Source organism: Streptomyces sp. P17 (assembly GCF_032436805.1).
Classification (GTDB): domain Bacteria; phylum Actinomycetota; class Actinomycetes; order Streptomycetales; family Streptomycetaceae; genus Streptomyces.
Window position 1 is genome coordinate 1 of sequence record NZ_JAVRBF010000011.1, and the last position, 57,107, is coordinate 57,107.

Annotated in this window: 51 protein-coding genes, 1 rRNA gene and 4 pseudogenes (1 of these 56 running past the window's edge); 40 read left to right on the forward strand and 16 right to left on the reverse strand. The window is 71.5% G+C overall.

The annotated features are described in order from the left end of the window. Both rrf and RMT89_RS09265 read left to right on the forward strand, forming a co-directional pair. Positions 1–75, forward strand: a 5S ribosomal RNA gene (gene rrf / locus RMT89_RS09260); the annotation flags it as partial. 1,295 nt (positions 76–1,370) lie between these two features. Beyond that, positions 1,371–2,087 (forward strand): tetratricopeptide repeat protein, encoded by a 717-nt coding sequence (locus RMT89_RS09265; protein ID WP_315883444.1) that lies wholly within the window; start codon positions 1,371–1,373, stop codon positions 2,085–2,087. 53 nt (positions 2,088–2,140) lie between these two features. Here RMT89_RS09265 and RMT89_RS09270 read toward each other — a convergent pair whose 3' ends face one another. Then, positions 2,141–3,433 carry a DUF1015 domain-containing protein gene (locus RMT89_RS09270; protein ID WP_315883317.1) on the reverse strand — a complete coding sequence of 431 codons (1,293 nt, stop codon included), beginning with the start codon at positions 3,431–3,433 and terminating at the stop codon, positions 2,141–2,143. Between the two features lie 72 nt (positions 3,434–3,505). Between RMT89_RS09270 and RMT89_RS09275 the strand changes: the two genes are divergently transcribed. From RMT89_RS09275 to RMT89_RS09290, 4 genes are all read left to right on the forward strand, one after another. After that, a complete protein-coding gene (locus tag RMT89_RS09275; RefSeq protein WP_315883318.1) occupies positions 3,506–4,534 on the forward strand; it encodes an HAD hydrolase-like protein in 1,029 nt (342 codons plus the stop codon). A 61-nt stretch (positions 4,535–4,595) separates the two neighbouring features. Further along, positions 4,596–5,639: an iron chelate uptake ABC transporter family permease subunit gene (locus RMT89_RS09280; RefSeq protein ID WP_315883319.1), complete on the forward strand. Its 1,044-nt coding sequence runs from the start codon at positions 4,596–4,598 to the stop codon at positions 5,637–5,639. Next, positions 5,636–6,673 (forward strand): iron chelate uptake ABC transporter family permease subunit, encoded by a 1,038-nt coding sequence (locus tag RMT89_RS09285; RefSeq protein WP_315883320.1) that lies wholly within the window; start codon positions 5,636–5,638, stop codon positions 6,671–6,673. The genes RMT89_RS09280 and RMT89_RS09285 overlap by 4 nt, the downstream gene beginning before the upstream one ends. Then, the gene (locus RMT89_RS09290) at positions 6,670–7,515 is read left to right on the forward strand and encodes an ABC transporter ATP-binding protein (RefSeq protein ID WP_315883321.1); all 846 of its coding nucleotides are present in this window, start codon (positions 6,670–6,672) and stop codon (positions 7,513–7,515) included. Before RMT89_RS09285 ends, RMT89_RS09290 begins: the two co-directional genes overlap by 4 nt. 5 nt (positions 7,516–7,520) lie before the next feature. Here RMT89_RS09290 and RMT89_RS09295 read toward each other — a convergent pair whose 3' ends face one another. Then, positions 7,521–7,868: an SCP2 sterol-binding domain-containing protein gene (locus RMT89_RS09295; protein WP_315883322.1), complete on the reverse strand. Its 348-nt coding sequence runs from the start codon at positions 7,866–7,868 to the stop codon at positions 7,521–7,523. A gap of 42 nt (positions 7,869–7,910) precedes the next feature. On the opposite strand from RMT89_RS09295, the gene RMT89_RS09300 reads away from it, so the two are divergent. The 6 genes from RMT89_RS09300 (at position 7,911) to RMT89_RS09325 (ending at position 13,914) form a co-directional block, all read left to right on the forward strand. Further along, positions 7,911–8,189, forward strand: coding sequence for a hypothetical protein (locus RMT89_RS09300; RefSeq protein ID WP_315883323.1), 279 nt, complete (start codon positions 7,911–7,913; stop codon positions 8,187–8,189). Between the two features lie 7 nt (positions 8,190–8,196). Continuing rightward, complete coding sequence (locus tag RMT89_RS09305; protein WP_315883324.1) at positions 8,197–9,012, forward strand: TlyA family RNA methyltransferase; 816 nt, start codon at positions 8,197–8,199, stop codon at positions 9,010–9,012. Next, on the forward strand, positions 9,009–9,914 hold the full coding sequence (locus RMT89_RS09310; RefSeq protein WP_315883325.1) for an NAD kinase: 906 nt from the start codon (positions 9,009–9,011) through the stop codon (positions 9,912–9,914). The genes RMT89_RS09305 and RMT89_RS09310 overlap by 4 nt, the downstream gene beginning before the upstream one ends. A gap of 138 nt (positions 9,915–10,052) precedes the next feature. After that, the gene (gene recN / locus RMT89_RS09315) at positions 10,053–11,795 is read left to right on the forward strand and encodes a DNA repair protein RecN (RefSeq protein ID WP_315883326.1); all 1,743 of its coding nucleotides are present in this window, start codon (positions 10,053–10,055) and stop codon (positions 11,793–11,795) included. 19 nt (positions 11,796–11,814) lie between these two features. Beyond that, positions 11,815–12,582, forward strand: coding sequence for a hypothetical protein (locus RMT89_RS09320; RefSeq protein ID WP_315883327.1), 768 nt, complete (start codon positions 11,815–11,817; stop codon positions 12,580–12,582). Between the two features lie 189 nt (positions 12,583–12,771). Further along, positions 12,772–13,914 (forward strand): glycosyltransferase family 4 protein, encoded by a 1,143-nt coding sequence (locus tag RMT89_RS09325; RefSeq protein WP_315883328.1) that lies wholly within the window; start codon positions 12,772–12,774, stop codon positions 13,912–13,914. A gap of 164 nt (positions 13,915–14,078) precedes the next feature. Here the strand turns inward: RMT89_RS09325 and RMT89_RS09330 are convergent, their stop codons facing one another. Then, on the reverse strand, positions 14,079–15,710 hold the full coding sequence (locus RMT89_RS09330; RefSeq protein ID WP_315883329.1) for a PucR family transcriptional regulator: 1,632 nt from the start codon (positions 15,708–15,710) through the stop codon (positions 14,079–14,081). 223 nt (positions 15,711–15,933) lie between these two features. On the opposite strand from RMT89_RS09330, the pseudogene RMT89_RS09335 reads away from it, so the two are divergent. Together RMT89_RS09335 and RMT89_RS09340 are read left to right on the forward strand one after the other, a co-directional pair. Then, positions 15,934–16,959, forward strand: a pseudogene (locus tag RMT89_RS09335) (APC family permease); the annotation flags it as partial. Between the two features lie 239 nt (positions 16,960–17,198). Continuing rightward, the gene (locus RMT89_RS09340) at positions 17,199–17,498 is read left to right on the forward strand and encodes a hypothetical protein (protein WP_315883330.1); all 300 of its coding nucleotides are present in this window, start codon (positions 17,199–17,201) and stop codon (positions 17,496–17,498) included. On the opposite strand, the gene RMT89_RS09345 is transcribed toward RMT89_RS09340, so the two are convergent. Together RMT89_RS09345 and RMT89_RS09350 are read right to left on the reverse strand one after the other, a co-directional pair. Continuing rightward, positions 17,473–18,855: an FAD-binding oxidoreductase gene (locus RMT89_RS09345; protein WP_315883331.1), complete on the reverse strand. Its 1,383-nt coding sequence runs from the start codon at positions 18,853–18,855 to the stop codon at positions 17,473–17,475. The two genes, RMT89_RS09340 and RMT89_RS09345, sit on opposite strands and share 26 nt — an antisense overlap. 68 nt (positions 18,856–18,923) lie before the next feature. Then, positions 18,924–20,726, reverse strand: a complete 1,803-nt coding sequence (locus RMT89_RS09350; RefSeq protein WP_315883445.1) for a glycoside hydrolase family 15 protein — start codon at positions 20,724–20,726, stop codon at positions 18,924–18,926. Between the two features lie 509 nt (positions 20,727–21,235). Between RMT89_RS09350 and RMT89_RS09355 the strand changes: the two genes are divergently transcribed. The 11 genes and pseudogenes from RMT89_RS09355 to RMT89_RS45905 all read left to right on the forward strand — a co-directional run. Further along, on the forward strand, positions 21,236–22,903 hold the full coding sequence (locus RMT89_RS09355) for a CTP synthase (RefSeq protein WP_315883446.1): 1,668 nt from the start codon (positions 21,236–21,238) through the stop codon (positions 22,901–22,903). A gap of 111 nt (positions 22,904–23,014) precedes the next feature. Continuing rightward, on the forward strand, positions 23,015–23,641 hold the full coding sequence (locus RMT89_RS09360; RefSeq protein WP_315883332.1) for an NUDIX hydrolase: 627 nt from the start codon (positions 23,015–23,017) through the stop codon (positions 23,639–23,641). 237 nt (positions 23,642–23,878) lie between these two features. Then, positions 23,879–25,943, forward strand: a pseudogene (locus tag RMT89_RS09365) (tetratricopeptide repeat protein). Between the two features lie 135 nt (positions 25,944–26,078). Next, positions 26,079–27,203, forward strand: coding sequence for an alanine dehydrogenase (gene ald, locus RMT89_RS09370; RefSeq protein WP_315883333.1), 1,125 nt, complete (start codon positions 26,079–26,081; stop codon positions 27,201–27,203). Positions 27,204–27,575: 372 nt separating this feature from the next. Then, positions 27,576–28,754 carry a ParA family protein gene (locus RMT89_RS09375; RefSeq protein WP_315883334.1) on the forward strand — a complete coding sequence of 393 codons (1,179 nt, stop codon included), beginning with the start codon at positions 27,576–27,578 and terminating at the stop codon, positions 28,752–28,754. After that, a complete protein-coding gene (locus RMT89_RS09380; protein ID WP_315883335.1) occupies positions 28,739–29,308 on the forward strand; it encodes a hypothetical protein in 570 nt (189 codons plus the stop codon). Before RMT89_RS09375 ends, RMT89_RS09380 begins: the two co-directional genes overlap by 16 nt. 18 nt (positions 29,309–29,326) lie before the next feature. Further along, positions 29,327–30,325 (forward strand): segregation/condensation protein A, encoded by a 999-nt coding sequence (locus RMT89_RS09385; RefSeq protein ID WP_315883336.1) that lies wholly within the window; start codon positions 29,327–29,329, stop codon positions 30,323–30,325. Beyond that, positions 30,322–30,972, forward strand: a complete 651-nt coding sequence (gene scpB / locus RMT89_RS09390) for an SMC-Scp complex subunit ScpB (protein WP_315883337.1) — start codon at positions 30,322–30,324, stop codon at positions 30,970–30,972. The genes RMT89_RS09385 and scpB overlap by 4 nt, the downstream gene beginning before the upstream one ends. An 11-nt stretch (positions 30,973–30,983) precedes the next feature. Continuing rightward, positions 30,984–32,105, forward strand: a complete 1,122-nt coding sequence (locus RMT89_RS09395; RefSeq protein ID WP_315883338.1) for a pseudouridine synthase — start codon at positions 30,984–30,986, stop codon at positions 32,103–32,105. A gap of 96 nt (positions 32,106–32,201) precedes the next feature. After that, positions 32,202–32,697, forward strand: a pseudogene (locus tag RMT89_RS09400) (RNA polymerase subunit sigma-70); the annotation flags it as partial. A 125-nt stretch (positions 32,698–32,822) separates the two neighbouring features. Beyond that, a pseudogene (locus RMT89_RS45905) lies at positions 32,823–33,227 on the forward strand (MFS transporter); the annotation flags it as partial. An 82-nt stretch (positions 33,228–33,309) separates the two neighbouring features. On the opposite strand, the gene RMT89_RS09410 reads toward RMT89_RS45905, so the two are convergent. Further along, positions 33,310–33,441, reverse strand: coding sequence for a hypothetical protein (locus RMT89_RS09410; protein ID WP_315883340.1), 132 nt, complete (start codon positions 33,439–33,441; stop codon positions 33,310–33,312). Between the two features lie 46 nt (positions 33,442–33,487). Here RMT89_RS09410 and RMT89_RS09415 point away from each other — a divergent pair, with 46 nt between their 5' ends. Genes RMT89_RS09415 through RMT89_RS09425 form a run of 3 tightly spaced genes read left to right on the forward strand, consistent with a single transcriptional unit; the run spans position 33,488 to position 35,964 of the window. Continuing rightward, a complete protein-coding gene (locus tag RMT89_RS09415; RefSeq protein ID WP_315883341.1) occupies positions 33,488–34,204 on the forward strand; it encodes an NUDIX domain-containing protein in 717 nt (238 codons plus the stop codon). Then, entirely contained in the window at positions 34,201–35,208 is a 1,008-nt protein-coding gene (locus tag RMT89_RS09420; protein ID WP_315883342.1) for an ADP-ribosylglycohydrolase family protein, read from the forward strand. The genes RMT89_RS09415 and RMT89_RS09420 overlap by 4 nt, the downstream gene beginning before the upstream one ends. A 3-nt stretch (positions 35,209–35,211) precedes the next feature. Further along, positions 35,212–35,964 carry a DNA polymerase beta superfamily protein gene (locus tag RMT89_RS09425; RefSeq protein WP_315883343.1) on the forward strand — a complete coding sequence of 251 codons (753 nt, stop codon included), beginning with the start codon at positions 35,212–35,214 and terminating at the stop codon, positions 35,962–35,964. On the opposite strand, the gene RMT89_RS09430 is transcribed toward RMT89_RS09425, so the two are convergent. Together RMT89_RS09430 and RMT89_RS09435 are read right to left on the reverse strand one after the other, a co-directional pair. Then, on the reverse strand, positions 35,890–36,633 hold the full coding sequence (locus tag RMT89_RS09430; protein ID WP_315883344.1) for a DNA polymerase beta superfamily protein: 744 nt from the start codon (positions 36,631–36,633) through the stop codon (positions 35,890–35,892). The genes RMT89_RS09425 and RMT89_RS09430 overlap by 75 nt on opposite strands. A gap of 22 nt (positions 36,634–36,655) precedes the next feature. Beyond that, positions 36,656–37,081, reverse strand: coding sequence for a Rieske (2Fe-2S) protein (locus RMT89_RS09435; protein WP_315883345.1), 426 nt, complete (start codon positions 37,079–37,081; stop codon positions 36,656–36,658). A gap of 196 nt (positions 37,082–37,277) precedes the next feature. On the opposite strand from RMT89_RS09435, the gene aroH reads away from it, so the two are divergent. The 5 genes from aroH to der all read left to right on the forward strand — a co-directional run bounded on the left by aroH (position 37,278) and on the right by der (position 41,706). Further along, a complete protein-coding gene (gene aroH / locus RMT89_RS09440; RefSeq protein ID WP_315883346.1) occupies positions 37,278–37,640 on the forward strand; it encodes a chorismate mutase in 363 nt (120 codons plus the stop codon). Continuing rightward, positions 37,637–38,722: a prephenate dehydrogenase gene (locus RMT89_RS09445; protein WP_315883347.1), complete on the forward strand. Its 1,086-nt coding sequence runs from the start codon at positions 37,637–37,639 to the stop codon at positions 38,720–38,722. Before aroH ends, RMT89_RS09445 begins: the two co-directional genes overlap by 4 nt. Before the next feature lie 107 nt (positions 38,723–38,829). After that, the gene (gene cmk / locus RMT89_RS09450; RefSeq protein WP_315883348.1) at positions 38,830–39,516 is read left to right on the forward strand and encodes a (d)CMP kinase; all 687 of its coding nucleotides are present in this window, start codon (positions 38,830–38,832) and stop codon (positions 39,514–39,516) included. Continuing rightward, positions 39,474–40,157: a lysophospholipid acyltransferase family protein gene (locus tag RMT89_RS09455; protein WP_399497831.1), complete on the forward strand. Its 684-nt coding sequence runs from the start codon at positions 39,474–39,476 to the stop codon at positions 40,155–40,157. Before cmk ends, RMT89_RS09455 begins: the two co-directional genes overlap by 43 nt. A 73-nt stretch (positions 40,158–40,230) precedes the next feature. Next, complete coding sequence (gene der / locus RMT89_RS09460) at positions 40,231–41,706, forward strand: ribosome biogenesis GTPase Der (RefSeq protein WP_315883349.1); 1,476 nt, start codon at positions 40,231–40,233, stop codon at positions 41,704–41,706. A 65-nt stretch (positions 41,707–41,771) separates the two neighbouring features. Here the strand turns inward: der and RMT89_RS09465 are convergent, their stop codons facing one another. Both RMT89_RS09465 and RMT89_RS09470 read right to left on the reverse strand, forming a co-directional pair. Further along, entirely contained in the window at positions 41,772–42,095 is a 324-nt protein-coding gene (locus tag RMT89_RS09465; protein WP_315883350.1) for a hypothetical protein, read from the reverse strand. A 72-nt stretch (positions 42,096–42,167) separates the two neighbouring features. Beyond that, complete coding sequence (locus RMT89_RS09470; protein WP_315883351.1) at positions 42,168–42,950, reverse strand: hypothetical protein; 783 nt, start codon at positions 42,948–42,950, stop codon at positions 42,168–42,170. A gap of 537 nt (positions 42,951–43,487) precedes the next feature. Here RMT89_RS09470 and RMT89_RS09475 point away from each other — a divergent pair. Together RMT89_RS09475 and RMT89_RS09480 are read left to right on the forward strand one after the other, a co-directional pair. Then, positions 43,488–44,102, forward strand: coding sequence for a transglycosylase family protein (locus RMT89_RS09475; protein ID WP_315883352.1), 615 nt, complete (start codon positions 43,488–43,490; stop codon positions 44,100–44,102). 119 nt (positions 44,103–44,221) lie between these two features. Beyond that, the gene (locus tag RMT89_RS09480) at positions 44,222–44,830 is read left to right on the forward strand and encodes a transglycosylase family protein (protein WP_315883353.1); all 609 of its coding nucleotides are present in this window, start codon (positions 44,222–44,224) and stop codon (positions 44,828–44,830) included. Here the strand turns inward: RMT89_RS09480 and RMT89_RS09485 are convergent. From RMT89_RS09485 to RMT89_RS09495, 3 genes are read right to left on the reverse strand one after another with little or no spacing between them, the layout of a single operon-like run. Further along, positions 44,748–45,437 carry an ATP-binding cassette domain-containing protein gene (locus RMT89_RS09485; protein ID WP_315883354.1) on the reverse strand — a complete coding sequence of 230 codons (690 nt, stop codon included), beginning with the start codon at positions 45,435–45,437 and terminating at the stop codon, positions 44,748–44,750. The two genes, RMT89_RS09480 and RMT89_RS09485, sit on opposite strands and share 83 nt — an antisense overlap. Further along, a complete protein-coding gene (locus RMT89_RS09490; protein WP_315883355.1) occupies positions 45,434–48,256 on the reverse strand; it encodes an ABC transporter permease subunit in 2,823 nt (940 codons plus the stop codon). The genes RMT89_RS09485 and RMT89_RS09490 overlap by 4 nt, the downstream gene beginning before the upstream one ends. After that, positions 48,256–48,732, reverse strand: a complete 477-nt coding sequence (locus RMT89_RS09495) for a hypothetical protein (protein WP_315883356.1) — start codon at positions 48,730–48,732, stop codon at positions 48,256–48,258. The genes RMT89_RS09490 and RMT89_RS09495 overlap by 1 nt, the downstream gene beginning before the upstream one ends. A 132-nt stretch (positions 48,733–48,864) precedes the next feature. Between RMT89_RS09495 and RMT89_RS09500 the strand changes: the two genes are divergently transcribed. From RMT89_RS09500 to RMT89_RS09510, 3 genes are all read left to right on the forward strand, one after another. After that, the gene (locus tag RMT89_RS09500; protein WP_315883357.1) at positions 48,865–49,416 is read left to right on the forward strand and encodes a hypothetical protein; all 552 of its coding nucleotides are present in this window, start codon (positions 48,865–48,867) and stop codon (positions 49,414–49,416) included. Then, complete coding sequence (locus RMT89_RS09505) at positions 49,385–50,677, forward strand: ABC transporter substrate-binding protein (RefSeq protein ID WP_315883358.1); 1,293 nt, start codon at positions 49,385–49,387, stop codon at positions 50,675–50,677. The genes RMT89_RS09500 and RMT89_RS09505 overlap by 32 nt, the downstream gene beginning before the upstream one ends. A 103-nt stretch (positions 50,678–50,780) precedes the next feature. Beyond that, a complete protein-coding gene (locus tag RMT89_RS09510) occupies positions 50,781–51,806 on the forward strand; it encodes a YafY family protein (RefSeq protein WP_315883359.1) in 1,026 nt (341 codons plus the stop codon). On the opposite strand, the gene ctaD is transcribed toward RMT89_RS09510, so the two are convergent. Beyond that, positions 51,697–53,376 (reverse strand): cytochrome c oxidase subunit I, encoded by a 1,680-nt coding sequence (gene ctaD, locus RMT89_RS09515; protein ID WP_315883360.1) that lies wholly within the window; start codon positions 53,374–53,376, stop codon positions 51,697–51,699. The two genes, RMT89_RS09510 and ctaD, sit on opposite strands and share 110 nt — an antisense overlap. A gap of 426 nt (positions 53,377–53,802) precedes the next feature. Between ctaD and RMT89_RS09520 the strand changes: the two genes are divergently transcribed. Continuing rightward, a complete protein-coding gene (locus RMT89_RS09520; RefSeq protein WP_315883361.1) occupies positions 53,803–54,018 on the forward strand; it encodes an I78 family peptidase inhibitor in 216 nt (71 codons plus the stop codon). 116 nt (positions 54,019–54,134) lie between these two features. Here RMT89_RS09520 and RMT89_RS09525 read toward each other — a convergent pair whose 3' ends face one another. Next, positions 54,135–55,127: a phosphatase PAP2 family protein gene (locus RMT89_RS09525; RefSeq protein ID WP_315883362.1), complete on the reverse strand. Its 993-nt coding sequence runs from the start codon at positions 55,125–55,127 to the stop codon at positions 54,135–54,137. A 219-nt stretch (positions 55,128–55,346) separates the two neighbouring features. Next, positions 55,347–56,543 carry a glycosyltransferase family 39 protein gene (locus RMT89_RS09530; protein WP_315883363.1) on the reverse strand — a complete coding sequence of 399 codons (1,197 nt, stop codon included), beginning with the start codon at positions 56,541–56,543 and terminating at the stop codon, positions 55,347–55,349. 261 nt (positions 56,544–56,804) lie between these two features. On the opposite strand from RMT89_RS09530, the gene RMT89_RS09535 reads away from it, so the two are divergent. Beyond that, positions 56,805–57,107 carry the 5' portion of an MFS transporter gene (locus tag RMT89_RS09535; protein WP_315883364.1) on the forward strand. Its footprint extends 1,299 nt past the window's final position, so 303 of the gene's 1,602 nt are visible here — the first part of the coding sequence; it begins with the start codon at positions 56,805–56,807; its stop codon lies off the right edge, out of view.

A 57,107-nucleotide genomic window follows, 5' to 3' on the forward strand; every position in this document is an offset into this window, starting at 1 on the left:
AACCCGGAAGCTAAGCCTTACAGCGCCGATGGTACTGCAGGGGGGACCCTGTGGGAGAGTAGGACGCCGCCGAACAATCTTTGGGAAGGACCCCTGGTCCCCAGCGTTCAGCTGGGACCAGGGGTCCTTTTGTTTTTACAATGCTTGTGTACCGAAGACAGGAGTCACCGATGTCCACCAACTCTCCCGACGACCGACCGGAGCGCGACCAGCGGCGACGGGACAGTGGGGACCGCGGAGAGCGTGGAGGCTACCGCGGCCGCGACGACCGTGGCGGCTTCCGCCGCGATGACCGCCGTGACGACCGTCGCGACAGTGGTCGGGGCGGTGACCGTGGTGGTTACGTCCGCCGAGACGACAGGCGTGATGACCGTCGAGGCGATGACCGCGGCGACCGCGGTGGCTTCCGTCGGGATGACAACCGTGGCGGTGGCTACGACCGCCGTGACGACCGTCGCGAGGGCGACCGCGGCCCCCGTCCGCCGTTCCGCCGGGACGACCGCCAAGGCGGCCCGCGCCGTGACGACCGTGGGCGCGACGACCGTGGCGGTTTCCGCCGTGACGACCGTGGTGACCGCCCCGCCCCCCGTCGTGACGACCGTGGTGACCGCCCGGGCTTCCGCCGCGATGACCGTGGTGACCGCCCCGCCCCCCGCCGTGACGACCGTGGTGACCGCCCGGGCTTCCGCCGCGATGACCGTGGTGACCGCCCCGCCCCCCGCCGTGACGACCGTGGTGACCGCCCGGGCTTCCGCCGCGATGACCGTGGTGACCGCCCCGCCCCCCGCCGTGACGACAACCGCGGTGGCGGTTACGGCCAGCGCGACGACCGCCGCGGAGATGACCGCGACCGCGGCGGCTATGGCCGTCGTGACGACAGGCGTGACGACCGTCGCGATGACCGCCGTGACGACCGTCCTGCCGTCCGTCGCGATGACGACCGTGGCGGTTTCCGTCGTGACGATCGCGGGCGGGACGACCGTGGGGGCTTCCGTGGAGGCGACCGGGACCGCGGCTTCCGCCGCGATGACCGCGGCGACCGTGGTGACCGGCCCGCCCCCCGCCGCGATGACCGTGGTGACCGCCCGGGCTTCCGCCGGGATGACCGCCGTGACGACCGCCGCAGCGACGACCGTCGTGATGACCGTGGCGGCTTCCGCGGCCGCGATGACCGTGGTGGTCGTGACGACCGTGGCAGCCGTGGCCCCCGCCGTGACGACCGTGGTGGCCGGCCGGGCGGGTTCCGTGGGCGCGATGACCGTGGCGGCCGCGACGACCGGCGTGGTGGCGGGTATGACCGCCGGGACAGCGACCGTGGCGGTTACCGCGGCCGCGACGACCGCGATCGGGACCGTGAGCCGATCAAGCGGCTGCCGATCCCCGAGGACGTCACGGGCGACGAGATCGACAAGGACGTACGGCAGGAGCTGCAGAGTCTGCCCAAGACGCTCGCCGAGGACGTCGCCAAGAACCTGGTGATGGTCGCGCGGCTCATCGACGAGGACCCCGAGGGCGCGTACGGCTACTCCAAGGTGGCCCTGCGTCTCGCGTCGCGTGTCGCCGCCGTACGAGAGGCCGCCGGGTTCGCGGCGTACGCGAACCAGAAGTACTCCGAGGCGCTTGCCGAGTTCCGGGCCGCGCGGCGGATGACCGGGACCGTGGATCTGTGGCCGCTGATGGCCGACTGTGAGCGTGGGCTCGGGCGGCCGGAGAAGGCGCTGGACATGGCCGGGGCGCCCGAGGTGCACAAGCTCGACAAGGCCGGGCAGGTCGAGATGCGGCTCGTCGCGGCCGGCGCCCGGCGCGACCTGGGGCAGGTGGACGCGGCCATCGTGACGCTGCAGAGCCCGGAGCTGGCCTCCAACTCCGTACAGCCGTGGACCGCGCGGCTGCGGTACGCCTATGCCGATGCCCTGCTGGCGGCCGGGCGGGAGAGCGAGGCGCGGGAGTGGTTCTCGAAGGCCGTGGAGTCCGACAAGGACGGCAGCACGGATGCCTCGGACCGGCTCGCGGAGCTGGACGGTGTCGAGTTCGTGGACGCCCTCGGTGATGAGGACGAGACGCCGGACGCCTCCGACGAGGAGTAGGCCGGGCTAGGAATTGAAGGGGCGGATCCCAGCCGGGTCCGCCCCTTTCGCGTTCACAGGTCCAGTGCGCGCAGGACCAGGCCCGAGGCCGGTTTCGGGCCGAACGACGTCGACTTGCGGGGCATCGTGACGCCCTGGCGGGCCAGATCGCGGACGACCTCCTCGCGGACCGGGTGCATCAGAACGGCCGTACCGCCGTCGCGTTCGGCCTTGCGGACGGTGGCCGCCGTGTCGTGGATGTAGGCGATGCGGGTGGGGTCGTCCTCGGGGATGTGCCAGACGTGGTCGAGGAGCGTGGCATGCAGGACCGTGGCATCCAGGGTGCGCCAGGCCGGCGGGCGGTCGGCGGGGATCGTGCGGGCCAGGAGGGCGGGGTCCGGCTGGTCGACGAGGTGGAAGGCGCCGTCTCCGGCGAGCAGGAAGGCGTTGCCCTCGCGGGCCGCGTCGGCCAAGGCGTCCATGGCCTCGGCGAGGGGGAGCTCCAGGCGCTGGACGTGGAACAGGCCCTCCAGGGCCGCGACGGCGTCCGTCACCGGCAGGCCGTGCAGGAGGCGGTGGATGGCGCGGACGCGCAGGGGATAGCGGGCCGTGTCCACCAGGAGGACCAGGCCGTAGTCCCAGGGGCTGGGAGAGGGGTGCTCGGCGCGCAGCCGGCGGTAGGTCGCCCAGCGGTGGTGGCCGTCGGCGATCAGGGCCTGGTGGTGGGCCAGGTCGGACTGGATGCGGGCCAGGTCCTCGGGGGCGGTGATGGCCCACAGGCGGTGCTGGAAGCCGTCCTCGGTGGTGGTGGCGAGCAGCGGGGGCTGCTGGATGATGCGTTCGAGTACGGCGGAGGTGTCGGCGGCCGAGCCGTTGCCCCGGTAGGTGAGCAGGAGGGGTTCCAGGTTCGCCGAGGTGGCGCGCATCAGGGCAGCGCGGTCGGCGACCACATGCGGCATGACGTCCTCATGGGGCAGGACCACATGTTCCGAGGGGTCCGACAGGCGCAGGGCGCCGATGACTCCGCGCTGGAGCAGGCCGCTCTCGTCGCGCTGTTCGTAGACGTACAGGCCGGGTTCGTCGTCGGCGGTCAGGACGCCCTCGGAGAGCCAGCGACGCAGGGTGTGGGCGGCCTGTTCGTTGCGGGTGCTGGGGGTGCCGGCCTGGGGGAGGATCAGGCGGACGATGTTGTGCGGGTCAGCCGACTGAAGGTGGTGCAGGCCGTCGGGGCGGACGACGACGTCGTACGGCGGGGACGTCACGGCGGCGAGACTGCCGACCCGGTCCGGGTCGTATCGGAGGCCTCTGAACGGGGTGAGTTCGAGGCCCCGGCGCGCCTTTGCTTCCGAGTGACCTGCTGAGTTCATCCCGGCATCGTACGTGTGTCAGTGGCATGCGGGATGATCGGGGGAAAGCCGTCGAACGAGGAGCGATGCGGAATGAGCCAGAGCGTCAGGACGAGCCCGGAGGGCAGCGGCCGGGCCCTGAGCGAGGCGTACGACACGGCGCTCCTCGATCTGGACGGCGTGGTGTACGCGGGCGGGAACGCGATCGCGCACGCGGTCGAGTCGCTGGCCACGGCCCGGGCGGGCGGGATGCATCTGGCGTACGTCACCAACAACGCCCTGCGGACCCCGGACACCGTCGCCGGGCATCTCACCGAGCTTGGCATACCGACGGTCGCGGACGACGTCATCACCTCGGCGCAGGCGGTCGCGCGGCTCATCAGCGAGCAGGTGCCGGCCGGCTCCCGGGTGCTTGTCATCGGCGGCGAGGGGCTGCGGGTGGCGCTGCGTGAACGTGGGCTCGTCCCCGTGGAATCGGCGGAGGACGATCCGGCGGCGGTCGTCCAGGGGTACGGCGGGCCGGACTTGGCGTGGGGGCGGTTCGCCGAGGCGTGCTATGCCATCGCGCGCGGGGTGCCCTGGTTCGCGTCCAACACCGACCTGACGATTCCCAGCGCGCGCGGCATCGCGCCCGGAAACGGCGCGGCGGTGGAGGTCGTACGGATCGCGACCGGTGCCGAACCGCAGGTGGCCGGCAAGCCGCTGCCTCCCATGCACCGGGAGACGATTCTGCGCACCGGCGCCGAGCGGCCGTTGGTGGTGGGGGACCGTCTGGACACGGACATCGAGGGGGCGTTCAACGGCGAGGTCGACTCGCTGCTGGTGCTCACCGGCGTCACCGACGGCGCCCAGTTGCTCGCGGCGCCGCCGCAGCACCGGCCGACGTATGTGGACGCCGATCTGCGGGGGATGCTCACCGGCCAGCCGGAGGTCACCGTGGAGGGTGACGGCTTCCGCTGCGGTGGCTGGATCGCGACGGCCGGGGCGGAGCGGCTGGAGCTGGAGGGAGACGAGGAGGCGCTGGACGGGCTGCGCGCGCTGTGTGCGGCGGCCTGGACGGCGGCGGGCGAGGGGTCGTGCGCGCTGGACGCGGGGAAGGCGCTGGCCCGGCTGGGTTTGTGAGCCCTCGTTCGATGCCGACTCGGCATCGAGAACAGATGCGAGGGTAGGCTAACCTAACTGCGTGTTGGTCGACAGTCCCCCAGAACAGCGCGCGGAAACCGCCCCCGCGCCCCCAACCCGCCGGGCGATACGTTCCTTTGGGCTTCTCCTCTCCGCCATGATCCTGGTGCTCGTCGCGCTGGCGAGCATCGCGATCGGAGCGAAGGACCTCTCCCTGGCACAGGTCTGGCACGGCCTGTTCCAGGACACCGGGACGTACGGCGACGTCGTCGTCGACGAGCGGGTCTCCCGGACCGTGCTGGGGCTGCTCGCCGGTGCCGCGCTCGGTCTCGCGGGGGCCGTCCTGCAGGCGCTCACCCGCAATCCGCTGGCCGATCCCGGACTGCTCGGCATCAACGCCGGTGCCTCCGCCGCGGTCGTCACCGCCATCACCTTCTTCGGCGTCACCTCGATGAGCGGCTACATCTGGTTCGCCTTCTTCGGTGCGGCCGCCGTCGGGGCGCTGGTCTGGTTCCTCGGCGGCAGCCGCGGGGCCACGCCGGTACGGCTGGCGCTCGCGGGGACCGCGATCAGCGCCGCGCTCTACGGCTACCTCCAGGCCGTCATGATCTCGGACAACGCGGCGCTCGGCCGGATGCGTTTCTGGACGGTGGGTTCGCTGTCCTCGGCGACCGACTCGACCATCAAGCAGGTCCTGCCGTTCCTGCTGGTCGGCATGGTCCTCGCCCTCGCGCTGGCCCGGCCGCTGAACGCCATGTCCATGGGCGACGACACCGCCAAGGCGCTCGGCGCCCATCTCAGCCGCACCCGGGCGCTGTCGATGCTCGCGGCCACCGTGCTGTGCGGGGCCGCGACCGCCGCCTGCGGCCCGATCGTGTTCGTCGGCCTGATGGTGCCGCACGTCGTGCGCTCCTTCACCGGCCCCGACCTGCGCTGGATCCTGCCGTACGCCGGCGTCCTGTCGCCCGTGCTGCTGCTGGGCGCCGATGTCATCGGCCGGGTCATCGCCCGGCCCTCGGAGGTCCAGGTCGGCATCATCACCGCGATCATCGGCGGTCCGGTGTTCATCCTGCTCGTACGACGGCGGAGGACGGCGCAGCTGTGAAGACCAACCGTGCTGTGCGGACCCCGGGCGGCCTCTCCGTCCGGCTGGACGTCCGCGCTCTGACCGTCGTACTCCTGCTGCTGCTCGCCGCGTTCGCCGCGAGCGTGGTGCTGATCGGGACCGGGGACTTCCCCATCTCGGCGGGCGATGTGCTCAAGACGCTGGCCGGGAACGGCGACGCGGGGCAGGAGTTCATCGTCAATGAGCTGCGGCTGCCGCGGGTTCTGGTCGCCCTGCTGGTCGGGGCCTCACTGGGCCTCGGCGGCGCGCTGTTCCAGGCCGTCTCCCGCAACCCCCTGGGCAGCCCGGACATCCTCGGCCTCGGACAGGGCGCGACGGCCGGTGCGCTCACCATGATCGTGCTGTTCTCCGGGAGCGCGAGCCAGGTCACGATCGGCGCGCTCGTGGGCGGCCTGGTGACCGGGCTTGCCATCTATCTGCTCGCCTGGAAGCAGGGCGTGCACGGATACCGGCTGGTCCTCGTCGGTATCGGCATGTCCGCGATCCTCACCGCCGTCAACGGCTATCTGCTGACCGTCTCCGACATCGTCGACGCGGCCCGCTCGGTCGTCTGGATGACCGGCTCTCTCAGCGGCCGGGACTGGGCTCAGGTCTGGCCGCTGCTCGCGCTGTGCGCCGTACTGGTGCCGCTGGTGCTCGGCAACGCGCGGGGGCTGCGGATGATGGAGATGGGCGACGACGTCTCCAACGCGCTCGGCGTGCGCGTCGAGCGGGTACGGGCGGTGCTGATGATCTCCGCCGTCCTGCTCACCGCGGCCGCCACCGCCGCCGCCGGCCCCGTCAGCTTCGTCGCGCTCACCGCCCCCCAGCTGGCCCGGCGGCTGACCCGCTCGCCCGGACCGAACCTGCTGCCGTCCCTGTGCATGGGCGCCGCCCTGCTGGTCGTCGCCGACTGGGTCTCGCAGCGCGTCTTCGGCGCCGACCAGATGCCCGTGGGCGTGGTCACCGGTGTCGTCGGCGGCGTCTATCTGCTGTGGCTGCTGGTCACCGAGCGCAGGGCGGGCCGGATATGAGCGGCACCGCGCACAAGAACATCCGAAGGAGCACTGTGAACCGCCTGTCCGCCGAGAACGTCACCCTGGCCTACGACCAGCGGGTCATCGCCGAGCAGCTGTCGGTGGAGATCCCCGACCACTCCTTCACCGTGATCGTCGGCCCGAACGCCTGCGGCAAGTCCACGCTCCTGCGGGCGCTGTCCCGGATGCTCAAGCCGAGCCAGGGCCGGGTGCTGCTGGACGGACAGGTCATCCAGTCGATGCCGGCGAAGAAGGTCGCGCGGACGCTCGGTCTGCTGCCGCAGTCCTCCATCGCACCCGACGGCATCACCGTCGCCGACCTGGTGGGCCGTGGCCGCTACCCGCACCAGGGCATCCTGCGCCAGTGGTCCACGGAGGACGAGCGGGTCGTCCAGGAGTCGATGCGGCAGACCGGCGTCGCCGAGCTCGCCGACCGCTATGTCGACGAGCTCTCCGGCGGCCAGCGTCAGCGCGTGTGGATCGCGATGGCACTCGCCCAGCAGACGCCGCTGCTGCTGCTCGACGAGCCGACCACCTACCTCGACATCCAGCACCAGATCGACGTCCTCGACCTGTGCGCGGAGCTGCACGAGGAGCAGGGCCGCACGCTCGTCGCCGTGCTGCACGACCTCAACCACGCGGCCCGGTACGCCACCCACCTCATCGCCCTCAAGGGCGGCGAGGTGATCGCGGAGGGCGCGCCGAACGACATCGTCACGGCCGAGCTGGTCGAGGAGGTCTTCGGGCTGCGCTGCCAGATCATCGACGACCCGGAGACGGGGACTCCGCTGGTGGTGCCGGCCGCGCGCAAGGTGCGCACGGTGAAGACTCCTGCCTGAGCAGGCTAAAGGAGCTTCCTGAGCACGAGCAGGTCCCGCACGCCCGCGTGCAGCCTCACCCGGCCCGAGCCCCAGGCCTTGGCGAAGTGCAGCTCGCCGTCGACCAGCGCGACCAGGTCGTCGCCGGTCATGGCGAGTCTGATCTGCGCTTTCTCCGGTGGCGGGCCCTGGAGGGTGTCGTGCACATGGATCCGCCCGCCCTGGAGGCGGCCCACGAAGGAGACGTCCAGGTCGGTGATGTGGCAGCTGACCGAGCGGTCCAGGGCGGCGGCCGTGCGGACGTCCCCCTCGGCGTGCTGCATGTTGTCCGAGAGCTTCTCAAGTGCGGCGCGGCACGCTTCGATCGTGGCCATCGCGATCGACGGTACCCCAGCGCTTCGGGGTAGCGTCTGGGCATGAGTGACGCAGTTCCGGAGGCGGAGAGCCTCCAGGAGGCAGTGGCGCCGGATGACGACCCCGCCGCCCCGGCCCCGCTGGGCGTTCCCCGCACGCCCACCGGCCATGCCGAGGTCGACGTCCAGCTGGAGCGGCTTGCCGACGCCGACCACCTCGCCACGGACGGACACGTCGAGGTGTACGAGGATGTACACCGGGGGCTGCGCGACGCGCTCACCGCGCTCGACGCCCGCCCGGGACCTCCGGCGCCCCCATCGGCGTATGGCAGTAGGAGCTGAACCGAACGTGGCAGGAGTCGCACGTCGCCGTCTCGACGCGGAGCTGGTCCGGCGGAAGCTCGCGCGCTCGCGCGAGCACGCCGGCCAGCTGATCGCCGCAGGGCGGGTCACCGTCTGCAAGACCGTCGCGACCAAGCCGGCCACGCAGGTGGAGACCGCGGCCGCGATCGTCGTCTCCTCCGACGACAGCGATCCCGAGTACGTCTCGCGGGGCGGCCACAAGCTGGCCGGCGCGCTGGACGTCTTCGTGCCGCAGGGGCTCGTCGTCAAGGGGCGTCGGGCGCTGGACGCGGGGGCGTCCACCGGCGGATTCACGGACGTACTGCTACGGGCCGGGGCCGCGCATGTCGTCGCCGTGGACGTCGGTTACGGGCAACTCGCCTGGACTCTTCGGAGTGATGAACGCGTCACCGTCAAGGACCGTACGAACGTACGCGAGTTGACGCTCGAAGCGATCGATGGGGAGCCCGTGGATCTTGTCGTGGGGGATCTGTCCTTCATCCCGCTCGGACTGGTGCTGCCCGCCCTCGTGCGGTGTGTGAAGCCGGACGCCGACCTGGTGATGATGGTCAAGCCGCAGTTCGAGGTGGGCAAGGAGCGGCTGGGCAGCGGGGGTGTGGTGCGCAGCCCGGAGCTGCGGGCCGAGGCGGTACGGGGTGTGGCGGGGCGGGCCTGGGAGCTGGGGCTCGGGGTGAAGGGGGTCACCGCCAGTCCGCTGCCGGGGCCCTCCGGGAATGTTGAGTACTTTCTGTGGCTGCGGTCCGGGGCACCGGCACCGGACCCGGCCGACGTTGACCGTGCAGTGGCGGAGGGGCCGCGTTGACACAGAACCGAGCTCGTACTGTTTTCCTGCTGGCCCACACCGGACGGCCTGCGGCGATCCGCAGCGCCGAGCTGGTGGTGAAGGGGCTGCTGCGGTCCGGCATCGGGGTACGGGTGCTGGAGTACGAGGCGGCCGACCTGCCGCTGCCGGCCGAGGTGGAGCTGGTCAAGGAGGCCACCCCGCAGTGCCTGGACGGCTGCGAGCTGCTGATCGTGCTCGGCGGGGACGGGACACTGCTGCGCGGCGCGGAGTTCGCGCGGGCCTCCGGTGTGCCGATGCTGGGGGTGAACCTGGGGCGGGTCGGGTTCCTCGCGGAGGCCGAGCGGGACGATCTCGACAAGGTCGTCGACCGGGTGGTCACCAAGGCCTACGAGGTCGAGGAGCGGATGACGGTCGATGTCGTCGTCCATCAGAACGGCGACATCGTGCACACGGACTGGGCGCTGAACGAGGCGGCCGTGCAGAAGGCCGGCGCGGAGAAGCTGCTGGAAGTCGTGCTGGAGATCGACGGGCGGCCGGTGACGGGTTTCGGGTGCGACGGGATCGTCCTGTCCACGCCCACGGGGTCCACCGCGTACGCGTTCTCGGCGGGCGGGCCCGTGGTGTGGCCCGAGGTCGAGGCGTTGCTGATGGTGCCGATCTCGGCGCACGCGCTGTTCGCGAAGCCGTTGGTGACGTCGCCGGATTCTGTGCTGGCGGTTGAGGTGCTGCCTCACATTCCGCCGGGTGTGCTGTGGTGTGACGGGCGCAGGACGGTTGAGCTGCCGCCGGGGGCGCGGGTCGAGGTGCGGCGGGGGGCTGTGCCGGTGCGGCTGGCTCGGCTGCATCATGCTTCGTTCACGGATCGGCTTGTGGCGAAGTTCGCGTTGCCTGTTTCCGGGTGGCGGGGGGCGCCTCACTGAGCACCTGTGGGGGGTGGTTGCTTTTGTGCCGGCGGGTGCGGGTTCGTCGTGGTTGCTCGCGCAGGTCCCCGCGCCCCTTCAGGTCGGACCACTCCCCTGGGTGACAGGGTGCCTCGCGTCCTGGCGCCCCTACCTCGTATGGTCGTGTCCGTGCTGGAAGAGATGCGGATACGGTCGCTCGGAGTCATCGACGACGCGGTCGTCGAGCTGTCGCCCGGGTTCACCGCTGTCACGGGTGAGACGGGCGCGGGCAAGACCATGGTGGTCACCAGCCTCGGGCTGCTGCTCGGTGGGCGTGCGGATCCGGCGCTCGTGCGGATCGGGGCCGAGAAGGCGGTCGTCGAGGGGCGGGTCACCGTGCCCCCGGGCGCCTCGGCGGTCGTACGGGCCGAGGAGGCCGGGGCCGAGCTCGACGACGGGGCGCTGCTGATCAGCCGTACCGTTTCCGCCGAGGGGCGGTCGCGGGCCCATCTCGGGGGGCGCAGTGTGCCGGTCGGGCTGCTCGCGGAGCTCGCCGACGAGCTGGTGGCCGTGCACGGGCAGACCGATCAGCAGGGGCTGCTGAAGCTGACGCGGCAGCGGCAGGCGCTCGACCGGTACGCGGGGGACGCCGTCGCGGTGCCGCTCGCCAAGTACGGCGAGGCCTACCGGCGGTTGCGCGCCGTCGCCGTCGAGCTGGACGAGATCGTCACGCGCGCGCGGGAACGGGCCCAGGAAGCCGACTTGCTGCGTTTCGGTCTCGACGAGATCGCGGGCGTGGAGCCGCGTCCCGGAGAGGACGTGGAGCTCGCGGAGGAGGCGGAGCGGCTCGGGCACGCCGAGGCCCTGTCGTCGGCCGCCACGGCCGCGCACGCCGCGCTCGCGGGCAATCCCGAGGACCCCGAGGGCATCGACGCCACGACGCTGGTCGCGGGTGCGCAGCGGGCCCTGGACGCCGTACGGTCGCACGACCCCGCGCTGGCGGCGCTCGCCGACCGGATCGGCGAGATCGGGATCCTGCTGGGCGATGTGGCGGGGGAGCTGGCCGGGTACGCCGACGACCTGGACGCGGATCCGCTGCGGCTGGCCGCCGTCGAGGAGCGGCGGGCCGCGCTGACCGCGCTGACGCGGAAGTACGGCGAGAACGTCGCCGCCGTGCTCGCCTGGGCCGAAGAAGGCGCCGGGCGCCTCACCGAACTGGACGGCGACGACGAGCGGATCGACGGGCTGACCGCGGAACGGGACGCGCTGCGGGTCGAACTGGGCGGGCTCGCACAGGCGTTGACCGATGCGCGGACCGAGGCCGCCGAGCGGTTCGCGGCCGCCGTGACCGCCGAGCTGGCCTCGCTGGCCATGCCGCACGCGCGCGTGTCCTTCGCCATCCGGCAGAGCGAGGACCCGGAGGGCGTGGAGGTCGGCGGCCGTACGGTCGCGTACGGCCCGGCCGGCGCCGACGAGGTCGAGCTGCTGCTCGCGCCGCACCCCGGGGCCCCGCCGCGGCCCATCGCCAAGGGCGCGTCCGGCGGTGAGCTGTCCCGCGTGATGCTGGCCGTGGAGGTCGTGTTCGCGGGGACGGACCCGGTGCCGACGTATCTCTTCGACGAGGTCGACGCGGGCGTCGGCGGCAAGGCGGCGGTCGAGATCGGGCGGCGGCTGGCGCGGCTCGCGAAGACCGCGCAGGTGGTTGTCGTGACGCACCTTCCGCAGGTCGCTGCCTTCGCCGACCGGCAGTTGCTGGTCGAGAAGACCAACGACGGTTCGGTGACGCGGTCCGGGGTGAAGGTGCTGGAGGGCGAGGACCGGATCCGGGAACTGTCACGGATGCTCGCGGGCCAGGAGGACTCGGAGACGGCACGGGCACACGCGGAGGAGTTGCTGGCCACGGCCCGCGCGGACGCGTAGGCCTGCGTAGGGTGGCCGGATGATCGTCCGCGCCTCCCTCACCGCCCTTGTCGCCCGCGCCGGTATAACCGGCCTTCGCGCCAAGGCCCCCGACCACTGGCAGCGCAAGAACCACGCCGGACGGACCGTCGGTCTCCACGCCGGGCCCGCGAGCGCTGTGGCCGCCGCTGCGGGGGCCGCCCTGGTCCGCCCCGGCCTCGGCGCCGCCGTGCTGGCCGCCGGGGCCTGCGGGGCGTACGACGATGTCGTCGGCGCCCACGATCCGCGACGTGGGTTCCGGGCACATATGTCCGCCCTCCGGCATGGTGAAGTCACCAGTGGTGCCGTCAAGTTGTTCGGGGTCGGGGCGGCCGGGCTGCTCGCGGGCGCGCTGCTCAAGGAACGGGCCGTGGACAAGGTGCTCGCCGGGGTGGTGATCGCCGGTACCGCGCACGTCGTCAACCTCGTGGACGTACGGCCGGGCCGGGCCGTGGGTGTCGTGCTTGCGCTCGGGGCGCCCGGGCTGCTGCGCGGGGGTGTCGCGAGGGAGTTGTCCGCCGCCGCGATGGGGGCCGCCGCGGCCGTCCTGCCGGACGATGTGGCCGAGCGGTCGATGATCGGCGACACCGGCGCACACGCGCTGGGCGCGGCCCTGGGCGCCGCTGTCGTCGCCGGCAACGGTCGGGCGGGGCTCGTCGCCCACGCCGCCGCGCTCGTCGCCGCCACGGTGTACGGGGACAAGGTGAGCGAGGCGGCCCGGAACCCGGGCCTCGCGCACATCCGTGCCGCCGCCCACCCGTGTGGGTGACCCACTGCCGGCCCCCGCCCGTGTCGCCCGCAGTCGTCGGCCACCTCGGCGTTCCCGGAACACCCGTACGTGCTGGCATCCTTGGCAGTGCTTGTCGTACGCGCAGGGATCCTCGCGGTTCACCCCCTCCGCTCGATCCTTCTGTACTTTCGTCGTGACCGCCCGACCCCGAACCAGGAGCACGGCCACGTGACCCCCGTGAGCAGCCACTCACCGCACGGCCAGTCGCCGCTGCGCACCGTGCAGGTGCTGGGCGGAGGCAACGCCGGCAGCAGCGTGCACGTGCGATCGCTGGCCTCGGGGCTGGTCGCGAGGGGCGTGCGGGTCACCGTGTGCGCCCCCGTCGAGGCCGATCACCTCTACGGCTTCAGCGGGGTCGGCGCCGAACACGTGCACGTGCCGCGCAGCAGCGACCCCGGTTCCGTGGCCGCGCTCCGGGCGGCCTGCGCCGACGCCGATCTGGTGCACGCGCACGGGCTGCACGCCTCCTTCCGCGCCGTGCTCGCCCTCAGCGGACGGCGCACGCCTCTCGTCGTCACCTGGCACGACCGGGCGTACGCCGAGGGCGCCCGCGCCCATCTCGTACGCCTGCTGGAGCGGCGGGTAGCCAAGGCCGCCTCCGTGGTCCTCGGCACCACCTCGGCGCTCGTCGACCGGGCCCGCCGCACCGGCGCCCGGGACGCGCGGCTCGCCGCCGTTTCGCTGCCCGGAGCCCGCCGCGCCCCCGAGAGCGAGCAGGACGAGGCCGATCGGCTGCGGCCCAAGGTGCGGGCCGAACTCGGGGCCATCGGAAGGCCGTTGCTGATCGCCGTGGGCTCCCTCGAACGGCATCGCGGGTACGACGTCCTGCTGGACGCCTCACGCGCGTGGCGCCGGATGGACCCCCTGCCGCTCGTCGTCATCGCGGGCGAAGGGGAGCTGTGGGGCGAACTCCAGAGCCGGATCGAGGACGAGGGGCTGCCCGTGCGGCTCATCGGGCGGCGTGACGACGTAAAGGAGCTGCTCGCCGCCGCCGATCTCGCGCTGCTGCCCAGCCGGTGGGAGGCGCGGTCCGTGCTCGCCCAGGAAGCCCTGCACGCGCGCGTACCGCTCGTCGCGAGCGAGGTCGGCGGAGTGCCCGAACTCGTCGGCGACGCGGCCGAACTCGTCCCGTACGGCGATCCGGAGGCGCTCGCCGCCGCCGTCGTACGACTCCTCGGCGACCCCGAGCGCTGCGAGCTGCTCAGGGAGCGGGGGGTACGGCAGGCGGGGACCTGGCCGACCGAGGACGAGACCGTCGCTCAAGTGCTCAGTGTCTACGACGAGTTGACCCAGCCCCGGCCGCTGATCTAGGCCCGTACTTCGCAGGTCGCCGAAAAGGTTCTCCGCATCGGCCTCACGGCGTCCGATCTCGACCGGGCCGGACCGAGACGGCCATCGCTGCTGCGGTTCCGACCGGCGAGCGATCAGCTACGACCGCTTGGTCTTCACGATCGGGTGACCTGCGAAGTACGGGTCTAGGGCACGTGCCGACGGGCTCGCAGCGCCAGGCTCAACGCCAGTACCGCCTGTGGGTCGTCCAGGTCCGTGCCCAGCAACTCTCCGATGCGGGCCAGGCGGTTGTACAGCGTCTGCCGGTTGAGGTGCAGTTCGCGGGCCGTCTCCGCCTTGCGGCCCGCGTGCGCCAGATAGGTCTGCAGCGTCGGCAGCAGCGGCGGCTTGGAGCGGGCGTCGTGGTCGCGCAGCGGGCCGATCGCGCGGTCCACGAAGGCCGCGAGGTCGGGATGCTCGCGCAGCCGCCACAGCAGCAGGTCGATGTCCAGGCGGCGGGCGTCGTACCAGGGGCGGTCGGTCAGACCCTGGGCCGCGGTCGCCGTCTCCGCCGCGTGCCGAAGGCTCGCCGAGGCCGCCGCCCAGCCGCCCGCGACCCCCACCACGACGACCGGCGGCTGCGCCCCGGGCCGCTGCATCCCGGCCCGTTCCACCCCGGCCCGCAGCGCCGCCGCGACCCGGTCCGCGACCGCCGACCGCTCCGACTCCGAACGCAGGCCCAGCAGCAGCGGCACCCGGCCCTCCACCGGCCGTACACCCAGCAGCACCGGAACACCCACCGCCGCCAGCTCCTCGGCGACCGCGCGGGCCAGCACCGCCCAGCCGCCGCCCGGCGAGAGCGCGTCACCGAGTCGCATCACCACCGGCAGCAGCGGGCTGTCACCCGGCTTGAAGCCCAGCACGCGCGCCTGCGCGGGCGCGTCCTCCGCGGCGATCCGCCCCTCGGCGAGGTCGGTCAGGAAGTCGCCGCGGCCCCGGGCCGCCAGCTCCTCCTCCTGGCGTGCCTGCATCAGCACCACGGCGAGGATGCCGGCCGCCCGCTCCGCCGCGATCCGGTGCACGGGGGCGAGAGGAGCGCGTACCGGGAGCAGGACCAGGCGCGCGCGGACCGAGCCCGTGCCCGGCCCGCCGCCCGGCACGTCCACCAGCACCGAGCCCGCCAGTGGCGGCGCGTCCTTGTGCTGGCCGCGCAGGCCCTCCCACACCTGGAGCGGATCGGCGTTCTCCGGGCCCGCGCCCGCCGCGTACAGGAGCTGGCCGTCGGTCGTCTCCAGGAACATCGGGTTGCCGCTGAAGTCGGCGAGGATGCCCAGCACCTGGGGGATCCCGCCGCCGCCGAGCAGGGCCTCCGTGCAGCGGCGGTGCACCTCCTCGGCGCGCTGGAGGAGCGCGTAGTGGCCGTTGACGATCTCGGTGTGGATCTCCTCGGTGACCGTCACGAACGGCACCTCGCGGTGTAGTTGGACAAGCGGAAGACCGGCCGACCGGGCCGTGTCGACGAGGGCCGCGGGCAGCCGCGTGAAGCGCGGGCCGAGCTCCACCACCAGGGCGGCGATCCCGCGCTCGGCCAGCGTGCGGACGAACGCGCGCTGTTCGGCCGGACGGGTGCCGAGGCCGTAGCCGGTGGTCAGCAGCAGCTCGCCGCCCTTGAGCAGCGAGGCGATGTTGGGCACCTCGCCCGCGTGCACCCAGCGCACGGTGCGCCCGAGGCGGTCGGCGCCCGCCAGGATCTCGGGGAGCCCGCCGCGCAGGCCGGGCAGCTCCAGCGCCCGCTGCACGGTGATACCGGCGCCCTGAGTGTCGTATCCGCTGTCCATGGGCCGGACGCTACCCGCGCCCGTGCTTCCGGGACATCTCCAGGCGGTTACGGAGACGATCATCCGGCCGTCGCGCACGACAATGCGTCGCGCCCGGGCCGGATTTGCATGACCGCGTGTCTGTTGTGGCGCCCGTCACTCCACCGCCACACTGGCGCATCCGGCAGACAAGCTGCGCGTGACCTTCGGATTTCGTTGCAGAAGTACGGCGAGAGGGGCGGGAATGTCAGATACACCCACGCGAGAGGTGCATCGGCTCAAGGCGAATTCCGTAGGTCTGGTGGGCGTGGTGTTCATGGCGGTGGCGACCGCCGCGCCGATCACCGCGATGACCGGCAACCTGCCCATCGCGGTCGGCTTCGGCAACGGCACGGGCGCGCCGGCCGGCTATCTCTTCGCGACGCTCGTGCTGACGGTGTTCTCCGTCGGCTATGTCGCCATGGCCCGCCGGATCACCGCGGCCGGCGCCTTCTACGGCTACATCTCGCACGGCCTCGGCCGCATCGCGGGCATGGCGTCCGGCATGCTCGCCGTGCTGGCGTACATCGTCTTCGAGGCGTCCATCGTCGGGGTCTTCTCCTACTTCGCGAAGACCACCGTCCACGACCAGCTCGGCGTCGACCTGCCGTGGATCCTGTACGCGGCCGCCATGCTCGCGGTCACGGCCGTGCTGGCGTACTTCGACATCAACCTCACCGCCAAGGCGCTCGGGGTGATGCTGATCGCGGAGATCGCCGTCCTCTTCGCGGTCGCCACCGCCGTACTCCTGAACGGCGGCGGCCCCGACGGCATCCCCATGGAGCCGATCAACCCGGCCAACGCCTTCACCGGCACCTCCGCGGGGCTCGGCCTGTTCTTCGCCTTCTGGTCGTGGGTCGGCTTCGAGTCGACGGCGATGTACGGCGAGGAGTCCCGCGACCCCAAGCGGGTCATCCCGCGCGCGACCCTCATCTCCGTCATCGGCGTCGGCATCTTCTACATCTACGTCTCCTGGATGACCATCGCCGGCAACGGCCTCAAGGGCTCCGTCGAGATCTCCTCCGGCACCAGCCCGCTCGACCTGTTCTTCGACCCCGCCCACTCCTTCATCGGCGCCTGGGCCGTGGACACCTTCCAGTGGCTGCTGATCACCGGCTCGTTCGCCTGCGGCATGGCCTTCCACCAGTGCGCGGCCCGCTATCTGTACGCCATCGGCCGCGAGGGCTTCCTGCACACCGCGCCCGGCGAACCGGTCGTCCCCGGCAGCGTCTTCCGGCGCCGGCACCTGCCGTCCGGCGGTCCGCTCACCGTGGCGGCGTTCGGCGAACGGGCCACCGCCTCGGCGGCCCGGCACGCCGACCGCATGCTCCTCGACATCGTCTCCCCCGAGCAGGTCCGCGAACTCCGGACGAAGCTGCACGCGGCGGCGGAACGCGAGGGCCGTACCCGCCCACGCCGGCCGCCTGGCTGCCCGCGGCGGTCGACCCGGAGCCGGAGGCCCTCTCCCAGGTGCTGGGCAGCATCGCGGGCTATCTCACGGTGCCGGGCTACAGCGACATGTTCACGGCCGCGGGATTCGGCGAGTCGGTGCAGCGGGCGGCCACGGGCGCCGACGCTTCCGTACCCCCGGAGGCGGCCAGCGTCGTGGGCCTCGTCGGCGACCTGGACGCCGTACGCGCGCGTGCGGACGCCTACGCGGAGGCGGGACTGGATGAGATCGCGCTGGTTCCGGCGACGGCGGGGGATCCGGGTGGGGAGCGGACACTGGCGGCGTTCGCGGCGCTCACCTCGGCCGGATGTTGTGGTTGAACCGGAACACGTTGTCCGGGTCGTACTTCCGCTTGATCTCCTCCATGTGCCGGTAGTTCGTCGCGCCCACACCGGCGATCACCCGCTCCGGCCCCTCCGCGCCGATGAAGTTGAGATAGACCGCCCCCGTGCTCCAGGGCTGCGCATCGGAACGGACGTCGTGGACCCACTGGATGCACCGCTCGTCGTCCGCCGGGTCCTCCCACATGCCGAACGGGTGCGTGACCCAGGCCGCGTCCCGGTAGGGCACGGGGTACCGCTGCGGGCCGTCCGCGATGGCGCCGCCCTGAGGCATCAGCGCGTGGATGGTCCCGGTCGGGACGGGCATCGACTCCGCGCCGTGGCAGAACACCTCGACGTAGTCGTCGGGCAGACCCGTCAGATACTCCGCCGACCAGTAGTTCCTGAAGCCCGGCGCATCGTCGATCATGCACTGCGCATCGACGTACGGCATCGCCCCGACGATCGCCCCCTCGTGCGGCAGGGCCAGCAGCGGCTCCGCCACCTTGCGCATGTCCGCCTCGCTCCCGGCATACGTCAGCAGCGCGGAGCACAGCAGGGTGCCCTGCAGATGCGGCGGGCAGAACTCCTCGGGCGGGCCGGTGAAATAGAGAACGCCTCCGCCCGCCTCGTTCGGTCCAGCGGCGATCACATCGCGGAAGGTGCGGACGACCTCGCGGCCGTGCTTCGGGAGGTACAGCAGGAACGCGATGGCGAACTCGGGCAGTTCGTACAGCTTCAGGGTGAGCGAGGTCGCCACGCCGAAGTTGCCTCCGCCGCCGTGCAGCGCCCAGAACAGATCGGGGTTCTCGTCGGCACTCGCGTGGATCTGACGGCCGTCGGCGGTGACCAGCTCGACGGCGAGCAGATTGTCGACGGCCAGCCCGCTCCAGCGGTCCAGCCAGCCGGTGCCGCCGCCGAGGACGAAGCCGCCGACGCCGGTGGTGGAGACCCGGCCGCCGGTCGTGGCCAGGCCGTACGCCTGGGTCGCGTGGTCCAGGTCGCTCATGAGGGCGCCGCCCGCGATCCGTACCGCCTCGGCCGCGGGATCGACGGTGACCGCGCGCATATGGCGCAGATCGATGACAAGACCGCCGTCGTTGAGCGCCATGCCCGCCACGCTGTGCCCGCCGCCGCGGACCGCGATGTTCAGGTCCAGATCCCGGGCGAAGCGCACGGAGCGCACGACGTCGGCTTCGTCCACGCACTGGGCGATCACCGCGGGGCGCCGGTCGATCATCGCGTTGAAGACGACGCGGGCCTCGTCGTAGCCCAGATCCCCCGGGGCGAACACATCGCCGCTGAGATCCTCGCGCAACGCGGCAAGGGCCGCGCTCGCCTTGGAGAGGGAAGCCATGGCCGCCCCCCTTCCGGACAGGGGAATCATCGCTTCCAGCGTAAGCGGGCGCGGCCCGGCGGGCTCGTTCAGCCGCCGTACGCTCCCGAGGCCGTCAGGCGCAGCGCGGTGTCGATCAGCGGGACGTGGCTGAAGGCCTGCGGGAAGTTGCCGACCTGGCGCTGCAGGCGCGGGTCCCACTCCTCGGCCAGCAGACCGAGGTCGTTGCGCAGCGACAGCAGCTTCTCGAACAGCTTGCGGGCCTCGTCCACCCGGCCGATCATCGCCAGGTCGTCCGCCATCCAGAACGAGCAGGCCAGGAACGCGCCCTCGTCGCCCGGCAGACCGTCGACGCCCTCGTCCTCGCCCTGCGTCGGGTAGCGCAGGATGAAGCCGTCCGGGGTGGACAGTTCGCGCTGGATCGCCTCGATGGTGCCGATGACGCGCTTGTCGTCCGGCGGCAGGAAGCCCATCTGCGGGATCAGGAGCAGCGAGGCGTCCAGCTCCTTGGAGCCGTAGGACTGGGTAAAGGTGTTGCGTTCCTTGTCGTAGCCCTTCTCGCACACGTCCCGGTGGATGTCGTCGCGCAGCTCGCGCCAGCGCTCCAGCGGGCCGTCCGCGTCACCGGACTCGATGAGCTTGATCGTGCGGTCGACGGCGACCCAGGCCATCACCTTGGAGTGCACGAAGTGGCGGCGCGGGCCGCGCACCTCCCAGATGCCCTCGTCCGGCTCGTCCCAGTGGTCCTCCAGGTAGCGGATCAGCTTCAGCTGGAGCAGGGAGGCGTAGTCGCTGCGGGCGAGCCCGGTCATATGGCCCAGGTGCAGGGCCTCGGTGACCTCGCCGTACACATCGAGCTGGAGCTGGTGCGCGGCGCCGTTGCCGACCCGGACCGGCGCGGAGTTCTCGTAGCCGGGCAGCCAGTCCAGCTCCGCCTCACCGAGCTCGCGCTCGCCGGCGATGCCGTACATGATCTGCAGGTTCTCCGGGTCGCCCGCGACCGCGCGCAGCAGCCACTCGCGCCAGGCGCGGGCCTCCTCGCGGTAGCCGGTGCGCAGCAGCGAGGACAGGGTGATCGCCGCGTCCCGCAGCCAGGTGTAGCGGTAGTCCCAGTTGCGGACGCCGCCGATCTCCTCGGGCAGTGAGGTCGTCGGCGCGGCGACGATGCCGCCGGTCGGGGCGTACGTCAGGGCCTTCAGCGTGATCAGCGAGCGGATCACGGCCTCGCGGTAGGGGCCGTGGTACGTACAGTGCTCGACCCACTCGCGCCAGAAGTCCTCGGTGGCCTCCAGCGACTGCTCGGGCTCCGGCAGCGGCGGCGGCTGGTGGTGGGAGGGCTGCCAGGAGATGGTGAACGCGATCCGGTCGCCCGGGCCGACGGTGAAGTCGGAGTACGTCGTCAGGGCCTTGCCGTAGGTCTCGCGGTCGGTGTCGAACCACACCGAGTCCGGGCCCGCGACGGCCACCGTACGGCCCTCGTGCTTGTGCACCCACGGCACGACCCGGCCGTAGGAGAACCGCATCCTGAGGGCCGAGCGCATCCGGACGCGGCCGGAGACGCCCTCCACGATCCGGATCAGCTGCGGGGCGCCGTCACGCGGGGGCATGAAATCGGTCACTCGGACCGTGCCGCGGAGGGTGTCCCACTCGGATTCCAGGATCAGCGAGTCCCCGCGATAGCTCCGCCGGGCGGCGGTCGGCGGCTCGGCGTCCGCCGCGTGGGCCGGCCCCAGCCGCCAGAAACCGTGCTCCTCGGTGCCCAGCAGACCGGCGAAGATGGCGTGCGAGTCGAAGCGGGGCAGGCACAGCCAGTCGACTGTGCCGTCCCGGCAGACCAGTGCTGCGGTCTGCATGTCTCCGATGAGTGCGTAGTCTTCGATGCGCCCGGCCACGTGCAACTCCAGTCGAACGGCCACGTCACCCCCCAGGCAGAAGGGGGCGGTCGCTAGTGCGGTCAAGGGGTCGTTGTAATGCGTCGTTGAGCGGTGAAGCAAAGCAGCCGCTCCGCCGTGAGGCAAAACGCCAATTGTTGCTCAACGAACTGACGAGCTCTCGATGTTCCGGTGGTACGGGCTGGGGTGGTGCCGTGTGTGCCGGTCCGGCTCGGCAGTGAGTGTCCGAGCAGGATACGACGCACGTAGATGATCTGCGTGCCGCTCCGGGCAACGTGGATGGGCCGAACGGGTGAGCAACGGGTGAGAAACCGGTGGCCCCGAGTGGCTCCGTGTCGGCATGTGCGCGGAGCGTGGCCGGAAGCCATCCCCCCGCGGCGCTGATACCCTGGTAGCCCGTGGACCGGTGGGAGAAAAACCCCCGAACCGCAGCGACGGCGACTCCGGAATCTCCGGTGCGAACGCCGCACCGCACCCCAGACCGCGACCACGGGAGCCCCCCTTTGGCCATGATGCCCGCTGCTTTTCGAAACAGCACAGCCACGACGACCAAGCACATCTTCGTCACCGGGGGTGTCGCCTCCTCGCTCGGCAAGGGCCTCACCGCCTCCAGCCTCGGCATGCTGCTCAAGGCGCGGGGTTTGCGCGTCGTGATGCAGAAGCTCGACCCGTATCTGAACGTCGACCCGGGGACGATGAACCCCTTCCAGCACGGTGAGGTGTTCGTCACCAACGACGGCGCCGAGACGGACCTGGACATCGGACACTACGAGCGCTTCCTCGACCGTGACTTGGACGGCTCCGCCAATGTCACTACAGGACAGGTCTACTCGACGGTGATCGCCAAGGAGCGGCGCGGCGAGTACCTGGGCGACACCGTGCAGGTCATCCCGCACATCACCAACGAGATCAAGCACCGCATCCGCCGCATGGCGACGGACGAGGTCGACGTCGTCATCACGGAGGTCGGCGGCACGGTCGGCGACATCGAGTCGCTGCCGTTCCTGGAGACGGTCCGCCAGGTCCGGCACGAGGTCGGCCGGGACAACGTCTTCGTCGTTCACATTTCCCTCCTGCCGTACATCGGCCCCTCGGGAGAGCTGAAGACGAAGCCGACCCAGCACTCGGTTGCGGCCCTGAGGAACATCGGTATCCAGCCGGACGCGATCGTGCTGCGCTGCGACCGCGAGGTCCCCACCGCGATCAAGCGCAAGATCTCGCTGATGTGCGACGTCGACGAGGCCGCCGTGGTCGCCTGCCCCGACGCCCGCTCCATCTACGACATCCCGAAGACCGTGCACGGCGAGGGCCTGGACGCCTATGTCGTCCGCAAGCTGGACCTGCCGTTCCGCGACGTGGACTGGACGACCTGGGACGACCTGCTCGACCGCGTCCACAACCCCGACCACGAGCTCACCCTCGCCCTGGTCGGCAAGTACATCGACCTGCCCGACGCCTACCTCTCGGTCACCGAGGCGCTGCGCGCGGGCGGCTTCGCCAACAAGGCCCGCGTGAAGATCAAGTGGGTCACTTCCGACGACTGCAAGACCCCGGCCGGCGCCAAGGCGCAGCTCGGTGACGTCGACGGCATCTGCATTCCCGGCGGCTTCGGCGACCGCGGTGTGCTCGGCAAGGTCGGCGCGATCAAGTTCGCCCGCGAGAACAAGATCCCGCTGCTCGGCCTCTGCCTGGGCCTGCAGTGCATCGTGATCGAGGCGGCCCGCAACCTCGCCGACATCTCCGACGCCAACTCCACCGAGTTCGACCCCGCCACCGGCCACCCGGTCATCTCCACGATGGCCGAGCAGCTCGACATCGTGGCGGGCGAGGGCGACATGGGCGGAACGATGCGGCTGGGCATGTACCCGGCCAAGCTGGCCGAGGGCTCCATCGTGCGTGAGGTGTACGACGGCAAGGAGTACGTCGAGGAGCGGCACCGTCACCGCTACGAGGTCAACAACGCCTACCGCACGGAGCTGGAGAAGAAGACGGGCATCCTGTTCTCCGGCACGTCGCCGGACGGAAAGCTCGTGGAGTACGTCGAGTACCCCCGCGACGTCCACCCTTACCTGGTGGCGACGCAGGCGCACCCCGAGCTGCGCTCGCGCCCGACGCGCCCCCACCCGCTGTTCGCGGGCCTGGTGAAGGCGGCTGTCGAGCGCAAGACGGGCCAGTGACACAAGGGTTGTTACGGTGACCGGGGTGCGCGCGTTCAGTACGCGCGCACCCCGCTTTCTTTTGCGGTTTCTTTTGCGCACAGGGCTTCTGCAGGTCTGGAAGGACAGGGCATGACGATCAAGGACACCCCACAGGAGTGGGAGATCCGGGCCACGGACACCCCCTTCGTGGGCAACAAGACCTCCGTCCGCACGGACGACGTGGTCATGCCCGACGGCAGCGTGGTCCGCCGCGACTACCAGGTCCACCCGGGCTCGGTCGCCGTCCTGGCCATCGACGACGAGGACCGGGTGCTGCTCATCAAGCAGTACCGGCACCCCGTACGGCACAAGCTGTGGGAGATCCCGGCCGGACTGCTCGACATCCCGGGCGAGAACCCGCTGCACGCCGCCCAGCGCGAGCTGTACGAGGAGGCGCACGTCAAGGCCGAGGACTGGCGGGTGCTGACCGACGTCTACACCACGGCCGGCGGCTGCGACGAGGCCGTACGGATCTTCCTGGCCCGCGATCTGTCCGAGGCGGAGGGCGAGCGGTTCTCCGTCGAGGACGAGGAGGCGGATCTGGAGCACGCGCGCGTGCCGCTCGCGGAACTCGTCCGGGGGGTGCTTGCGGGGGAGCTGCACAACAACTGCCTGGTGGTGGGGGTGTTGTCGCTGGTCGCGGCGCGGGCCTCCGGCGGGTTGGACGGGTTGCGTCCGGCGCAGGCGCCCTGGCCTGCGCGGCCGTTTGAGGCGTAGGGGGCGTTCCGGGTGTCGTCGGCTGCGGCTTCGTCGTGGCTGGGCGCGCAGTTCCCCGCGCCCCTTACCGGCGTCGCCGAGCCGTCGGTCCTAAGAACTGTTGATCCGATCAGGGGAGTCTTGGCCCGGCGCCGTCCCGCTCCACACGGCTCGTTGCAGAGCGTGAACTAGGCTCTGAAACACGCCCGTACCGGAATCCCGGCGGGCTTGCGCGTGCGTGGGACGGGAGTGTGGCCCGTGACGGATCAGGCGGTGGACACAGGCGGCGTTCAGCTGTCGGCCGACGGTCATTTCCTGGGCCGGACACGGGAGTTGAAGGAGCTGCTCGCCGACATCGAGCGGGCGGGCCTGGACACCCTCTCCGGAAAGAAGGCACCCCGCGCGCGCGTGCTGCTCATCGCGGGCCGACCCGGTTCCGGCCGCACCGCCCTCGCCGAGGAACTCGTACGACAGGTCGCCGACCGTTACGGCGACGGCGTGCTGCGCGCCCGGCTCAGTGAGCCCGACGGCACTCCCCTCCCCGTCGGAGCGGTCGCCCGCGATCTGCTCACCGCCCTGGAGCTGCCGAGCCCGGCCGGTGCCGCCGAGGACGACCTCACCGCGGCGCTGCGCGAGGCGCTCGCCGACCGCAGGGTCCTGCTGCTGCTCGACGACGCGGCCACCGCGGAGCAGGTCGACGCCCTGCTGCCGGACACCCCGGACTGCCTGGCCGTCGTCGTCTCCGCGGGGCCGCTGACCGGGATCGCGGACGTCCGCCCGTGCACACTCGGCGGCCTCGACACCAAATCGGCGGTGGAACTGCTGTCCCGGCATGCGGGATCGGTGCGGATCACCGTCGACCCGCGTGCCGCCGAGGGGCTCGTCGAGGACTGCCAGGCGCAGCCCGCCGCGCTGATGCTGGCCGGCGGCTGGCTCGCCGCCCGCCCCAAGTCCGCCGTCGCCGACCTCGCCAAGCATCTGCACGCGGGGATCGACGAGGACTCCGCGGGCACCCCGCTGGCCCGGGTCTTCCGGCTCTCCTACGCCGCCCTGCCCGCCGCGGCCGCCCGGATACTGCGACTGCTCTGCCTCGCCCCGGCCGGCCTGGTCGACCCGCACACCGCCTCCGCGCTGGCCGGCTGCTCGGTCAACGGCGCCCGCACCACCCTGGACGACTTCGTCGCCCTCGGCCTCCTGCGCGCCGTGGACTCCCCGCTGCCGCAGTACGAGGTCCCGGGCTGTCTGCACCCCCTGCTCAGGGCGCTCACCGAGGCCCAGGACCGGCCCGCCGAGCTCCAGCTGGCCCGCGCCCGCATGCTGGAGCGGACCGTGCGGCTGCTCCAGTCGTGCCGGGCGATCACCGAGACCGACAGCCCGCAGGCGCGCGAGAAGCTCCTCGGCATGCCGCGCTCGCTGCGCTTCCCCAGCCCCCGGGCGGCGGCCGACTGGCTCCGCCTGCGCAGGCCCGCCCTGCTCGCCGCGGCCCGGCTCGCCGTCGCCGACGGGGATCTCGACACCCTGGCCCGGCGGCTGATGTCCCAGCTGGTGCGGGCCATGGTCGCCCACTTCGGCACCCAGGCGGCGGCCGGTGACCTGTACGGCATCCACGGATTGGTACTGGACGTGGCCGAGCGCCGGAACCTGCCCCGCGAGAAGGCCGCCGCGCTGCTGAACCTCGGCGACCTCGACGCCCGGACCGGGCGGACACAGGAGGCGTTGGCTCGGTATCGGGCCGCGCTGGACGCCGGACGCGAGGCGAACGACCCGTATGCGACCGGCCGCGCGATGGAATCCGTAGGCGGTGCCCATCTGGAACTCGGCGACTACGACCGGGCCGCCGACTGGTTCGGCCGGGCGCTCGCCCAGCGTCTTGCCCGGGACGAGCGCGCGGAGGCCGCCCGGCTGTACGGCCGGATCGGCGCCGCGCACACCTTCGCGGGCCGCTACGGCGAGGCGCAGCGCAACTGGCGGGCCGCGGTCGCCGGGCACCGCAAGAGCGGCGATGTCGGGGCCCACGCGCGGGCGTTGAGCGAGCTGGCCCGGGTCCAGGAGTACGCGGGCCGGCCCGCGGAGTCGCTGCGTACCTGCCAGGAGGCGGTGGAGTGGGCGCGGCGCGCCGAGGACGTACGGCTCCAGGCCGCGCTGCACCTGCGGATTGCCGACACCCTGGAGCATCTCGGGGACTCCGCCGCGGCTCGACTGCACCGCGGGGCGGCCGAGCGCATGCTGGGTGAGGAGCTCCCGGAGGGGGAGCCTGAGCCAGATCAGGGCGCTACAAGCAGCTAACGCCTGCGAAATCCGTAGTACATCCGCTGAAGATTAGTGCAATGAAAGGCTAGACAGCGGGAACACCTTCATTAGACTGGCTCTGCCGCACCTTCTCCTGCGGTGTCTCCCGGTGTGCCCTTGCATGCCTGGGTATGTCTTGTAATGCCCCACACCCTCTGAGCCAAGGACCGTGATCGACGTGAAGGTCGGCATCCCCCGCGAGGTCAAGAACAACGAGTTCCGGGTGGCCATCACCCCCGCCGGTGTGCACGAGCTGGTGCGCCACGGCCACCAGGTCGTCATCGAGCGTGGCGCCGGCGTCGGCTCCTCGATCCCCGACGCCGAGTACGTGGCCGCGGGTGCCCGGATCCTGGACACCGCCGACGAGGTGTGGGCCACCGCTGACCTGCTGCTGAAGGTCAAGGAGCCCATCGCCGAGGAGTACCACCGCCTCCGCAAGGACCAGACGCTCTTCACCTACCTGCACCTGGCCGCCTCCAAGGAGTGCACGGACGCCCTCATCGAGTCCGGCACCACCGCCATCGCCTACGAGACGGTCGAGCTGCCCTCTCGCGCGCTGCCGCTGCTCGCCCCGATGTCCGAGGTCGCGGGCCGTCTTGCCCCGCAGGTCGGCGCCTACCACCTGATGCGCTCGGCCGGCGGCCGTGGTGTCCTGCCCGGCGGTGTCCCCGGCACCCAGCCCGCCAAGGCCGTCGTCATCGGCGGCGGTGTCTCCGGCTGGAACGCCACGCAGATCGCCGTCGGCATGGGCTTCCACGTCACGCTGCTCGACCGTGACATCAACAAGCTGCGCGAGGCCGACAAGGTCTTCGGCACCAAGGTGCGGGCGATCATGTCCAACGCCTTCGAGCTGGAGAAGGCCGTCCTGGACGCCGACCTCGTCATCGGCGCCGTGCTGATCCCGGGTGCCAAGGCCCCGAAGCTGGTCACCAACGAGCTCGTCTCGCGGATGAAGCCGGGAAGTGTCCTTGTCGACATCGCGATCGACCAGGGCGGCTGCTTCGAGGACTCGCACCCGACCACGCACGCCGAGCCGACCTTCAAGGTCCACGACTCGGTCTTCTACTGCGTCGCCAACATGCCCGGCGCGGTGCCCAACACCTCCACGTACGCGCTGACCAACGCCACGCTGCCGTACATCGTCGAACTGGCCAACCGGGGCTGGGTGGAGGCGCTGCGCCGCGACCCGGCGCTCGCCAAGGGCCTCAACACCCATGACGGCAAGGTCGTTTACCGCGAGGTCGCCGAGGCGCACGGCCTGGAGCACGTGGAGCTGGAGACGCTGCTCGGCTGAGCCCGTCGACACCGGCGAACGGCTAAGTCACCTTTTCGTAAAGGCGATACGTCAACACGGATCCTCAACGTCGCCCACCTGGCCGGACCTTGCCCGACAAGGTCCGGCCGGATGTGTGTATGGTCACTTTGCGACGCTCGGTCAACTCGCCTCGAACGTAACCCTTCGACCGATTCGCACACCGGTGAAACCTACCGTGCGACGGCCGTACGCCCTTGACAGAGGGATGTTTCATTGCCGACACATCCTGCCGGGTCCGGCGGATTGTGTTGCTGCGGACGCCCGACACGCCATAGAGTCGCCGACTGTCGGCATGGTGCCACGCTGACCTTGTCTAGAAGTTTCCTGGTCCCCAAGGAGGTAAGACGACTTGTGAATGAGTCGACATTTTCTCCCGGGGGTGGTCAACCAGGAAGCCCTGCGCGGGGCCAGGCTCCCGCGGGCTTCGAGGCTGTCGGCTCCGTCGCGGTGCGCACCTTCGCAGCCCACCAGAGTCACCAGATGACAGGGGCGACTCTGTCAGCACACCAGAGCATGGATGGCCATCACGTGAACGCCATGGCCGGCGACGGAAGTGGCGCGCCCCACAACCACTTCGCCGACTACGACGAACTGCCCGAGGGGCACTTCTACGATCCCGACGCGGAGTACGAGCCCGACCCCGAGTACGCGGCCACGCTCGCGCCCGACGCTGCCCGTCAGCGTCGCGAGCGCATCGGCCCGACCGGACGGCCGCTGCCGTACTTCCCGATCCCGGGGCCGCTGACCGATCACGGCCCGGCGAAGATCATCGCGATGTGCAACCAGAAGGGCGGCGTCGGCAAGACGACGTCGACCATCAACCTGGGTGCCGCGCTCGCGGAGTACGGACGCCGGGTCCTGCTCGTGGACTTCGACCCGCAGGGCGCGCTGTCGGTCGGACTCGGTGTCAACCCGATGGAGCTCGACCTCACGGTCTACAACCTGCTCATGGAGCGGGGCATGGCGGCCGACGAGGTGCTGCTGAAGACGGCGGTCCCCAACATGGACCTGCTGCCGAGCAATATCGACTTGTCGGCGGCGGAGGTCCAGCTGGTCTCCGAGGTCGCCCGAGAGTCGACGCTGCAGCGCGCCCTGAAGCCGCTCATGGCCGACTACGACTACATCGTGATCGACTGTCAGCCCTCGCTCGGCCTGCTCACCGTGAACGCCCTGACGGCGGCTCACAAGGTGATCGTGCCGCTTGAGTGCGAGTTTTTCGCCCTGCGTGGCGTGGCGCTGCTGACGGAGACCATCGAGAAGGTCCAGGAGCGGCTCAACCCGGAGCTGGAACTCGACGGGATCCTCGCCACGATGTACGACTCGCGCACGGTGCACAGCCGTGAGGTGCTCGCGCGCGTCGTCGAGGCGTTCGACGACCACGTCTACCACACGGTCATCGGACGCACCGTCCGCTTCCCGGAGACCACGGTCGCCGGTGAGCCGATCACCACGTACGCCTCCAACTCCGTCGGTGCCGCCGCCTATCGCCAGCTCGCCAGGGAGGTGCTCGCCCGGTGTCACGCCGAGTGAGTCTGCCGGGGGCCGACGAACTGTTCCGTACGACAGGGGGAATGGCGCTGCAGGCGTCCACTCCCCGGCGGGGGGCCAACGGCGAGGCCCGGGTGCCCGCTCCCGCGGGGGAGAGCGACAGCGCCGCCGCGGAGGACGTCCCGCCGTCGGTGCCCGCACAGGGCGGCGACGGCGAGGGCGCGGAGCATGTCGCGGCGGACGCGGAGTCCGGGGAGTCCCGGAGCCGGGCCGCCGCCGGGGAGCAGTCCGGGCGGCGGCAGGGAACGCAGGAAGGTTCTGGCGCCGCCTCGAACCAGGCGGCGCCGCGCAAGCAGCGCGGACGGGCCGCCGCGCGGCGGCCGAGCGGACGCGAGCGGCACGACGAGAAGATCACCGTGTACGTCTCGGCCGAGGAGCTCATGGATCTGGAGCACGCGCGTCTGGTGCTCCGGGGCGAGCACGGTCTGGCCGTGGACCGCGGGCGGATCGTCCGGGAGGCCGTGGCCGTGGTGCTCGCCGATCTGGAGACCCGAGGGGACGCCAGCATCCTCGTACGACGGCTTCGCGGGCGGTAGCGGTAGCCTGCGGGGGCTATGACCTCGAACGACGTTCCCGTCCCCGGTGCCGGTGCCTCCGGCGGGCGGCGGCGTGCGCTGGGGACGGGGCCGGGGGCTCCACTGGTCGAACCGGTACCCGTACCGGACCCGGCGCCTGAACCTGAGCCCGAGCCGGAGCGCGAGGTCGTCCCTCAGGAGCCCGGGCCCGCCGCACCGCAGGAGTCCGACGACGGCGTCTTCAAGGTCCGTCTCTCCAACTTCGAGGGTCCCTTCGACCTGCTCCTCCAGCTGATCTCCAAGCACAAGCTGGACGTCACCGAGGTCGCGTTGTCCAAGGTGACCGACGAGTTCATGGCGTACATCCGGGCCATGGGGCCGGACTGGGACCTGGACGAGACGACAGAGTTCCTGGTGGTCGCCGCGACCCTGCTGGATCTGAAGGCGGCCCGGCTGCTGCCCGCCGCCGAGGTCGAGGACGAGGCCGATCTCGCCCTGCTCGAAGCGCGGGACCTGCTCTTCGCACGGCTGCTCCAGTACCGCGCGTACAAGCAGATCGCCGACATCTTCAACCGTCGGCTGGACGAGGAGGCCCGGCGCTACCCCCGTACCGTCGGACTCGAACCGCACCACGCCGAGTTGCTGCCCGAGGTGGTCATCAGCATCGGCCCTGAAGGCTTCGCGAAGCTCGCCGTGAAGGCGATGCAGCCCAAGCCCAAGCCGCAGGTGTACGTCGACCACATCCACGCGCCGCTGGTCAGCGTGCAGGAGCAGGCCCAGATCGTGGTGGCGCGGCTCAAGGAGCTCGGCGAGGCCAGCTTCCGCGCGCTCGTCGAGGACACCGACGACACCCTGACCGTCGTGGCGCGCTTCCTCGCCCTGCTGGAGCTGTACCGGGAGAAAGCCGTCGCCCTCGACCAGGAGACCGCCCTCGGGGACCTGATCGTGCGCTGGACCGGCGGGGAGGGCGACGCGCAGCCGACGGTGACCGACGAGTTCGACCGGCCGCCCGAGCCGCCCAAGGAGGAGAAGAAGTGAGCGAGGAGATCAGCGAGCCGCCGGCCGGTCTGCGCTCCACGGCCGACCTCGATCTCAAGCCGGCCCTGGAGGCCGTCCTCATGGTCGTCGACGAGCCCGCGACCGAGGAACACCTCGCCAAGATCCTCCAGCGGCCCAGGCGGCAGATCGCGGACGCGCTGCGCGAGCTGGCCGACGAGTACACCGTCCAGGGCCGTGGCTTCGAGCTCCGGCTGATCGCGGGCGGCTGGCGTTTCTACTCACGGCCGGAGTTCGCGGCGGCCGTCGAGGGCTTCGTCCTGGACGGCCAGCAGGCCCGGCTGACCCAGGCCGCGCTGGAGACCCTCGCGGTGGTGGCGTACCGGCAGCCGGTCAGCCGCAGCCGGGTCTCGGCGGTGCGCGGAGTGAACTGTGACGGTGTGATGCGCACCCTCCTGCAGCGGGGTCTGGTCGAGGAGGCGGGCACGGAACCCGAAACAGGTGCGATCCTGTACAGGACGACGAACTACTTCCTGGAGCGGATGGGCCTGCGCGGCCTGGACGAGCTCCCGGAGCTCGCGCCCTTCCTCCCCGAGGCGGAGGCGATCGAGGCCGAGACGCTGGAAGGGGTTCCGTCGTTCGATCCGGACGCACCCGATGCGCCGGGTTCCGACGAGGCAGACGACTAGACGGAATTTTGATGCGAAGCAGCAGCGGCAGGAACAGCAGCGGAAACAACGGCGGGAGCCGTGGTGGCAACAGCGGCGGCCGCGGCGGGAGTGGCGGTGGCCGCGGTAATTTCCGCGGTGCCGGCAACAACCGCGACGACAAGCAGGACAGCGGTCGTCCGAAGAAGCCGCGCCCGGAGGAGCGGCGCTACGACGTCGGCCCCGGCGCCACGCAGGACGGCCCGAAGTCGGGCCGCGGCCCCTCGGCCCGCGGTGGCGCGAAGGGCGGCCCCAAGCAGGGCCAGCGCTCCGGCGGCCGGACGGCTCCGGCGCGCTCCCGCGAGTACGAGACGCGCACGGAGGAGCGCAACCGCGACCGGTACGCCGGCAAGCCGGAGGTCAAGCTTCCCAAGACCTTCCCCGGCGCCGAGCAGGAGGGCGAGCGGCTGCAGAAGGTCCTCGCGCGCGCGGGCTACGGCTCCCGGCGGGCCTGCGAGGAGCTGATCGAGCAGGCGCGGGTCGAGGTCAACGGCGAGATCGTGCTGGAGCAGGGCAAGCGGGTCGACCCGGAGAAGGACGAGGTCAAGGTCGACGGCCTGACCGTGGCGACGCAGTCGTACCAGTTCTTCTCGCTGAACAAGCCCGCCGGTGTCGTCTCCACCATGGAGGACCCCGACGGGCGCCAGTGCCTCGGTGACTACGTCACCAACCGTGAGACGCGGCTCTTCCACGTCGGCCGGCTCGACACCGAGACCGAGGGCGTCATCCTGCTCACCAACCACGGCGAGCTGGCGCACCGGCTGACCCACCCCAAGTACGGCGTGAAGAAGACCTACCTCGCGGCCATCGTCGGCCCGATCCCGCGCGACCTGGGCAAGCAGCTCAAGGACGGCATCCAGCTGGAGGACGGGTACGCGCGTGCGGACCACTTCCGGGTCGTCGAGCAGACCGGCAAGAACTACCTCGTCGAGGTCACCCTGCACGAGGGCCGCAAGCACATCGTGCGCCGGATGCTGGCCGAGGCCGGCTTCCCCGTCGAGAAGCTCGTGCGCACCTCGTTCGGGCCGATCACCCTGGGCGACCAGAAGTCGGGCTGGCTGCGCCGCCTGTCGAACACCGAGGTCGGCATGCTGATGAAGGAAGTCGATCTCTAAAGATCCCTCGCTCGCGGCCGGTCCCGGATTCGTCCGGGACCGGCCGATTCGTTTTCGCCCCCGCGCCGGTCTGTATCGGTGACGGAGGGAGCGGGGATGGCTGCGACGACGGACCGCGAGGAATTCGTACGGCTCATGGACCCGTACCGCAGGGAGCTGCTCGCGCACTGCTACCGGATGCTGGGCTCGGTCGACGAGGCCGAGGACCTGGTCCAGGAGACCTATCTGCGGGCCTGGCGGTCCTACGACGGCTACGAGGGCCGCGCGTCCTTGCGGACCTGGCTGCACCGGATCGCCACCCACACGTGTCTGACGGCGCTGGAGGGCCGCGGGCGGCGTCCGCTGCCCGCCGGGGCTCGGTGAGCCCTCCCAGGCGCCTGAGGAGCCGCTGAGGGCCCCTGCGACGGATGTTCCGTGGCTCCAGCCGCTGCCCGACACACTCGTCGATCCGGCGTCGGTGGCGGTCGCCCGGGGCAGTCTGCGGCTGGCGCTCGTCGCCGCGCTCCAGCATCTGCCCGCGCGGCAGCGGGCCGTGCTCATCCTGCGGGACGTGCTGGCCTGGCGGGCACCGGAGGTCGCCGCCGTGCGCGGGCCTGGGCGCCGGTGCGGGCGCCGGAGGCGGGCTGGGGGAGCGCCGAGGCGCTGACCGCGCTGGCCGTGGGGGTGGTGTTCACGGGCGCGTTCCTGGACTGGGAGCGGCGGGGCGCCCGGCATCCGATGCTGCCGCTCGGTCACTTCCGCAACCGTGGCTTCTCCACCGCGAACGCGGCGGCCTTCCTGCTCTTCGCCTCCCTGCTGGGAGCGCTCTTCATGATCACGCAGCTGTTCCAGTCCGGGCTCGGCTACTCGCCCCTGGAGGCGGGTGTGCGGATCCTCGTCTGGAACGCGATGCCGCTCCTGGTCGCGCCGATCGCGGGCGCGCTCGCGGACCGGTACGGCACCCGGCCGTTCATGCTCGGCGGCCTTGCCCTCCAGGGCCTCGGCCTCGGCCTGCTGGCCCGGCAGGTCGAACCGGGTGTCGGCTACGGCAGCCTCGTCGTGCCGCTGATCATCGCGGGCGTGGGCATCTCCATGGTCTTCCCGAGCGTCGCCAAGGCTGTGACCTCCTCGGTGCCGCTCAGCGAGGCGGGGGTGGCGGCCGGCGTCAACAACGCCCTGCGTGAACTCGGCGGGGTCCTCGGCGTCGCGGTCGCCGCGGCGGTCTTCACGACGTACGGCGGCTACGGCTCACCGGCCGAGTCCTGGACGGGGTCGGCCCGGCGCTGTGGGTGTCGGCGGGGGCCGCGGCGGCGGTGTTCGCGCCCTCGCGGCGGGCCGCCTGGCCGGGGGTTGTCACTTCACGCCCGCCTCTTTATAGTCGTAGTGACTATTAAGGAGCGGATGTGGAGTACGACAAGCACGCCTACGAGCCCTTCGCCGTCACCGTGGATCTCGCCGTGTTCACGCTCCGGGCCGGCGCTCTGCATGTGCTGCTCGTCGAGCGCGGGCAGGAGCCGTACGCCGGACGCTGGGCGCTGCCCGGTGGCTTTGTGCAGCAGGACGAGTCCGCGGAGACGGCGGCCCGGCGTGAACTCGCCGAGGAGACCGGCCTGTCGGACGTCTCCGGGCTCCATCTGGAACAGCTGCGGACCTACAGCGAGCCCGACCGCGACCCCCGGATGCGGGTCGTCTCGGTCGCCTTCGCCGCCCTCCTGCCCGACGCGCCCGAGGCGCACGGCGGCAGCGACGCGGCGGACGCCCGCTGGGTGCCGTACGGCGAGGCCGGGACCCTCGCCTTCGACCACGACCGGATCCTGGCCGACGCCCATGAACGCGTCGGCGCCAAGCTGGAGTACACCTGCCTCGCCACCGCCTTCTGCCCGCCCGAGTTCACCCTCGGCGAGCTCCAGCAGGTCTACGAGGCCGTGTGGGGCACCGCCCTGGACCGGCCCAACTTCCGGCGCAAGGTGCTCGCCACGCCCGGCTTCGTCGAGCCGGTCCCCGGTGCCTCCCGCCTCACCAGCGGCCGCGGCAAGCCGGCCGCGCTGTACCGCGCCGGTGCTGCCACCGCACTCCACCCTCCGCTGCTCCGGCCGACCCCGGAAGGACACTCCGCATGACGAAGCGTGCCGCCACTGGATCCCTGCTGGGCCTCGCCCTCGGGGACGCGTTCGGCTTCCCGACCGAGTTCAACGACGTGCCGTCGATCCTCGCCAAGTGCGGCCCGTGGCGGGAGATGGAGCTGCCGACGCCGGCGATCGTCACCGACGACACCCAGATGACGCTGGCGCTGGGCAAGGGGCTGCGGACGGCCATGGACCGGGGCGTGCTCGCGCCCAAGCGGCTGGAGCGGCCGGTGCGGGAGGAGTTCGTGGACTGGTACCAGTCGCCGGAGAACAACCGCGCGCCGGGCCGGACCTGCCTCGTCGCCTGCAACCTCCTGAAGGCCGAGGGACGCCTCTGGCAGGACGCCAGCCAGATCCACTCCAAGGGCTGCGGCGCCAACATGCGCGTCGCACCGATCGGGCTCGCGCCCGGGCTGAGCGACGAACAGCGCGCGGGCGCCGCCCAGTTGCAGTCCGCGCTCACCCACGGCCACCCCACTTCGCTCGCGGCCTCCGACCTCACCGCACACGCCGTACGCCTGCTCGCGCAGGGCGCCGAGCCGACCGGACTCGTCGGCCTGCTGCGGTCGTACGCCTACGAGAACCGCACCCGCTACCACCACACCTGGCTCGGCGATCTGTGGGCCCGCAGCCAGGACCCGACCCCCGAGCACTTCATCGCGCGCGGGTGGGACGAGTGTCTGGGGGTGCTGGAGCGGCTCCAGGAGGCCGTGCGGGCGGGGTCGGTCGAGACCGATCCGTGCCTGGCCACCGGCGCGGGCTGGATCGCCGAGGAGGCGCTGGCGACCGGGCTGCTGTGCTTCCTGCTCTTCGTCGACGAACCGGTGACGGCCCTCAGACGGGCCGCCTGCTCCTCCGGGGACTCCGACTCCATCGCCTGCCTGGCGGGCGCCTTCGCGGGGGCATACCTCGGCGCCGATGCATGGCCCCGCGCGTGGGCGGACCGGATCGAGTACGGGGGCGATCTCGTCACCCTCGGCGCGCTCTGGGACGCTTAGCGGATGATCGACGCCCTGGACATCGACCTCGCGCCCGTCGTCGCCGAACAGCCCGACCCGGTGCTCTTCGCGACCGTCTCCGGCGCCCATCTGTACGGCTTTCCGTCCCAGGACTCGGACGTGGACCTGCGAGGCGTGCACCTGCTGTCCGCCGCCGACCTCGTCGGGCTGCGCGAGCCGGCCGAGACCCGGTCGCGGATGTGGGACCGGGACGGTGTGGAGATGGACCTGGTCACCCATGACCTGCGCAAGTTCGTCCGGCTGATGCTCCGCCGCAACGGCTACGTCCTGGAACAGCTGCTCTCCCCGCTCGTCGTGCACACCACCGACGCGCACCGGGAACTGGCCGCGCTCGCCCCCGGTGTCGTGACCGGCCACCACGCCCACCACTACCGGGGGTTCGCCAACACCCAGTGGCGGCTGTTCACCAAGACCGACGAGCTCAAGCCGCTGCTCTACACCTTCCGGGTCCTGCTCACCGGCATCCACCTGATGCGCTCCGGCGAAGTACAGGCCCATCTGCCCACGCTGCTCGGGGAGGTGCCCGAGGCGCCCGCCTGTCTGCCCGACCTGATCGCGGCGAAGGCGGAGCGGGAGCACGGGACGGCCGCGGTCGACCACGCGCGCGTGGAGGCGGACGTCGAGCGGCTGCACGCCCTGCTGGACGAGGCGCAGTCGACGTCAGCCCTGCCCGACGCCCCGACCGTGTACGACGCCCTGCACGACCTCGTCGTACGGATCCGGCTGAAGGGCTGAGGCACGACGGACGCGGACGAGGAAGTCCTCCACGCGCCGTCGGTCCGGCTCGGCGGGCAGCGGGCTGTGCTCGGCGGCCCGCTCCGCCTCCTCCGCCAGCCGCGTCATCCACGACTCGACCTCCGGCCACGGAACCTCGCCTCGCTTGACCGCGAGGAGCGGTGCGCGCTGGTCGCCGACGTCGATGGTGAGCTCCCCTGTGCGCAGCAGATCGCGGGCGCTCATCAGCAGGCGCAGCAGGTGCATCGCGTGCTTCCAGCGCGGGGCGCCGTGGTTGCGGACGTCCGCCTCCAGCTTCTTGCGCTGGCCCACGGCGTACCGCGCGAACGTGGTGTGGGCCTGGCGGGACAGGAAGGCCCCGCGCAGATCGAGCAGTTCCCGGCCCGTCTCGTCGGCGTACTCCACGAGCGGGGAGTGCAGACACTCCAGGATGTTGGGGTTCGCGCGCAGCGCCAGCTCGCAGAAGCGCTCCAGCTCCCAGCTGAACTGCTCCTCGGCCGGTCCCTCGATGTGCGTCGGCGGCTTGTCGAAGCGCCAGAACAGGGGAGTGGGGGCGAGGAACACGCCCCGCCGGTCGGTGTCGCTGCCGTCCGTCGCCAGACCGAAGGCACGCGAACCCATGACGCAGGCGTAGATCGTGTGGTCGCGTACCAGGGTGGCGGGGTGCATGGCCCGGAGCGTACGCGGCGGCTCACGCCAGGCGGATCGAATTTCCCTCCACCGTGATCTTCTCCTCGGGCAGCGGACGCGTCGCCGGCGGGTTCTCCACCGCGCCGTCCGTGATGCTGAACCTGCTGCCGTGGCAGGTGCAGTTGATGGTGCCGCCCTCGACGTTCGCGACGACGCACTGCTGGTGGGTGCAGATGGCCGAGAAGGCCTTGAACTCGCCCTCCTCCGGCTGGGTCACCACGACCTTCTCGTCCTTGAAGATCGTGCCGCCGCCGACCGGGACGGCGTCCGTGGTGGTCAGCTCCCGGCCGCCCGCCTCGGTGGCCTCGCCGGTCTGGTCGGTGGAGGTGGAGCCGCCGCTGTCATCGCCTGAGCCGCCACAGCCCGAGACGAGTGCCGCAGCGCCCGTGGCGAGGAGGATCGTGCGCCGGTTCGGACGAATGGTCATGTCGGCACTCCGAAGAACGGTGAGACCAGGAACAACAGCATCTTGGCACCGAATATGACGAAGAAGACGCAACCCGGGAGGGAGCACCACAAAACGCCACCGTCTCAGCGGGCGGGCGTCGCGCACCGGTCCGGCAGCCGCTGACTAGGCTGGATGGGCACAGAGTCGATCCGTACAGCAGCAAGGGAGCCAAGCCGTGGCGGTACGAGCGGTCCGGGGCGCCGTCCAACTGGACGTGGACGAGGCCGGCCACATGGACGAGCGGGTCGGTGCCCTGCTCACCGCCGTCCTGGAGCGCAACGGACTGACTACGGACGACCTGATCAGCATCTGGTTCACGGCCACGCCCGATCTGCACAGCGACTTCCCCGCGGCCGCCGCCCGCAAGCTCGGCATCGTCGACGTGCCCCTGATCTGCGCGCAGGAACTGGACATCGAGGGCGCCATGCCCCGCGTGGTCCGGGTCCTCGCGCACATCGAGTCCGACCTGCCCCGGTCCGGGATCGCCCATGTCTACCTCGGCGCCGCGGCCGCCCTGCGCAAGGACATCGCCCAGTGAGAACCGCACTCGTCATCGGCACCGGCCTCATCGGTACGTCCGCCGCGCTCGCGCTCATGAGCCGGGGCGTCGTCGTCCACCTCGCCGACCACGACCCCGAGCAGGCCCGTACGGCGGCCGCGCTCGGCGCCGGCACGGACGAGGCGCCCGAGGGCCCGGTGGACCTCGCGGTCGTCGCCGCGCCGCCCGCCCATGTGGCCGGGGTGCTCGCCGACGCCATGCGGCGCGGTGTGGCCCGCGGCTACCTGGACGTGGCGAGCGTCAAGGGCGGACCGCGCCGTGAGCTCCAGGCGCTGGGCCTGGACCTGTCGGCGTACATCGGCACCCACCCGATGTCGGGCCGCGAGAAGTCCGGCCCGCTGGCCGCCTCCGGTGACCTCTTCGAGGGCCGGCCCTGGGTGCTCACCCCGACCCGGGACACCGACACCGAGGTCCTGAACCTCGCCCTTGAGCTGGTCTCGCACTGCCGGGCCGTACCGGTCGTCATGGACGCCGACGCCCACGACCGCGCGGTGGCGCTGGTCTCCCACATGCCGCACCTGGTGTCCAGCATGGTCGCCGCGCGCCTGGAGAACGCCGAGGAGGCGGCCGTACGGCTGTGCGGTCAGGGCATCCGGGATGTGACGCGGATCGCGGCCTCCGACCCCCGGATGTGGATCGACATCCTCTCCGCCAACCCGGGGCCGGTCGCCGATCTCCTCGCGGACGTCTCCGCGGATCTCGACGAGACGGTCCAGGCGCTGCGGGCGCTGCAGTCCTCCGACGAGGCCAAGCGCCGCGAGGGCACGGCGGGCATCGAGGACGTCCTGCGCCGCGGGAACGCCGGGCAGGTCCGGGTCCCGGGCAAGCACGGCTCAGCGCCGCGGGTCTACGAGGTCGTGGCGGTCCTGATCGACGACCAGCCGGGCCAGCTGGCGCGTATCTTCGCCGACGCGGGCCGGGCCGGGGTCAACATCGAGGACGTCCGTATCGAGCACGCGACGGGGCAGCAGGCCGGTCTGGTCCAGCTGATGGTCGAGCCGAACGCGGTCCCGGTCCTGACGGCGGCGCTGCGGGAGCGGGGCTGGGCGATCCGCCAGTAGCCGCGGGCGTCCGGACGAGTGATGCGCACCCAGTAACCTTGTGCGGGGCACGATCGCGCCCCTCCACCCCTCCACCCCTCCGCACCACACCAGGAAGGTGTCTTCCCGTGGAAAACGGCGCCGCCCAGCCCGTGATTGTCGCCATCGACGGTCCCTCCGGCACGGGTAAGTCGAGCACGTCCAAGGCCGTCGCCGCGCAGCTCGGCCTGAGCTACCTCGACACCGGTGCCCAGTACCGGGCGATCACCTGGTGGATGGTGAACAACGGCATCGACGTCGACGATCCGCACGCCGTCGCCGCCGTGGCCGGGAAGCCCGACATCGTCTCCGGCACCGACCCGGAGAAGCCGACGATCACCGTCGACGGCATCGACGTCGCCGCCCCGATCCGGACCCAGGAGGTCACCTCCCAGGTCAGCGCGGTCAGCGCGGTGCCCGAGGTGCGGGCGCGGATCACCGAGCTGCAGCGTTCGATCGCGGCCGCCGCCGAGGACGGCATCGTCGTCGAGGGCCGGGACATCGGTACGACCGTGCTCCCCGACGCCGATCTGAAGATCTTCCTCACCGCCTCCCCGGAGGCGCGGGCCGCCCGCCGCAGCGGTGAGCTGAAGGGCGCCGACGTGCACGCCACCCGCGAGGCCCTGATCAAGCGGGACGCGGCCGACTCCAGCCGTAAGACCTCGCCGCTGGCCAAGGCCGGCGACGCGGTCGAGGTGGACACCACCGAGCTCACCCTCGCGCAGGTCATCGAGTGCGTCGTGACCCTCGTCGAGGAGAAGCGGGCCGGGAAGTGACGGCACCTTCCGAGCGGGGCGCGGAGGTCGGGCGGCGGATCGGCGTCGGCCTGATGTACGGGCTGTGGAAGCCGCGGGTCCTGGGTGCCTGGAAGGTCCCCGCGACCGGCCCGGTGATCCTCGCCGTCAACCACTCGCACAACATCGACGGCCCGATGGTCATCGGCGTGGCGCCCAGGCCGTCGCACTTCCTGGTCAAGAAGGAAGCGTTCGTCGGCCCGCTCGACCCCTTCATGCGGGCCGTCGGTCAGCTGAAGGTGGACCGCTCGACCGCCGACCGTACGGCCATCACCCAGGCGCTGGACGTGCTGGCGTCCGGCGGTGTGCTCGGCATCTTCCCGGAGGGCAGCCGGGGCGAGGGCGACTTCGCCGCGCTGCGGGCCGGGCTCGCGTACTTCGCCGTGCGCAGCGGCGCCCCCATAGTCCCGGTCGCCGTACTGGGAAGCACCGAGCGGCCCGGGCGGTTGACAAAGGCGCTGCCCGCGCTGCGCTCCCGCATCGACGTCGTCTTCGGCGACCCCTTCGAGGCGGGCGACGGCACCGGACGCCGCACCCGCAAGGCGCTGGACGAGGCGACCGAGCGCATCCAGAAGCAGCTCACCGCGCACCTGGAAAACGCCAGGCGGCTCACCGGCCGCTAGGCGACACTTGAGTAGTGGATCATCCGAAACGGGGCGTTCCACCGATCACCACACTGAACGAGGTACGGACTTCATGAACGACCAGATCCCCTCCGAGGGCTCGGGCGAGGCGCACGACCACGGAGCACTTGGCGACGCCGAGTACGCGGAGTTCATGGAGCTCGCCGCGGAAGAGGGCTTCGACCTGGAGGACGTCGAGGGCGCCATCGAGGCGGCGGGCCACGGTCCACTGCCCGTGCTCGCCGTCGTCGGCCGCCCGAATGTCGGCAAGTCGACCCTCGTCAACCGCATCATCGGGCGCCGCGAGGCCGTCGTGGAGGACAAGCCCGGCGTCACCCGCGACCGCGTCACCTACGAGGCCGAGTGGGCCGGCCGCCGCTTCAAGGTCGTCGACACCGGCGGCTGGGAGCAGGACGTCCTCGGCATCGACGCCTCCGTGGCGGCCCAGGCCGAGTACGCCATCGAGGCCGCCGACGCCGTCGTCTTCGTCGTCGACGCCAAGGTCGGCGCCACCGACACCGACGAGGCGGTCGTACGACTGCTGCGCAAGGCGGGCAAGCCCGTCGTGCTGTGCGCCAACAAGGTCGACGGACCGAGCGGCGAGGCGGACGCCGCGTATCTGTGGTCCCTCGGGCTCGGTGAGCCGCATCCGGTCTCGGCGCTGCACGGCCGCGGTACCGGCGACATGCTGGACGCCGTCCTGGAGGTGCTGCCGGACGCCCCGGAGCAGACCTTCGGCACCGCTGTCGGCGGCCCCCGGCGCATCGCCCTCATCGGGCGCCCGAACGTCGGCAAGTCCTCGCTGCTGAACAAGGTGGCGGGCGAGGAGCGCGTCGTCGTCAACGAACTCGCGGGCACCACCCGTGACCCCGTCGACGAGCTGATCGAACTCGGCGGTGTCACCTGGAAGTTCGTCGACACCGCGGGTATCCGCAAGCGGGTCCACCTCCAGCAGGGTGCCGACTACTACGCCTCGCTGCGCACCGCCGCCGCCGTGGAGAAGGCCGAGGTGGCGGTCATTCTGATCGACGCCTCCGAGAACATCTCGGTGCAGGACCAGCGCATCGTGACGATGGCCGTCGAGGCCGGACGCGCGGTGGTCCTGGCCTTCAACAAGTGGGACACCCTCGACGAGGAGCGCCGCTACTACCTGGAGCGGGAGATCGAGACCGAGCTCGGCCAGGTGGTGTGGGCGCCGCGGGTCAACGTCTCGGCGCGCACCGGCCGGCACATGGAGAAGCTGGTCCCGGCGATCGAGACGGCCCTGGCGGGCTGGGAGACCCGGGTTCCGACCGGACGGCTCAACGCCTTCCTCGGCGAGCTGGTCGCCGCCCACCCGCACCCGATCCGGGGCGGCAAGCAGCCCCGCATCCTGTTCGGCACCCAGGCCGGCACCAAGCCGCCGCGGTTCGTGCTCTTCGCCTCCGGCTTCATCGAGGCCGGCTACCGGCGCTTCATCGAGCGCCGGCTGCGCGAGGAGTTCGGCTTCGAGGGCACGCCGATCCATATCTCGGTGCGGGTGCGAGAGAAGCGCGGCAAGAAGAAGTAGGCAGGAACAGGAAGAGGGCGGCCCCAACCGGGGCCGCCCTCTTCCTGTTTCGGATGCCTCCGCTTTCAGATGCCTCTGCGGGGGACCGGCTGCAGGGCCGGCTGCAGCCCGGTGCCCTGAGGCCCGATGTGTCCGACGCGCTGCCACTGCGACTGCGACTGCCGGGCAGTGTGCGCGCCCGCGCTGTAGGCGCTGTACGAGCTGCTGAACGACCCCGGGCGGTACCCGCCGTACGAGCCCGTACTGTGCGGGATGTTCCCGAAGGCGGTGAACCCCAGGTCCTCCTCGCCGCTGCGGTCACCCGGCAGCGTACGGAAGGACTTGACGTACTCGGCGTAGAGCGCGTCGTAGATCGGCGTGGCCGATGGAGAAACATCGTATGCGTGCACGTATGTCCAAACGACCGCCTACATGAAGGGATGCGGTCGCCGGACCGGCCTTTGGGGGGCGCGCGGAGGCGCTCACGTCCCCGCGAGCGGCAGCGCGGACGCGACCAACTTCCCATTGGCCGCAGCCTTGTCCAGCGCGTCCCGCAGCAGATCCTCCCGAGGCTGGCGCCCGATGGTCCCGGCCGGCGCCGCGAACATCAGTACCTGCTGGTGCTTGTTGGCCGCGGCCCGCCACCCCTCGGTGACCTGCAGCGGCTGGTGCGCCTGCCACCAGGCGACCGGCTGGCCGCCGTCGGCGCCGGGCTGCAGAACGGCGTGCAGCTGGCCGACGGCGAGCAGTACCGACCATCCGTGCAGAACGGGCGGCACCGACTCGATCGCCGTCACCGGCATGAACCCCTGCTCGATGAGCAGCGGCAGGAAGTCGTCGCCGATGGCGGTGGACCCGGGCCGGACGATGGGGCCGGTCGGTTCCACCACGAGCGCCGGGTGCAACTCCCCGGCGATCAGGACGAGTCCGCTGGTCACCCCGAGCACCGCCTGCTCGGGTACGACCTTCTCCGGCTCCAGGTCGACCGTGTCACCGGTGATGGACCGCACGGCCCCCTTGAGCTGTTCCTCGGTGACCTGCACGACCTGCGAGGGCAGGCAGGTGGCGTGGGCGAAGGCGAGGACGGCGGTCTCGTCCCCGATGAACAGGACGGTGCTGGTGCGCTCCTGTTCGGAGTCGCCCTGGGTGCGGCAGGACGTGCAGTCGTAACTGCCGGGGGCGTTCTCTCCGGCGAGCAGCCGGTCGGCTTCTTCGTCGCCGATCTCGGCGCGTACCTCGTCGCTGACGTCGAGCATGCGCGGCACGGGTGGCTCCCTCGGGAAGTGGTACGTGGCGGGGCCGGGTGGCTCCCGGCTCGTGAACCGGGTGGGTCCCGGGCTCATGAAGAAGACAACGGCTGATCTGTGGCGGGAGTCACGCACCAGGGCGAACGGAATCGAACCATCCGTCGCGCACGGTCACCGCTGGCGCGGAATCGGGTACTCCCGGTCAAGTCCTTGGTGGGTCAAGGCAGTTGGTTCCGTGAAGTGGGTCACAGGTCGCGGAGGTGACTGGTCGACAAATCAGGAAATCGGCCCATGAAGTGGGTGACCGAAAATCGCTGATACCCGAGGTAACGGCGAACTGGCCAGGAATGACAAGGAGTTGGTTGATACCGGGCAGTCACCGTCCGTACATTCCTCCGCCGTGTGCACAGAGCACCGCTCGGGTACGTCCGTCGGCCGCACCACAGCCAGCTCGCAGCACGACCCCACCGGCGGACGGGCCGGAGCGCGACCGCGACCCAGTGCGCGGAACGCGCCCCGGCTTGGGGGAGCCCGGGTCAGTCGAGAGGGAACTTCATGTCTGGTTGTGCCGATACCACTCGCGACAACGCCCGTAAGACGCGTACGACGGCGGTTCTCGCCGGGGCCGCCCTGCTCGCCCCGCTCGGACTGCTGGCCGTGACCGGCAACGCCACCGCGGCGGACGGCGGAGTGTGGGACCGCATCGCCCAGTGCGAGAGCGGCGGCAACTGGCACATCAACACCGGCAACGGCTACTACGGAGGACTCCAGTTCTCCGCGAGCACCTGGCGCGCGTACGGCGGCGGCGCCTACGCGGCCACGGCCGACCGGGCGAGCAAGGACCAGCAGATCGCCGTCGCCACCAAGGTCCAGCGCGCCCAGGGATGGGGCGCCTGGCCCACCTGCTCGGCGCGGGCCGGGGCGTACGGCAGCGCGCCCGCCGCAGGCTCCGTGACGACGAAGGCGGCCCCGCCGAAGGCGCCTGAGCGCTCCTCGGCCCACATCGACCGCGGCTCCTCCCGCGGCGACTACGTCGTGCGCCAGGGCGACACCCTGAGCGGCATCGCCGCCCGGCACGGGACCACCTGGCAGCGCCTCTACGCCGCCAACAAGGCCGTCATCGGCGGTGATCCCGATGTGATCGTGCCCGGCCAGCGCCTCGACATCTGAGCGCGGCTCCCCCTCACCGGGCACGGGGCCCCGCCCGTCGGTCCGCCGACCGGGTGGGGTCCCTCGGCGCACCGACGCGCCGGGACGGCCTCGCGCGCCGCGCTGCTTAGCGTGGGCCGATGTTCCGCATGCCGATCACGCTCGCCCTCGCGGCCGCCCTGCTCTCCGTCCTCGCCCCCGGCACCGCCCACGCGGCACCGCCGCCGGCCCCCGGACCGCCCGCCACGCGCGTGCCCTACGACTGCGCCAAGGACCAGTGGCCCTGGGGCTGTATCGCCAAGTGCGAGAGCAGCGGCCGCTGGCACATCAACACCGGCAACGGCTTCTACGGCGGACTGCAGTTCTGGCAGCCCACATGGAAGGAGTTCGGCGGTCTGAAGTACGCCCCGCGCGCGGATCTCGCCACCCGCGAGCAGCAGATCGCGGTCGCGCAGGAGGTACTGGCCAGGCAGGGGTGGGGGGCCTGGCCCGTGTGTTCGAAGCGGTACGGCCTCAAGGGGCGCATGCACACGGTGAAATCCGGTGACACGCTCTCGTCGATCGCCCGCAAGTACGGGATCAAGGATGGGTGGCAGGCCCTCTACAAGGCCAACAAGAAGACGGTCGGCAGCTCTCCGGACCGGGTGATGCCGGACATGCTGCTGGTCATTCCGAAGGGTGCGACCCGGTCCACCGCGCTCTTCGGGCCGCCTCTGGCGAAGCCCGCAGCTCAGCCGCCTCGCCGCTGAACACGACGGCACCGCGGCGCAGTTCGTACACGAGCACCGGGTGGTCGCGCAGGACGGGCGGCAGCCGCTGCTCGGCGAGGACCACGCAGGCGTCCAGGCCGGCCAGGAGTTCGTACGTCCGGGTCGCCACCGCCGGCGCCATGCCCTGCGCCGGTTCGTCCACGAGCACCACGCGCGGGCGGGCCAGCAGGGCGCGGGAGAGCGCCAGCATGCGCTGCTCGCCGCCGGAGAGGGTGCCGGCGCGGCGGGGGAGCAGTTGCTCCAGGCGGGGGTAGGCGTCCAGGGCCGGCTCGTAGGCGGGGGCGGTGAGTTCGAGGTTCTCGCGCACGGTCAGGGAGCCGAAGACCGCCTGCCGTTCCGGGATCAGGCACAGACCGCGGCGGGCCCGTTCGTACGCAGGTACGCGGGTCACGTCGGCGCCGTCCCACACCACCGCGCCGCCGGACAGCGGGACGGTTCCGGCCAGGGCGCGCAGGGCGGTCGTACGGCCTGATCCGTTGCGGCCGAGGAGGACGGTGAGGCCGGGGGCGGGTGCGGCGAGGGTGATGCCGTGCAGGGCCTCCAGGGGGCCGTAGCGCACGCGCGCGTGGCGCAGGGAGATGGTCATACGGGGGTCTCCTGGGCGCCGAGTGTATCGAGGACGTGGGCCGGGGGGCCGGAGGCGATGATGCGGCCCGCGGTCATGACGTGCACGACGTCCGCGAGGTCGGCTACCAGGTCCAGGTCGTGTTCCACGACGAGGAGGGCGGTGCCGTCGGCGGCGAGGGCCTTCAGGATGCGGGCCAGCGCGGTGACCTCGGCGGTGTCCAGGCCTGCCGCGGGTTCGTCCAGGAGCAGTACGCGGGGGGTGCCGGCCAGGGCTCTCGCGAGTTCGACTCTGCGGAGGGTACCGGTGGGGAGGTCGGCGGCGGGGGCGTCTCGTACGTTGTCCAGGCCCAGCAGGCGGAGGGTTCGGTGCACGGCGGTCGGGTCGTCGATGCGGCCCTGTTCCGCGCCTACGCGGATGTTTTCGGCCACGGTGAGGGAGGGGAAGACGGCCAGTTGCTGGAAGGTGCGGGCGATGCCGAGGCGGGTGCGGCTGTGGGCGGGGAGGTCGGTGATGTCGCGGTCGCCGTAGCGGACTTGGCCTCGGGTGGGGCGCAGGGTGCCTGCGAGGCAGTGGAAGAGGGTGCTTTTGCCTGCGCCGTTGGGGCCGACGACGGCGGTGATCCGGGCGGGGGGTACGTCGAGGTCGATGCCGGTGAGGGCTTTGTACGCGCCGTAGTCGGCTTGGAGGTCGTGGGTGGTGAGCACCCGGCCTTCGGCCGGGTCTTGTTTCCCACCCGCACCACCCGTGCGGCTTTCGTGGTCGGGTGCGGGCGGCCCTGGTGGGGGTTGACCGCCGTCGGCGGCTGCGGCTGCGGCTGGGCGGGTGGGTGCCTTCGGCGGGGCCGTGGATGGGGTGGCGGGGCTTCTTGGCGTTGCTGGTTCGCGTCGCCGTTCTGCCGGGTGCCGGCTGCTGGTCCCCGTCGTCTCCGGCCCTCCGCTCCGGGGCAGGCTCTCTTGCGCCTCCTCCGCAGTGAGCGGCCGACGTTGTCGCAGCGTCGCCCGCACAGCCGTTCCCCGTTCCGTCAGGCTCGCCCTTCCCGCCGGCCGTAGCCTCGTCGCCGCGCTTCGCAACGCCTCGTACGGCCCCCCGGGGAACCGGCCCACCAGCACCGCCAGTACGCCGATCAGGGCCGCTGCGACGCCGCCCCGCGCGCCTGCGTCCAGGCCCACCAGCAGGGCCGCCGCCGCCAGCGCGCCCAGTGTGCTGTCCGCGCCCAGGACCACTACCGCGGCGAACCAGAGCAGGCCCCGGACCGGGTCGTAGGCGGCCGGGTCGAAGGCTCGTAGGCCCATGCCGAGCATGCCGCCGCCGAGGGCGGCCAGGGCGGCGCCCGAGACGAAGGCCAGGAGTTTCAGGGTCGGGACCCGGACCCCCGACGCCGAGGCGCCTGCCTCGTCGTCCCGCATCGCCGCCAGGGCCCGGCCGGTGCGGCCCCTGCGCAGGGCGCGAGTCGCCAGCAGGGCGGCCCCGAGCAGGACCAGCTCCAGGACGTAGTACGCGCGGTCGCCCTCGAAGCCCGCCGGGCGGCCCAGGGTCAGGCCCGAGGTCGCGTACGGCTGGGCGAAGACGAAGCGGCTCACCCCCACGCCCACCGCGAACGTCGCCAGGGCGAGGGCCAGCCCCCTGCGGCTGATCGCCGGCCAGCCCGTCAGCAGGCCCAGCGGGGCCACCAGGACCACCGCCAGCGCAAGGGCCGCCAGCTCCGGCATGCCTGGCAGGCCAGGGAAGCGGCCCGCCGCCAGGAGGGCCGTGAAGAGGGCGCCCAGGCCCGCGTACGCCGCCTGGCCCAGGGAGATCTGGCCGCCCCGGCCGGTGACCACCACCAGGGACAGCAGTACGACACCCAGCGCAGGCACCTGGACCGAGGTGTGCAGGTCCGAGCCCGCGAAGCCCAGCGGCAGCAGGAACAGCACCACCGCCACGATCCAGGCACCCGGCGGGGTCGCTACACGCGCGGTGGCGGTGCGGGGGAGCGCGTCGCGCGTGCCGATGCGGGGGAGGGCCAGCGCCGCGATCAGCAGGGCCACCACGAAGAGGTTCGCGCCGACCGCCTGGAGCAGTGGCTCGCCCCAGCCCTGCGGGTGCAGGCGCGTCAACTGGCTCTGCGCCACGCCGATGCCGAGCGCCGCCACCACCGCGACCGGCAGGCTCCGCATGCGCGCGGCCACCGCTACCGCCACCACCTCCATCACCAGCAGCGGCAGTCCGTACGGGTCGAGGCGGACGTACGGCGCCAGCAGTACGCCCGTCAGGCCCGCCGTGAACGAGCCGAACGCCCAGCCCGCCGCGGCTACCCGGTCCGCGTCGATCCCGCCGAGCACGGCCAGCTGCCGGTCGTCCACGACGGCCCGCAGCTCCCGCCCGAACCGGGTCCACCGGACGACCGAACCGACCGCCGCCGCCAGCACGAGGGCCACCGCCAGCTGTCCCCAGGGGTCGGCCGACACCAGCAGCTCCGGCGCGTCGTCCCGCGCCCCCTGCCCCCACAGCAGCGCCGCCCCGCCCACCAGCAGCACGAACACACCGATCGACGCCACCAGGGTCTGCGCCGGATCACTGCCGAGGACGGACAGCGGCCGGAAGACGAACCGTTCCAGCGCCATTCCGATCGCGGGCGCCAGGACCAGCAGGGTCACCGTCGCCCCCGCCCACAGCGGCCAGCCCCACTCCACCACGCACTGCCGCAGGACGTACGCGCACACCATCGCGATGGCGCCGTGCGCGAAGTTGAGCACGCCGGTCGCGCGGTAGGTGACGACCAGACCGATCCCGGTGAGCGCGGCGGCGCTGCCGACCGAGAGGCCGGCCAGGGTGAGGTCGTACGTCAGTGAGGACATCAGTCGTCCGCTTCGGCGGGCTCACAGATCGGGCACGGGCCCAGCTCGCCGCTCCTGACCAGCTTCGCATCCACCGGTACCGCTTCCGCTTTCCCGGCCACCAGCGGGCAGTCCGCGCGGTGGTACAGCGTGCCGCCCGGCACCATCAGCCGGTCCCCGCTGACCGCGAGCGGCGCGCTCACCAGCTGCCCCGAAGCCTCGGCGTCGGCCGGTTCCGCGGCCACGAGAAGGCCGTACAGCTCCTCCACGCGCGTGGCGGCGAGCGCGTTGCGGCCATGGGTGAGCAGGACGGCCCCGGAGACGATCAGCGCGGCGCCGGGGACCGTGCAGGACGCCAGATAGGGCAGCTGCCGTTCGGCGAACCGCTCGCCCGACACCCCGTACCAGCCGAGCACGCACAGCACCGCGCCCGCGGCGAGCGCGGCCCAGCCGGCCCACAGGACGGGGTGCACGGTCCGCAGTCGGGCTGTCCGCATGTCTGGCTCCTCTGGCTTCACCCGTGCACATGCCTGTCCATGTCAGCCGATGGCTTGCACTATGCCTTCTGTCAGCTGACCCTGAAAGCACCGGGCGCACCCGGCCCGGACCGACACCCGGTGGTGAGCCAGATGGTTCTCGGGAGCGACCTCAGTCGGCGGAACACGGGACGGGGTACGGCACTGGCGGCCGCCCTGCTCCTCTTCCTCGCCCCGGCCCTTGCGGCCTGCAGCGACGACGAGGGCGGCGGCGGCGACGCCACCCCGCCCAGCCCTTCGGTCGAGCAGACGACGAGCGCCCCCGCGGCGACGGCGCCGGCCGACGTGGGGGCGGCCGAGCGGGAGGTCAAGCAGAACTGGCAGAGGTTCTTCGACCCCAAGACCTCCCTGAAGGACAAGCAGACCGTCCTGGAGAACGGTGAGCAGATGGCCCCGGTGCTCCAGGCGTTCAGCGGCGACGAGCGCGGCGGACAGGTCGGGGCCCAGGTCACCGAGGTCGCCTTCACCTCGCCGACCGAGGCGGACGTGACGTACACGCTCACCCTGAACGGCGCCACCGCCCTGCCGGATGCCGCGGGGACGGCCGTCGAGCAGGACGGCACCTGGAAGGTGTCCGCCAAGACGCTGTGCGCGCTGGTGCAACTGAGCGGCAATGGCTCGGCCTCGCCGGTCCCGGGCTGCTGAGGCCGCGGTCGCGGTGCTGCTGCTCGTCCTGAGCGCGGCCTGCGGCAGCCGCCTGCCGGAGAGCGACTTCGAGGACCGTGAGCGCGGTACCCCCGCGCGGGACAGCGCCCCGATCCGGGTCGGCATCATCACCAGCGCCACCAGCCCGGTCGGCGGCAACGCCTTCACCGGCCCGCGCGACGGGGCGAAGGCGTACTTCGAGCGGCTCAACGCGCGCGGGGGCATCGACGGCCGCCCGGTCGAGGTGCGTCTGTGCGACGACGGCGGCAGCGGCGTCGGCAACAACGAGTGCGTGCACCAGCTCATCAACGAGGACCGGGTGGTGGCCCTGGTCGCCACCACGGCCCTCGACTACGCGGGCGCCGCCCGCGTCTCACGCGCGCGCGTGCCCGACATCGGCGGCCAGCCCATCGGCGCCGCCTACGACACCTGGCCGCACCTGTACGGCATCTACGGCAGCCTCGCGCCCAGGAACGGCACGGTCGGCTGGGACGGCAAGCTGTACGGCGGCACCGAGGTCTACCGCTACTTCAAGCGTGAGCACGGCGCCCGTACGGCCGCCGTCGTCTCCTACAACCAGGCCGCGTCCGCCGCCTACGCGCGGCTCGTCGAGCGGGGTCTGAAGGCCGAGGGCTACAAGGTGGTCACCGAGCAGGTCGACTTCGCGCTGCCCAACTTCCGTGCTGTCGCGGCCGACTTGAAGGAACAGGGCGCCGACCTCGTCTTCGACGCGATCGACAGTCACGGCAACGCCCGGCTGTGCGCCGCCATGGACGATGCCGGTGTCGAGATCACCGCCAAGGTGACGAACGTACAGAACTGGACCTCGGCCGTCGAGGACGACTACAAGGACGCCCCGCGCTGCCGCAACGCCCTGTGGGCGACCGGCTCCAGCCGCAACTTCGACGACACCGAGCATGAGGCCGTACGGGAGTTCCGCGATGCCACCGAGGGCCTGAAGACGCACGCGCAGTGGCAGTTGGAGGGATGGGCCGCCGCGCAGTGGTTCACCGAGGCGGCGCGGTCCTGCGCGAAAACGGGCGTCACGCGCGCGTGCGTCGACGACTGGATGAGCCGCAGCCAGGGCTGGACCGCCGACGGCCTGCTGCTCCCCGTCCGCTTCGAGCGGCTGGCCGAGCCGCCCAAGACCCGCCGGACGTGTCTGTCCGTGGCCCGCTGGGAGGACGGCCGGGGCTGGGTGTCCCAAGGCGATATGGACAGCACGTGCTTCGACGTGCCGCAGTTGTCCTACACGCCCTGAACGAGGGCGATGCTGACCGTCGTGACAGCGACTTGTCTATCTCTATCGATGAGTTGAGCATTGCGGACCGTTACTGTCCGGTTGCGCTGGCAGACTCGGCGCCATGTTGGAGACCTCGGCACGACTGCTGCGCCTGCTCTCGCTCCTCCAGGCCCACCGGGACTGGTCCGGCGCTCAACTCGCCGACCGTCTCGGTGTCACCCCCCGTACGGTCCGGCGGGACGTGGAGCGGCTGCGCGAGCTCGGCTACCCCGTCAACGCCAGTCCCGGCACCGGAGGCGGGTACCAGCTGGGCGCGGGCGCCGAGTTGCCGCCCCTGCTCCTGGACGACGACGAGGCGGTCGCCGTCGCCGTAGGGCTGCGCACGGCCGCGGGACAGGGTATCGAGGGCATCGGGGAGACCTCCGTACGGGCCCTGGCCAAGCTGGAGCAGGTCCTGCCGAACCGGCTGCGCCGCCGGGTCAGCGCCCTGAACGCGTTCACCGTGCCGATGCTGCGCGTCCAGCCCGCCGCCGTGGACCCCGGGGTCCTGACCGAACTGGCCCACCTGTGCCGGGACGCCGAGCTCCTGCGCTTCGAGTACCGGGGCCACGACGGCACGCTCAGCGCTCGCCGAGCCGAGCCGCACCGCCTGGTGTGCACCGAGCGCCGCTGGTACCTGGTCGCCTGGGACCTCGACCGGGACGACTGGCGCATCTTCCGCGTCGACCGCATCACGCCCAAGCCCCCGCACGGCCCCCGCTTCACCCCGCGCCGCCCGCCGGCCGACGACCTCGCGGCCTATGTCTCCCAGGGCGTCTCCACGCGCGCGTACGCCACCCACGCCCTGGTCCGGCTGCTGGTGCCCCTGCGGGAGGCCGCCGAGCGCATCTCGCCCACGGCCGGCGTGCTGGAGCCCGAGGGCCCGCGCAGCTGTCTGCTGCGCACCGGGGCCGCCGGCCTCGATGTGATGGTGATCCATGTGATGCTGCTGGGCTTCGAGTTCGAGGTGCTGGAGCCCGTCGAGCTCACGGACGCGATCAGGACTGCTCGGGACCGGCTTTCTCGGGCTCTGGAGCGAGTGCCGCGAACTTGGGGTGGTGCAGATCGAACGCCGGGGACTCCGAGCGGATCCGGGGCAGAGTGGTGAAGTTGTGCCGCGGCGGGGGACAGGACGTGGCCCACTCCAGCGAACGGCCGTAGCCCCAGGGGTCGTCGACCTCGACCTTCTCGCCGTACTTCGCCGTCTTCCAGACGTTGTAGAGGAACGGCAGCGTCGAGATGCCGAGCAGGAACGCGCCGATCGTCGAGATCGTGTTGAGCGCCGTGAAGCCGTCGGCGGCCAGATAGTCGGCGTACCGGCGGGGCATGCCCTCCGCGCCCAGCCAGTGCTGCACCAGGAACGTGGTGTGGAAGCCGACGAACAGCGTCCAGAACTGGATCTTCCCGAGCCGCTCGTCGAGCATCTTCCCGGTGAACTTCGGCCACCAGAAGTAGAACCCGGCGAAGATCGCGAAGACGACGGTGCCGAAGACGACGTAATGGAAGTGCGCGACGACGAAGTAGGTGTCGGTGACGTGGAAGTCCATCGGGGGCGAGGCCAGGATCACCCCGGTCAGGCCGCCGAACAGGAACGTCACCAGGAAGCCCACCGACCACAGCATCGGTGTCTCGAAGGACAGCGAGCCCTTGAGCATGGTGCCGGTCCAGTTGAAGAACTTGACGCCTGTCGGCACCGCGATCAGGAAGCTCATGAAGGAGAAGAACGGCAGCAACACCGCACCGGTGGCGAACATGTGGTGCGCCCACACCACCACCGACAGACCGGTGATCGCCATCGTCGCCGCGACCAGCGTCAGATAGCCGAACATGGGCTTGCGGGAGAAGACCGGGATGATCTCGCTGACGATGCCGAAGAACGGCAGCGCGATGATGTACACCTCGGGATGGCCGAAGAACCAGAACAGGTGCTGCCACAGCAGCGCACCGCCGTTGGCCGCCTCGAAGATGTGCGAGCCGAACCGCCGGTCGGCCTCCAGGCACAGCAGCGCCGCCGCGAGCACCGGGAACGCCATCAGGATCAGGATCGACGTGAACAGCGTGTTCCACACGAAGATCGGCATCCGGAACATCGTCATGCCGGGCGCGCGCATCCCGATGATGGTGGTGATGAAGTTGACCGCGCCGAGGATCGTGCCGAACCCGGACAGCGCGAGGCCCATGATCCACAGATCGCCCCCGATGCCCGGGGAGCGCTCCAGGCTGTTGAGCGGCGCGTAGGCGAACCAGCCGAAGTCGGCGGGCCCGGACGGCACCAGCAGCGAGCTGATGACGATCAGGCCGCCGAACAGATAGAACCAGTACGACAGCATGTTCAGCCGGGGGAAGGCGACGTCCGGCGCGCCGATCTGCAACGGCATCAGTTCGTTGGCGAAGCCCGCGAACGCCGGGGTGGCGAAGAGCAGCAGCATGATCGTGCCGTGCAGCGTGAAGAGCTGGTTGAACTGCTGGTTGTCGATGAGCTGCAGCCCGGGCCTGGCCAGCTCGGCGCGCATCAGGAGCGCCATCAACCCGCCGAGCAGGAAGAACAGGAACGACGTGATCAGATACAGATGGCCGATCTTCTTGTGGTCGGTGGTCGTCAGCCAGTCGACGATCACCCGGCCCTTGTGCTTGGTCCGCACGGGTCGTACCGGCGCCTGCACGGTCTGAGTGCCCATCGCTCGCTCGCCCCTTCGCTCGCCTGCCCCGGGCCCGCTGAAGCCCGCGCCGCGCGTGCCCGCGAGCCCACGCCATGATGCTCGCGTCGCCGCGCGCTCCGACAGGGGGCGTACGAGGGGTCTGTGCCGCAGAGCTGCAGTTCCTGTGTGGCGTCAGTTCCCTTGGAGCCGTGCGGAATCGGGGAAAGAAAGGAGTCCGGGGAGTTCTCCCGGCACTTTCCGTCGGGCTATTGGGAGAGCCGTCGCGACACGCGGGAATTACGTTCGAATGCCTGCGAAAAGCGTAGGGAACCGCTCGTACGTGTGACGGAGTTCGAGCGAAACGCGTGTCGTGATCCTGTGACAAAAGCGTGACCGGAGAGGGACGAGTGACCAAGGTGCCCGCTGCTCTGGCCCCGGGCGTGTGACAGGGCCTAGCGTGGCCGCATGGCACCGATTCCGACACCCCCCGCCGAACCCCAGGACCAGCCGGACAGCTACCTCGGTCTGGACGCCGACCGAGCCGAGCGGCTCGCCCGCGAACGGGGCTGGTCGACCGTCCGGTCGCTGCCGCCGGGCGCGATCATCACCATGGAGTACCGCGTGGGACGGCTGAACTTCGAGGTGCGGGACGGGCTGGTGACCCGGGCCTGGAAGGGCTGAGACGGCACGACGACGGCCCCGGCCCCTTCGTGAGGAATCACGAAGGGGCCGGGGCCGTCGCCGCGGGGATGGGTGGTGCGTACCGAGCCCCGCCGTTCTGTGGCGTCAGCCGCCCGTCAGGGGCGGGCCGTCGAGGTCGTACCGCGGGTGACGCGGTCGGTCTGCGGTGGTCTGCGGCTGCCGACCGGGGTGACCGGGGTGCGCTCCGAGCGGGCCGTGTGCGGGCCGGGCGCCAGATAGACCGGCGCCCGCGGCGAACGGGCCGTGGGGGACACGTCCTGCGCCGTATCGACGGGCTTGAGCAGCACCGGGACCTCGACCGGAGCGGTCGGCGCGGGGGCCGTGCCGGTGCGGCGGGACCGCCAGCGGTCGCGCAGATCGAAGATCACGGCCTCGGCGCGGGCGATCAGCGGCTCGAACCAGGGCAGCGCGAGCAGGATCAGCAGACCCGCGGCCCAGCCGAGGAGCACATCGCTCAGCCAGTGCGTACCGAGGTACACGGTGGACAGGCCCACGCCCAGCGAGGTCACCGCCGACAGGGCGGACAGCCAGCGGCGGGCCGCCGGGGTGGAGGCCAGATAGGCCAGGATTCCCCAGGTCACCACGGCGTTGGCGGTGTGGCCGCTGGGGAATATATCGCCGCCCAGCCACATCTCGTTGGAGCCGATGGTGGTCGCGTAGTGCGGTCCGAGGCGGCCCATGCTGAGCTTGGCGGCGCCGACCGTGACGTTCAGCAGCAGCAGCGAGACGCCGAGTGCGAGCAGCGGCCGCAGGGTGTGCTGCCGCCAGGAACGCCAGCCCAGCCAGGCCGCGATCATCACCGCGGTGGGGCCGCGCTGGCCGAGGACCACGTAGTAGTCGACGAACCACTGGATCTCCGACCACTGCTGGTACGGCCGGAAGAACATGACCTGCCAGTCGAGTCGGACCAGCCACGAGGTGATGACCACGGCCCACACGATCGCCCCGTAGAAGGCCAGGGTCGCGGCGAAAAGCGCGACCCTGTGCCGGCTCATCTTCGGCACATCGATGTGGGCCGGCCGTTCCGGCTCACGGTCCAGCCTCGCGAACACCCGGTCCAGACGGGTGAGGTTTCGTTCGGTACGCACCCAATCGACGTTACAGCGAGTGAGCTCAGAAGCCCGTCGATCCACCGCTTTGTGATGACGATGTGATGTGGGATTCCTCTCAAGGAGGGGTCCATTTCCTGCGACTTCGCAATCAGTGGACGCTGCGCCCTTCAATTCCTTTGATCATTCCAGCGCACGGTTTTATGGCGTTTACGAATTCGTTCACCGGAAGCCGGCCCGGAATTCTCTTGTCGGTCATCACGGCGGACCGGAGCCGTTCAGCCAGAACGCCCCATAGACCGCCGACGCCACCGCGATCAGCGACAGCACCACGGCCGACCTGCGCGTCCGCAGCCGGGACAGGGCCAGGGCCAGGGGCAGCAGCAACGGGAAGGCGGGCAGCAGCAGGCGCGGCTTCGAGCCGAAGTAGCTCGACGCGCACAGCGCGAGCGCGAGGACGACACCCGCGTACACCAGCAGCGGGAGCGGCTGGCCCTGCCGGACGCAGACGACGTACAGCCACACCACGAGGCCGACCCCGACGATCAGCGCGAGCCCGGCGAGCGCCGACGGAAACGACGTGAACTTGTCGGCGACGAAACGGGCGAAGGCGTAGCCGCCGTCGAAGCCGTTGCGCCAGCCGGCCTGGACGTCGAGATAGCCGAGCGGGCCCTTGCCGGTGTGGTGGCCGACCCACAGGACGTAACCGGCGGCTCCCAGGGGCGCGAGCAGCATGCCGAGGGCGCGCCGGACGGCGGGCGCGCCGGGCGGGGGCGGACCGCCGGCGGGGGAGGGGGCGTGCTCGATGTCCTGCACGCGGTCGGCGGGCGCCGCGCTTCGGTCCCGCACGAACGAGGCGATCCCGGCCGCCCACACCGCCGCCACGACGGCGAGCCCGACCGGGCGGGTCAGACCGGCCAGCAGGGCCAGGGTGCCGGCGGTCACCCAACGGCCGGTCAGGACCGCGTACAGCGACCAGGCCGCCAGTGCCGTGAACAGTGACTCGCTGTACGCCATCGACTGCACGATCCCGACCGGCAGCACCGCCCACAGCAGCACCGCGCAGACGCCCGCGCGGCGGCCGTACACATGGTCGGCGACCGCGAAGATCCCCCAGGCCGCGGCGAGCGAGGCGAGCGCCGTGACCAGGAACCCGGCGTCCGCGTACGACAGCGGCGTGAGGGCCGCGAACAGCCGCTCCAGCCAGGGCAGCAGCGGGAAGAAGGCCAGGTTCGAGTGCACGTCGCCGTTGGGCAGCCGCACCTGGTAGCCGTACCCCAGCTCGGCGACCCTGGTGTACCAGAGCGCGTCCCAGCGTGCGGTCAGCAGGGTGTACGCGCTCTTGTCGCGCGACGCGCTCCACAGGGCCAGCGCGAGCAGGCCCAGGGCGCGCACGGCCGCGTACCCCAGGAGGGCCGGCGCCGCTCGCTGCACGCGCGTAGAAGGATCGGTCACGGGCTCGATTATCAGCGGGCCCCGGAACCGGGCGGCCCGCCGGGGGCGTGCTCGACAGGGGAGGAAAGTGGCGTACGCCACACGTGTTCTGTCCGGAGTCTGAGAGGTCCGCCACTAGGCACCGGCACGGACTCGCGTACTCTGACGAGTCACTCGCTTCGTTGCGCGGGCCGGGGACCACCGCTCCTCTCCGGCCGAGTCACGGGGAGTCCCCACCCCGTGAGCCCGCCGAACGCGAGGGAACATCTGGGAGGTACGTACATGTCCGGGACGACCACGGCTGCCGCTGCGCTGCGCCGTCGGGCGGCCGGGGCCGGTGCCAACCGCTGGGTCGTCCTCGTGGTCCTCTGCGCCAGCCTGCTGCTGGTCGCCGTCGACGCCACCGTGCTGCATGTGGCGGTGCCCGCCGTCACCGAGGATCTCAGGCCGGGCGGTATAGAACTGCTCTGGATCGTCGACGTCTACCCGCTCGTCTGCGCCTCGCTGCTGATCCTCTTCGGCACGCTCGGCGACCGGGTCGGGCGCAGACGGATCCTGCTTCTCGGATACGGCCTGTTCGGCGTC

Coding starts and splice junctions, on each gene's coding strand:
- RMT89_RS09430 (WP_315883344.1), bottom strand. CDS start 36,633: ATGCACCCCGCCACCCTGGTACGCGACCACACGATCTACGCCTGCGTC.
- RMT89_RS09425 (WP_315883343.1), top strand. CDS start 35,212: ATGATCGACGCCCTGGACATCGACCTCGCGCCCGTCGTCGCCGAACAG.
- RMT89_RS09385 (WP_315883336.1), top strand. CDS start 29,327: ATGACCTCGAACGACGTTCCCGTCCCCGGTGCCGGTGCCTCCGGCGGG.
- RMT89_RS09480 (WP_315883353.1), top strand. CDS start 44,222: ATGTTCCGCATGCCGATCACGCTCGCCCTCGCGGCCGCCCTGCTCTCC.
- RMT89_RS09270 (WP_315883317.1), bottom strand. CDS start 3,433: ATGAACTCAGCAGGTCACTCGGAAGCAAAGGCGCGCCGGGGCCTCGAA.
- RMT89_RS09345 (WP_315883331.1), bottom strand. CDS start 18,855: ATGGCTTCCCTCTCCAAGGCGAGCGCGGCCCTTGCCGCGTTGCGCGAG.
- der (WP_315883349.1), top strand. CDS start 40,231: ATGAACGACCAGATCCCCTCCGAGGGCTCGGGCGAGGCGCACGACCAC.
- RMT89_RS09500 (WP_315883357.1), top strand. CDS start 48,865: ATGGTTCTCGGGAGCGACCTCAGTCGGCGGAACACGGGACGGGGTACG.
- RMT89_RS09355 (WP_315883446.1), top strand. CDS start 21,236: ATGATGCCCGCTGCTTTTCGAAACAGCACAGCCACGACGACCAAGCAC.
- RMT89_RS09290 (WP_315883321.1), top strand. CDS start 6,670: ATGAGCGGCACCGCGCACAAGAACATCCGAAGGAGCACTGTGAACCGC.
- ctaD (WP_315883360.1), bottom strand. CDS start 53,376: ATGGGCACTCAGACCGTGCAGGCGCCGGTACGACCCGTGCGGACCAAG.
- RMT89_RS09505 (WP_315883358.1), top strand. CDS start 49,385: ATGGCTCGGCCTCGCCGGTCCCGGGCTGCTGAGGCCGCGGTCGCGGTG.
- RMT89_RS09495 (WP_315883356.1), bottom strand. CDS start 48,732: ATGCGGACAGCCCGACTGCGGACCGTGCACCCCGTCCTGTGGGCCGGC.
- RMT89_RS09395 (WP_315883338.1), top strand. CDS start 30,984: ATGCGAAGCAGCAGCGGCAGGAACAGCAGCGGAAACAACGGCGGGAGC.
- RMT89_RS09300 (WP_315883323.1), top strand. CDS start 7,911: ATGAGTGACGCAGTTCCGGAGGCGGAGAGCCTCCAGGAGGCAGTGGCG.
- RMT89_RS09510 (WP_315883359.1), top strand. CDS start 50,781: ATGTTGGAGACCTCGGCACGACTGCTGCGCCTGCTCTCGCTCCTCCAG.
- RMT89_RS09485 (WP_315883354.1), bottom strand. CDS start 45,437: ATGACCATCTCCCTGCGCCACGCGCGCGTGCGCTACGGCCCCCTGGAG.
- RMT89_RS09435 (WP_315883345.1), bottom strand. CDS start 37,081: ATGACCATTCGTCCGAACCGGCGCACGATCCTCCTCGCCACGGGCGCT.
- RMT89_RS09360 (WP_315883332.1), top strand. CDS start 23,015: ATGACGATCAAGGACACCCCACAGGAGTGGGAGATCCGGGCCACGGAC.
- RMT89_RS09475 (WP_315883352.1), top strand. CDS start 43,488: ATGTCTGGTTGTGCCGATACCACTCGCGACAACGCCCGTAAGACGCGT.
- RMT89_RS09275 (WP_315883318.1), top strand. CDS start 3,506: ATGAGCCAGAGCGTCAGGACGAGCCCGGAGGGCAGCGGCCGGGCCCTG.
- RMT89_RS09330 (WP_315883329.1), bottom strand. CDS start 15,710: ATGGACAGCGGATACGACACTCAGGGCGCCGGTATCACCGTGCAGCGG.
- recN (WP_315883326.1), top strand. CDS start 10,053: ATGGTCGTGTCCGTGCTGGAAGAGATGCGGATACGGTCGCTCGGAGTC.
- RMT89_RS09420 (WP_315883342.1), top strand. CDS start 34,201: ATGACGAAGCGTGCCGCCACTGGATCCCTGCTGGGCCTCGCCCTCGGG.
- RMT89_RS09295 (WP_315883322.1), bottom strand. CDS start 7,868: ATGGCCACGATCGAAGCGTGCCGCGCCGCACTTGAGAAGCTCTCGGAC.
- RMT89_RS09490 (WP_315883355.1), bottom strand. CDS start 48,256: ATGTCCTCACTGACGTACGACCTCACCCTGGCCGGCCTCTCGGTCGGC.
- RMT89_RS09320 (WP_315883327.1), top strand. CDS start 11,815: ATGATCGTCCGCGCCTCCCTCACCGCCCTTGTCGCCCGCGCCGGTATA.
- RMT89_RS09520 (WP_315883361.1), top strand. CDS start 53,803: ATGGCACCGATTCCGACACCCCCCGCCGAACCCCAGGACCAGCCGGAC.